Source organism: Mesorhizobium sp. WSM4841 (assembly GCF_055811515.1).
Map to the genome: position 1 here is coordinate 1 of NZ_JBVVQC010000038.1, position 55175 is coordinate 55175.

At 63.2% G+C, this 55175-nt stretch carries 57 protein-coding genes; 39 read left to right on the top strand and 18 right to left on the bottom strand.

Annotation, left to right across the window (positions count from 1 at the left end):
* Nucleotides 1–76: 76 nt before the first annotated feature.
* Nucleotides 77–2767: an aconitate hydratase AcnA gene (gene acnA, locus AC0L14_RS30015; protein ID WP_473751660.1), complete on the bottom strand. Its 2691-nt coding sequence runs from the start codon at nucleotides 2765–2767 to the stop codon at nucleotides 77–79.
* A gap of 285 nt (nucleotides 2768–3052) precedes the next feature.
* Here acnA and ccmA point away from each other — a divergent pair, with 285 nt between their 5' ends.
* The 5 genes from ccmA to AC0L14_RS30040 all read left to right on the top strand — a co-directional run bounded on the left by ccmA (nucleotide 3053) and on the right by AC0L14_RS30040 (nucleotide 6471).
* Nucleotides 3053–3655, top strand: coding sequence for a heme ABC exporter ATP-binding protein CcmA (gene ccmA, locus AC0L14_RS30020; protein WP_473751661.1), 603 nt, complete (start codon nucleotides 3053–3055; stop codon nucleotides 3653–3655).
* Between the two features lie 211 nt (nucleotides 3656–3866).
* Nucleotides 3867–4532: a heme exporter protein CcmB gene (gene ccmB / locus AC0L14_RS30025; protein WP_095495630.1), complete on the top strand. Its 666-nt coding sequence runs from the start codon at nucleotides 3867–3869 to the stop codon at nucleotides 4530–4532.
* Nucleotides 4533–4669: 137 nt separating this feature from the next.
* Nucleotides 4670–4837 (top strand): heme exporter protein CcmD, encoded by a 168-nt coding sequence (gene ccmD, locus AC0L14_RS30030; protein ID WP_029349414.1) that lies wholly within the window; start codon nucleotides 4670–4672, stop codon nucleotides 4835–4837.
* Entirely contained in the window at nucleotides 4834–5412 is a 579-nt protein-coding gene (locus tag AC0L14_RS30035; protein ID WP_473751662.1) for a DsbE family thiol:disulfide interchange protein, read from the top strand. The genes ccmD and AC0L14_RS30035 overlap by 4 nt, the downstream gene beginning before the upstream one ends.
* Before the next feature lie 15 nt (nucleotides 5413–5427).
* The gene (locus AC0L14_RS30040; RefSeq protein ID WP_473751663.1) at nucleotides 5428–6471 is read left to right on the top strand and encodes a DUF2332 domain-containing protein; all 1044 of its coding nucleotides are present in this window, start codon (nucleotides 5428–5430) and stop codon (nucleotides 6469–6471) included.
* 93 nt (nucleotides 6472–6564) lie between these two features.
* Here AC0L14_RS30040 and AC0L14_RS30045 read toward each other — a convergent pair whose 3' ends face one another.
* Entirely contained in the window at nucleotides 6565–6732 is a 168-nt protein-coding gene (locus tag AC0L14_RS30045) for a hypothetical protein (RefSeq protein WP_084646772.1), read from the bottom strand.
* A 308-nt stretch (nucleotides 6733–7040) separates the two neighbouring features.
* On the opposite strand from AC0L14_RS30045, the gene AC0L14_RS30050 reads away from it, so the two are divergent.
* Nucleotides 7041–7958 (top strand): SMP-30/gluconolactonase/LRE family protein, encoded by a 918-nt coding sequence (locus AC0L14_RS30050; RefSeq protein ID WP_473751664.1) that lies wholly within the window; start codon nucleotides 7041–7043, stop codon nucleotides 7956–7958.
* A gap of 32 nt (nucleotides 7959–7990) precedes the next feature.
* On the top strand, nucleotides 7991–8200 hold the full coding sequence (locus AC0L14_RS30055) for a tautomerase family protein (protein ID WP_473485951.1): 210 nt from the start codon (nucleotides 7991–7993) through the stop codon (nucleotides 8198–8200).
* Between the two features lie 297 nt (nucleotides 8201–8497).
* Here the strand turns inward: AC0L14_RS30055 and AC0L14_RS30060 are convergent, their stop codons facing one another.
* From AC0L14_RS30060 to AC0L14_RS30090, 7 genes are all read right to left on the bottom strand, one after another.
* A complete protein-coding gene (locus AC0L14_RS30060; RefSeq protein WP_473751666.1) occupies nucleotides 8498–9022 on the bottom strand; it encodes an NADPH-dependent FMN reductase in 525 nt (174 codons plus the stop codon).
* A gap of 35 nt (nucleotides 9023–9057) precedes the next feature.
* On the bottom strand, nucleotides 9058–9678 hold the full coding sequence (locus tag AC0L14_RS30065; RefSeq protein WP_473751667.1) for a pyridoxamine 5'-phosphate oxidase family protein: 621 nt from the start codon (nucleotides 9676–9678) through the stop codon (nucleotides 9058–9060).
* A 16-nt stretch (nucleotides 9679–9694) separates the two neighbouring features.
* Entirely contained in the window at nucleotides 9695–10369 is a 675-nt protein-coding gene (locus AC0L14_RS30070) for a septation protein A (protein WP_473525881.1), read from the bottom strand.
* Nucleotides 10370–10431: 62 nt separating this feature from the next.
* Nucleotides 10432–12162: a signal recognition particle-docking protein FtsY gene (gene ftsY / locus AC0L14_RS30075; RefSeq protein ID WP_473751668.1), complete on the bottom strand. Its 1731-nt coding sequence runs from the start codon at nucleotides 12160–12162 to the stop codon at nucleotides 10432–10434.
* Between the two features lie 11 nt (nucleotides 12163–12173).
* Nucleotides 12174–13511: a tRNA (N(6)-L-threonylcarbamoyladenosine(37)-C(2))-methylthiotransferase MtaB gene (gene mtaB, locus AC0L14_RS30080; protein ID WP_473751669.1), complete on the bottom strand. Its 1338-nt coding sequence runs from the start codon at nucleotides 13509–13511 to the stop codon at nucleotides 12174–12176.
* Nucleotides 13511–14395 carry a diaminopimelate epimerase gene (gene dapF / locus AC0L14_RS30085; protein WP_473751670.1) on the bottom strand — a complete coding sequence of 295 codons (885 nt, stop codon included), beginning with the start codon at nucleotides 14393–14395 and terminating at the stop codon, nucleotides 13511–13513. Before dapF ends, mtaB begins: the two co-directional genes overlap by 1 nt.
* 175 nt (nucleotides 14396–14570) lie before the next feature.
* Entirely contained in the window at nucleotides 14571–14732 is a 162-nt protein-coding gene (locus tag AC0L14_RS30090; protein WP_473486015.1) for a DUF1328 domain-containing protein, read from the bottom strand.
* Nucleotides 14733–14929: 197 nt separating this feature from the next.
* On the opposite strand from AC0L14_RS30090, the gene AC0L14_RS30095 reads away from it, so the two are divergent.
* Nucleotides 14930–16189, top strand: a complete 1260-nt coding sequence (locus tag AC0L14_RS30095) for a flavin-containing monooxygenase (RefSeq protein ID WP_473751671.1) — start codon at nucleotides 14930–14932, stop codon at nucleotides 16187–16189.
* On the opposite strand, the gene AC0L14_RS30100 is transcribed toward AC0L14_RS30095, so the two are convergent.
* Nucleotides 16186–17226 carry an MBL fold metallo-hydrolase gene (locus AC0L14_RS30100; RefSeq protein ID WP_473751672.1) on the bottom strand — a complete coding sequence of 347 codons (1041 nt, stop codon included), beginning with the start codon at nucleotides 17224–17226 and terminating at the stop codon, nucleotides 16186–16188. The two genes, AC0L14_RS30095 and AC0L14_RS30100, sit on opposite strands and share 4 nt — an antisense overlap.
* A 262-nt stretch (nucleotides 17227–17488) precedes the next feature.
* Here AC0L14_RS30100 and AC0L14_RS30105 point away from each other — a divergent pair, with 262 nt between their 5' ends.
* Complete coding sequence (locus AC0L14_RS30105) at nucleotides 17489–18028, top strand: AprI/Inh family metalloprotease inhibitor (RefSeq protein ID WP_123148790.1); 540 nt, start codon at nucleotides 17489–17491, stop codon at nucleotides 18026–18028.
* Between the two features lie 82 nt (nucleotides 18029–18110).
* Nucleotides 18111–19307 carry a cell division protein ZapE gene (gene zapE / locus AC0L14_RS30110; protein ID WP_473751673.1) on the top strand — a complete coding sequence of 399 codons (1197 nt, stop codon included), beginning with the start codon at nucleotides 18111–18113 and terminating at the stop codon, nucleotides 19305–19307.
* A gap of 198 nt (nucleotides 19308–19505) precedes the next feature.
* Here zapE and AC0L14_RS30115 read toward each other — a convergent pair whose 3' ends face one another.
* Nucleotides 19506–19934 (bottom strand): GNAT family N-acetyltransferase, encoded by a 429-nt coding sequence (locus tag AC0L14_RS30115; protein ID WP_473751674.1) that lies wholly within the window; start codon nucleotides 19932–19934, stop codon nucleotides 19506–19508.
* 218 nt (nucleotides 19935–20152) lie between these two features.
* On the opposite strand from AC0L14_RS30115, the gene mdh reads away from it, so the two are divergent.
* The 10 genes from mdh to lpdA all read left to right on the top strand — a co-directional run bounded on the left by mdh (nucleotide 20153) and on the right by lpdA (nucleotide 31813).
* Entirely contained in the window at nucleotides 20153–21121 is a 969-nt protein-coding gene (mdh, locus tag AC0L14_RS30120) for a malate dehydrogenase (protein ID WP_473751675.1), read from the top strand.
* Nucleotides 21122–21137: 16 nt separating this feature from the next.
* Nucleotides 21138–22331 (top strand): ADP-forming succinate--CoA ligase subunit beta, encoded by a 1194-nt coding sequence (sucC, locus tag AC0L14_RS30125; protein WP_473751676.1) that lies wholly within the window; start codon nucleotides 21138–21140, stop codon nucleotides 22329–22331.
* Between the two features lie 10 nt (nucleotides 22332–22341).
* Nucleotides 22342–22899, top strand: coding sequence for a hypothetical protein (locus tag AC0L14_RS30130; protein WP_473638581.1), 558 nt, complete (start codon nucleotides 22342–22344; stop codon nucleotides 22897–22899).
* A gap of 33 nt (nucleotides 22900–22932) precedes the next feature.
* The gene (locus AC0L14_RS30135; RefSeq protein WP_254017006.1) at nucleotides 22933–23304 is read left to right on the top strand and encodes a cupin domain-containing protein; all 372 of its coding nucleotides are present in this window, start codon (nucleotides 22933–22935) and stop codon (nucleotides 23302–23304) included.
* A gap of 54 nt (nucleotides 23305–23358) precedes the next feature.
* Complete coding sequence (sucD, locus tag AC0L14_RS30140) at nucleotides 23359–24261, top strand: succinate--CoA ligase subunit alpha (RefSeq protein ID WP_473638580.1); 903 nt, start codon at nucleotides 23359–23361, stop codon at nucleotides 24259–24261.
* 147 nt (nucleotides 24262–24408) lie between these two features.
* On the top strand, nucleotides 24409–27393 hold the full coding sequence (locus tag AC0L14_RS30145; protein ID WP_473751677.1) for a 2-oxoglutarate dehydrogenase E1 component: 2985 nt from the start codon (nucleotides 24409–24411) through the stop codon (nucleotides 27391–27393).
* 49 nt (nucleotides 27394–27442) lie between these two features.
* Complete coding sequence (gene odhB / locus AC0L14_RS30150) at nucleotides 27443–28744, top strand: 2-oxoglutarate dehydrogenase complex dihydrolipoyllysine-residue succinyltransferase (protein WP_473525869.1); 1302 nt, start codon at nucleotides 27443–27445, stop codon at nucleotides 28742–28744.
* Nucleotides 28745–29118: 374 nt separating this feature from the next.
* Nucleotides 29119–29616 (top strand): hypothetical protein, encoded by a 498-nt coding sequence (locus AC0L14_RS30155; protein WP_473751678.1) that lies wholly within the window; start codon nucleotides 29119–29121, stop codon nucleotides 29614–29616.
* Nucleotides 29613–30368 carry an SDR family oxidoreductase gene (locus AC0L14_RS30160; protein WP_473525867.1) on the top strand — a complete coding sequence of 252 codons (756 nt, stop codon included), beginning with the start codon at nucleotides 29613–29615 and terminating at the stop codon, nucleotides 30366–30368. Before AC0L14_RS30155 ends, AC0L14_RS30160 begins: the two co-directional genes overlap by 4 nt.
* Nucleotides 30369–30406: 38 nt before the next feature.
* Complete coding sequence (gene lpdA / locus AC0L14_RS30165; RefSeq protein ID WP_473525866.1) at nucleotides 30407–31813, top strand: dihydrolipoyl dehydrogenase; 1407 nt, start codon at nucleotides 30407–30409, stop codon at nucleotides 31811–31813.
* A gap of 679 nt (nucleotides 31814–32492) precedes the next feature.
* Here the strand turns inward: lpdA and AC0L14_RS30170 are convergent.
* The gene (locus AC0L14_RS30170) at nucleotides 32493–33560 is read right to left on the bottom strand and encodes a TraB/GumN family protein (RefSeq protein ID WP_473751679.1); all 1068 of its coding nucleotides are present in this window, start codon (nucleotides 33558–33560) and stop codon (nucleotides 32493–32495) included.
* Between the two features lie 114 nt (nucleotides 33561–33674).
* The gene (locus AC0L14_RS30175; RefSeq protein ID WP_473751681.1) at nucleotides 33675–34613 is read right to left on the bottom strand and encodes a tyrosine recombinase XerC; all 939 of its coding nucleotides are present in this window, start codon (nucleotides 34611–34613) and stop codon (nucleotides 33675–33677) included.
* 132 nt (nucleotides 34614–34745) lie between these two features.
* On the opposite strand from AC0L14_RS30175, the gene rimM reads away from it, so the two are divergent.
* Both rimM and trmD read left to right on the top strand, forming a co-directional pair.
* Complete coding sequence (gene rimM / locus AC0L14_RS30180) at nucleotides 34746–35345, top strand: ribosome maturation factor RimM (RefSeq protein WP_473525863.1); 600 nt, start codon at nucleotides 34746–34748, stop codon at nucleotides 35343–35345.
* Nucleotides 35342–36040, top strand: coding sequence for a tRNA (guanosine(37)-N1)-methyltransferase TrmD (gene trmD / locus AC0L14_RS30185; RefSeq protein ID WP_473751683.1), 699 nt, complete (start codon nucleotides 35342–35344; stop codon nucleotides 36038–36040). The genes rimM and trmD overlap by 4 nt, the downstream gene beginning before the upstream one ends.
* On the opposite strand, the gene AC0L14_RS30190 is transcribed toward trmD, so the two are convergent.
* The gene (locus AC0L14_RS30190) at nucleotides 36022–36774 is read right to left on the bottom strand and encodes a sulfite exporter TauE/SafE family protein (protein WP_473525861.1); all 753 of its coding nucleotides are present in this window, start codon (nucleotides 36772–36774) and stop codon (nucleotides 36022–36024) included. The genes trmD and AC0L14_RS30190 overlap by 19 nt on opposite strands.
* A gap of 334 nt (nucleotides 36775–37108) precedes the next feature.
* On the opposite strand from AC0L14_RS30190, the gene rplS reads away from it, so the two are divergent.
* The 5 genes from rplS (at nucleotide 37109) to leuC (ending at nucleotide 42352) form a co-directional block, all read left to right on the top strand.
* Nucleotides 37109–37648 (top strand): 50S ribosomal protein L19, encoded by a 540-nt coding sequence (gene rplS, locus AC0L14_RS30195; RefSeq protein ID WP_473525860.1) that lies wholly within the window; start codon nucleotides 37109–37111, stop codon nucleotides 37646–37648.
* 263 nt (nucleotides 37649–37911) lie between these two features.
* Nucleotides 37912–38709 carry a transporter substrate-binding domain-containing protein gene (locus AC0L14_RS30200; protein ID WP_029349350.1) on the top strand — a complete coding sequence of 266 codons (798 nt, stop codon included), beginning with the start codon at nucleotides 37912–37914 and terminating at the stop codon, nucleotides 38707–38709.
* A gap of 257 nt (nucleotides 38710–38966) precedes the next feature.
* On the top strand, nucleotides 38967–39782 hold the full coding sequence (locus AC0L14_RS30205) for an amino acid ABC transporter permease (protein ID WP_473525859.1): 816 nt from the start codon (nucleotides 38967–38969) through the stop codon (nucleotides 39780–39782).
* Between the two features lie 58 nt (nucleotides 39783–39840).
* Entirely contained in the window at nucleotides 39841–40476 is a 636-nt protein-coding gene (locus AC0L14_RS30210) for a class I SAM-dependent DNA methyltransferase (protein WP_473525858.1), read from the top strand.
* A 466-nt stretch (nucleotides 40477–40942) separates the two neighbouring features.
* The gene (leuC, locus tag AC0L14_RS30215) at nucleotides 40943–42352 is read left to right on the top strand and encodes a 3-isopropylmalate dehydratase large subunit (RefSeq protein WP_473751684.1); all 1410 of its coding nucleotides are present in this window, start codon (nucleotides 40943–40945) and stop codon (nucleotides 42350–42352) included.
* Between the two features lie 70 nt (nucleotides 42353–42422).
* Here leuC and AC0L14_RS30220 read toward each other — a convergent pair whose 3' ends face one another.
* Nucleotides 42423–42734, bottom strand: a complete 312-nt coding sequence (locus tag AC0L14_RS30220) for a hypothetical protein (protein WP_095495597.1) — start codon at nucleotides 42732–42734, stop codon at nucleotides 42423–42425.
* Nucleotides 42735–42895: 161 nt separating this feature from the next.
* Between AC0L14_RS30220 and AC0L14_RS30225 the strand changes: the two genes are divergently transcribed.
* Nucleotides 42896–44107, top strand: coding sequence for a GGDEF domain-containing protein (locus AC0L14_RS30225; protein WP_473751685.1), 1212 nt, complete (start codon nucleotides 42896–42898; stop codon nucleotides 44105–44107).
* Nucleotides 44108–44186: 79 nt separating this feature from the next.
* On the top strand, nucleotides 44187–45410 hold the full coding sequence (locus AC0L14_RS30230; RefSeq protein ID WP_473751686.1) for a GGDEF domain-containing protein: 1224 nt from the start codon (nucleotides 44187–44189) through the stop codon (nucleotides 45408–45410).
* Here the strand turns inward: AC0L14_RS30230 and AC0L14_RS30235 are convergent.
* Nucleotides 45394–45747 (bottom strand): hypothetical protein, encoded by a 354-nt coding sequence (locus tag AC0L14_RS30235; RefSeq protein ID WP_123148944.1) that lies wholly within the window; start codon nucleotides 45745–45747, stop codon nucleotides 45394–45396. The genes AC0L14_RS30230 and AC0L14_RS30235 overlap by 17 nt on opposite strands.
* 227 nt (nucleotides 45748–45974) lie before the next feature.
* On the opposite strand from AC0L14_RS30235, the gene AC0L14_RS30240 reads away from it, so the two are divergent.
* From AC0L14_RS30240 to AC0L14_RS30270, 7 genes are all read left to right on the top strand, one after another.
* Nucleotides 45975–46319: a hypothetical protein gene (locus AC0L14_RS30240; RefSeq protein WP_473525854.1), complete on the top strand. Its 345-nt coding sequence runs from the start codon at nucleotides 45975–45977 to the stop codon at nucleotides 46317–46319.
* A 467-nt stretch (nucleotides 46320–46786) separates the two neighbouring features.
* Nucleotides 46787–47206, top strand: a complete 420-nt coding sequence (gene sdhC, locus AC0L14_RS30245) for a succinate dehydrogenase, cytochrome b556 subunit (RefSeq protein WP_473525853.1) — start codon at nucleotides 46787–46789, stop codon at nucleotides 47204–47206.
* 23 nt (nucleotides 47207–47229) lie between these two features.
* Nucleotides 47230–47604, top strand: a complete 375-nt coding sequence (sdhD, locus tag AC0L14_RS30250) for a succinate dehydrogenase, hydrophobic membrane anchor protein (RefSeq protein ID WP_473486012.1) — start codon at nucleotides 47230–47232, stop codon at nucleotides 47602–47604.
* Between the two features lie 3 nt (nucleotides 47605–47607).
* Entirely contained in the window at nucleotides 47608–49446 is a 1839-nt protein-coding gene (gene sdhA, locus AC0L14_RS30255; RefSeq protein ID WP_473751687.1) for a succinate dehydrogenase flavoprotein subunit, read from the top strand.
* A gap of 306 nt (nucleotides 49447–49752) precedes the next feature.
* A complete protein-coding gene (locus AC0L14_RS30260; protein ID WP_473751689.1) occupies nucleotides 49753–50211 on the top strand; it encodes a DUF3052 domain-containing protein in 459 nt (152 codons plus the stop codon).
* Complete coding sequence (locus AC0L14_RS30265; RefSeq protein WP_473751690.1) at nucleotides 50211–50990, top strand: succinate dehydrogenase iron-sulfur subunit; 780 nt, start codon at nucleotides 50211–50213, stop codon at nucleotides 50988–50990. Before AC0L14_RS30260 ends, AC0L14_RS30265 begins: the two co-directional genes overlap by 1 nt.
* A 215-nt stretch (nucleotides 50991–51205) precedes the next feature.
* On the top strand, nucleotides 51206–51847 hold the full coding sequence (locus tag AC0L14_RS30270; RefSeq protein ID WP_473751691.1) for a YceH family protein: 642 nt from the start codon (nucleotides 51206–51208) through the stop codon (nucleotides 51845–51847).
* A 131-nt stretch (nucleotides 51848–51978) separates the two neighbouring features.
* On the opposite strand, the gene AC0L14_RS30275 is transcribed toward AC0L14_RS30270, so the two are convergent.
* Nucleotides 51979–52404, bottom strand: a complete 426-nt coding sequence (locus tag AC0L14_RS30275; RefSeq protein ID WP_473751693.1) for an OsmC family protein — start codon at nucleotides 52402–52404, stop codon at nucleotides 51979–51981.
* Between the two features lie 196 nt (nucleotides 52405–52600).
* Between AC0L14_RS30275 and AC0L14_RS30280 the strand changes: the two genes are divergently transcribed.
* From AC0L14_RS30280 to AC0L14_RS30290, 3 genes are all read left to right on the top strand, one after another.
* Nucleotides 52601–52813 carry a hypothetical protein gene (locus tag AC0L14_RS30280; RefSeq protein WP_473751694.1) on the top strand — a complete coding sequence of 71 codons (213 nt, stop codon included), beginning with the start codon at nucleotides 52601–52603 and terminating at the stop codon, nucleotides 52811–52813.
* A 3-nt stretch (nucleotides 52814–52816) separates the two neighbouring features.
* Nucleotides 52817–53173, top strand: a complete 357-nt coding sequence (locus AC0L14_RS30285; RefSeq protein WP_473751695.1) for a YciI family protein — start codon at nucleotides 52817–52819, stop codon at nucleotides 53171–53173.
* Between the two features lie 114 nt (nucleotides 53174–53287).
* On the top strand, nucleotides 53288–53815 hold the full coding sequence (locus AC0L14_RS30290; RefSeq protein WP_473751698.1) for a hypothetical protein: 528 nt from the start codon (nucleotides 53288–53290) through the stop codon (nucleotides 53813–53815).
* Between the two features lie 45 nt (nucleotides 53816–53860).
* Here AC0L14_RS30290 and AC0L14_RS30295 read toward each other — a convergent pair whose 3' ends face one another.
* Nucleotides 53861–55123, bottom strand: coding sequence for a ubiquinone biosynthesis hydroxylase (locus AC0L14_RS30295; protein ID WP_473751700.1), 1263 nt, complete (start codon nucleotides 55121–55123; stop codon nucleotides 53861–53863).
* Between the last annotated feature and the right edge of the window lie 52 nt (nucleotides 55124–55175).

Below are 55175 nucleotides of genomic sequence, written 5' to 3' on the forward strand. Positions count from 1 at the left end.
GGGGAATAGGGGAATAGGGGAATAGGTATCGTCTTCCCTACTCCCTTACTGCCCTACTCCCGTACTCCCCTAATTCCTATGCCGCCAGATCGCGCAGCACATATTGCAGGATGCCGCCGTTCTTGAAGTAGTCGAGCTCGTCCAGCGTATCGATGCGGCAGATGATCGGAATGTTCTTCACCGTGCCGTCGCCATAGGTGATCTTCGCGACCATCTTCTGGCGCGGCTTGATGGCGCTCAGTCCGTCGATCTCGACCAGTTCGTCGCCCTTGAGGTTGAGCGAGGCCCATGAGGTGCCCTGCTCGAAGACGAAGGGGATGACGCCCATGCCGACCAGGTTCGAGCGGTGGATGCGCTCGAACGACTGAGCGATGACGGCGCGAACACCCAACAGGTTGGTGCCCTTGGCCGCCCAGTCGCGCGACGAGCCGTTGCCGTATTCGACACCGGCGAAGATGACCAGCGGCACGCCTTCCTTCTTGTACTGCATGGCGGCGTCGTAGATCGATCTCTCTTCCTTCGACGGATAGTGGATGGTGTAGCCGCCTTCGCGGCCGTTCTCGCCCAGCATGTGGTTGCGGATGCGGATGTTGGCGAAAGTGCCGCGCATCATCACCTCGTGATTGCCGCGCCGCGTGCCGTACTGGTTGAAGTCGGCGACGCCGACGCCATGGTCGGTAAGATACTTGCCGGCCGGAGATGCCGCCTTGATCGAGCCGGCCGGAGAGATGTGGTCGGTCGTGATCTTATCGCCGAACAGGCCGAGCACGCGGGCGCCCTTGATGTCGCCGATTGTGCCGAAGCCTGATGTCATGCCGGCGAAGTAGGGCGGGTTCTGCACATAGGTCGAATGGTCGTCCCAGGCGTAGGTCTGGCCTTCCGGCGCCTTGACGTTCTGCCAGTATTCGTCGCCCTTGAAGACGTCGGCATATTTGCGGGCGAACAGTTCGCGCGTCACGTTCTTCTCGATGAACTCCTGGATCTCGACCGAACTCGGCCAGATGTCCCGGAGGTAGACCGGGTTGCCGTCACGGTCCTCGCCGAGCGGCTCGGTGGTCAGATCCTTGGTCACGGTCCCGGCCAGCGCGTGGGCGACGACCAGCGGCGGCGAAGCGAGGTAGTTCGCCTGCACGTCGGGCGAGACGCGGCCTTCGAAATTGCGGTTGCCGGACAAGACCGCGGCAGCGATCAAACCTTTATCGTTGATGGTCTTGGAGATCGGCGCCGGCAACGGGCCGGAATTGCCGATGCAGGTGGTGCAGCCGAAGCCGACCAGGTTGAAGCCGATCTGGTCGAGTTCCTTCTGCAGGCCGGACTTCTCCAGATATTCGGCGACGACCTGGCTGCCCGGCGCCAGCGATGTCTTGACCCATGGCTTCTGCTTGAGCCCGAGCCGGTTGGCGTTGCGCGCCAGCAGCCCGGCGCCGATCAGCACGCTCGGGTTCGAGGTGTTGGTGCAGGAGGTGATGGCGGCGATCACGACATCGCCATGGCCGAGATCATAGTTGGTGCCTTCGACGGCGTAGCGCTTCTCGATTTCGGCGGCCTTCCGGTATTCGGTCTCCATCGCCTTCGCGAAGCCGGCCGGAATGTCTTCCAGCGCGACCCGGCCTTCCGGACGCTTGGGGCCGGCCATCGACGGCACGACATCGCTGAGATCGAGCTCGAGCAGGTCGGTGAAGACCGGGTCGGCGGAGCCGGTATCGCGCCACATGCCTTGCGCCTTGGCGTATGCCTCGACCAGCGCGATGCGGTTTTCCTCGCGGCCGGACATGGTGAGGTAGCGTATGGTTTCGCCGTCGACGGGGAAGAAGCCGCAGGTGGCGCCATATTCGGGCGCCATGTTGCCGATGGTGGCGCGGTCGGCCAGCGTCATGTTGGACAGACCCGGACCGAAGAACTCGACGAACTTGCCGACGACGCCCTTCTTGCGCAGCATCTGGGTGACGGTGAGCACGAGATCGGTGGCGGTGACGCCTTCCCTCAGTCTGCCGGTGAGGCGGAAGCCGATGACTTCCGGCAACAGCATGGAGACGGGCTGGCCGAGCATCGCGGCCTCGGCCTCGATGCCGCCGACGCCCCAGCCGAGCACGCCAAGGCCGTTGATCATGGTGGTGTGCGAATCGGTGCCGACGCAGGTGTCGGGATAGGCGGTGGTTTCGCCGCCTTCAGTGTTGGTCCACACGACCTGGCCGAGATATTCGAGATTGACCTGGTGGCAGATGCCGGTGCCGGGCGGCACGACGCGGAAATTGCGGAAGGCCTGCTGGCCCCATTTCAGGAACTTGTAGCGCTCCTCGTTGCGCTCGTATTCAAGCTCGACATTCCGGGCGAAAGCCAGCGGCGTGCCGAACTCATCGACGATGACCGAGTGGTCGATGACCAGGTCGACCGGCACCAGCGGATTGATCTTTTGCGGGTCGCCGCCGAGCGAAGCCATGGCGTCGCGCATGGCGGCCAGGTCGACCACGGCCGGAACGCCGGTAAAATCCTGCATCAGCACACGGGCCGGGCGATAGGCAATCTCGACGCCGGCGGTGCCCCTGTCGGTCAGCCAGCCGGCGACCGCCTGGATGCTCTCCTTGGTGACGGATCGGCCGTCCTCGTTGCGCAGCAGGTTCTCCAGCAGCACCTTCATCGAATAGGGCAACTGGCCGATGCCGGTGAGGCCGTTCTTCTCGGCCTCGACAAGATCGTAATAAACATAGTCGGTGCCGCCCGCGGTCAGCGTGCGACGGCAATTGAAACTATCGAGGGATTTTGACACGTGCGATCCGTCCTTGTCTGTTCAGCCTGAACGGGAACGGACGCCGATGGCATGCAATCACGCGCAAAGGTGCGGGTACGGCCATTTCCGCTGTCCGTTCCCAGCCAACCCGAGCCGTTCAAGGCGGCGCGTGCGCTGGTTCGGCGCTAATTCGCTTCCCGTGCCGACCGCTGGCACGGATGACCCGGATATAGAGAATTTCCTGGAATAGTTCTAGACAGTCGAACGGCTATTTTGTGCGATGCGGCAGCTGCCGTGGCGCGGTGTTTTCGGGACGGGCAAGGAATGCGGCTGATCGCCGAAAATCTGGGCGGCGAACGCGGCGGCGAGACGATTTTTTCCGGCATCGGTTTTGCCCTGGAAAAAGGCCAGGCGCTGATCGTCACCGGGCCGAACGGCGCGGGGAAATCGACGCTGCTCAGGGTAGTTGCCGGGCTGCTGCCGGTGGCGGCAGGCCGTTTGCTTCTCGAAGGTGGCGCTGAGGATTTTCCGTCGGTAGCCTCGGCCTGCCATTATCTCGGCCACCAGAACGCGATGAAGACAGCGCTGAGCGTGGCGGAAAATCTGCGCTTCTGGCGCGATTTTTTGGGCGCGGATTTTTTGAGCGCTGAACAGGCGCTGGAAACGGTCGGGCTTGATGGTATCGGCCATCTGCCGTTCGGCTATCTCTCCGCCGGGCAACGGCGCCGCGCGGCGATCGCAAAATTGCTGGTCAGCCGGCGACCGCTGTGGCTGCTCGACGAGCCGACGGCCGGGCTGGACAAGGCTTCGGAAGAGCGATTCGCCGTGCTGATGCGGAAGCATCTTGAAGACGGGGGGATCGTTGTGGCGGCCACGCATCTGCCGCTGGGGCTTGCGGGGGCGCAAGAATTGAGGATGACTGGTTGATGTCGGGGTTCCCGCCCACCCCCCTCTGTCCTGCCGGACATCTCCCCCGCAAGGGGGGAGATCGGCGGTTTCGTCGCTGCGCTCATCTTTCAAGGATGGAGATTGGCGAAAGCCGAAGTGCCATCCAATCTCCCCCCTTGAGGGGGAGATGCCAAGTGGTGGCAAAGAGGGCAGGACAGAGGGGGGTGCCTGGGCAAAGGCATCTCACACCATGCTAGCCCTCTTCCTGCGCGATATCCGCCTGAGTATCCGGGCCGGCGGCGGGGCGCTGACCGGCGTGATCTTCTTTCTCGCGGTGATCGCCACGATCCCCTTCGGCGTCGGACCGGACCTCAATCTGCTCGCCCGAATCGGCCCGGCGATCCTGTGGATCGGCGCCTTGCTCGCTTGCCTGCTCGGTCTCGACCGATTGTTCCAGGCCGACCGGGAGGACGGCTCGCTCGATCTGCTGGTGCTCGGCGACGACCGGCAGATGCTGGCGCTGACCGTGCTGACGAAATGCCTGGCGCATTGGGCGGGAAGCGTGCTGCCGCTGGTCATCGCGGCACCCTTGCTGGGCCTGTTCATGAACATGGAGCCGATCGGCATCGGCGCCACGGCGCTGACCCTCCTGGTCGGCACGCCGGCAATCACCTTCATCGGCGCTGCCGGCGCGGCGGTGGCGGTGGCGCTGCCGCGCGGCGGGCTGCTGATCTCGGTGCTGGTGCTGCCGCTGACCATTCCGGTGCTGATCTTCGGCGTCTCGGCAAGCTATGGCGCGGTGGCCAACCCCGATCCGTTCCTGCAGCCTTTCCTCATTCTCGCCGCGCTGACCTTGTTTCTTGCCGTGCTGGGGCCGGTTGCGGCAGCGCTAGCGCTACGTCATGGGGCGGACTAAATTAGACGGCCGCCTGACGTCAAAGGCTGCGGCGCTGCCGTCGATTGCGAAGCCGATGGCGCAAGGTTAAGGGAAGGCATGTTCGAACGAAGCGGAATGGTCCGGTTGAAAGTTTTTGCGCCGGCGGAGCTACCCATATGAGCGTACACGCCCTTTATGTGACCGCTGCCTATGCCATCACGGCCGTGGTGCTGGCCGGGCTGATCGGCTGGATCCTGTTCGACCAGCGTGCACGCAAGAGGGACCTCGCCGAGCTGGAAGCATCCGGCGTGCGGCGGCGCTCCGACAAGGCGGGGAAATCATGAGCATGGAGACGGAAACGCCGGCGCGCGGGCGGCGCCTGATCGTGCTGTTGCCGTTGCTGATTTTCCTCGGGCTGGCGGGGCTGTTCCTGACGCAGCTGTTGTCCGGTCGCGACACTTCGGAAGTGCCATCGGCGCTGATCGGCCTGCCGGCGCCGCAGACCAATCTGCCGGCGCTGGAGGGCATGAATTTGCCGGGGCTCGATTCCAAGCAGTTCGCCGGCAAGGTTACGCTGGTCAACGTCTTCGCGTCGTGGTGCGGGCCATGCCGCGACGAACATCCGGTGCTGCTGGCGTTGTCGCAGGACAAGCGCTTCGTCATCGTCGCGCTCAACTACAAGGACCAGCCGGAAAACGCCCGCCGGTTCCTCGGCGATCTCGGCAACCCGTTCCAGTCGATCGGCGTCGACGCGGCGGGGCGCGCGGCGATCGACTGGGGCGTCTACGGCGTGCCGGAAACCTTCGTCGTCGGCAAGGACGGCAAGATCGCCTACAAGCATGTCGGCCCGCTGACGCCAGGCTCGGCGCAGACGCTGCTTTTGCCGGAGGTCGAGAAGGCGCTAGCAGCGCCCGGCTGAGACACCGGAAACGCGATGGACGAACGAGACATCCGCGATCATCTTCTGGCTCAGGCGAAAGCCTGCGATGGACTTGGCTCGCCCTTCACCGCGAATTTATGCCGTGCGCTGGCCAAGGTTCTCGACGCAAACTCCAGGGCTGGGCAGGCGGTGCTCGGCTGGCCGGGCGACGCGCGCGCCGACGGCCTCGCATTGCGGCTCTGCGGCGCGCTGCATGGGTTGGTCCTGACGGGTGCCAGTGAGCAGCTGGCACTGATCTATCCGCCCAACCAGACAAGCGAATCCGAGATCGCGGCGGTGCTGCCGGAGGTAATTGCGCGGTCCGACGATCAGATCATCGCCGGCCTCGCCGGCGCGCCGCAGACCAATGAAATCGCCCGGTCGGCGATGCTGCTGCCTGGATTTCTGACGGTGGCGCGGGAAACCGGCCTGCCGCTGGATCTGTGCGAGATCGGCGCCAGCGCCGGGCTCAATCTCCTGTTCGACAGCTTTCACTACCGCTACGGCGATGCCGAGTGGGGAGACCCGGCTTCCCCCGTGCGGTTGGCACCGGAGGTGCGTGGCCTCGCTGTGCCGCTTGGTGGAGCGATCGACGTCCGCCATCGCGCCGGCTGCGACATCGCGCCGATCGATGTCGCCGACCCAATGGCGCGCTTACGGCTTCGGTCTTACGTCTGGGCCGATCAGGCAGCGCGGCTGGCCCGGCTCGACGCCGCGCTGTCACTTGCCGAAAAGTTTCCACCGCTGCTTGTCAAAGCGGACGCGGCGGATTTTATCGAGAAGGCACTGGCCACGCGGCAGCAGGGCGGCACCTTCGTGCTCTATCATTCGACCATGTGGCAATACCTGCCGCGGGCGACCAAGGATGCCATCACCGCCACCCTGGAGCAGGCGGGCAGACAGGCCACGGCGGCTGCGCCTATCGCAAGGCTGAGGATGGAGCCGCGCGATCCCACAAAGCCATGGGCGGTGCTCAGCCTCACTCTATGGCCCGGCGGCGAGACACGCCGCCTGGCCCGTTGCGATTACCACGGCCGCTGGATCGAATGGATCGGCTAAGCCGATCAAACAGTTCTGGTTGCGCATGATCTCGTCCGAAAAGTCTGCAACTTTTTGCTGCGCTGACATTCGGTTCGGGATCATGCGTTCGCCTCAGCCGTAGATCTGCTTGTGGACCTGGTAGAGCATTTCGCTGCGGTCGGCGCGCATGTCGGCCAGATCGCGGCTGGAAAAAGAGTCGATTTCGGCGATGAGGCGGTTGTATTGCCGGCGCTTGGCGATGCTGGTGCGAGCGCGGCTCATGAGGTTGTCGAGAATCATAGCGAGGTTCCTTCTGCGCCGCATTGTTGCGGCAGGTTGTTCCTCCCTGATCGATACGCAGCATGACATAGTTATGATGCGCTGCAAAAGAAGATGTTGCAATGCACCATTGCGCTGGACGCATAGCCGGTTAACCGCGCATGAGCGCCGTCATTTTGGGCCCTGTCATTTGAGCAAGGTCGGCCTTGCCGTGTTTTGCTCCGATGTCTCAAGATGCGGTGAGGCCGACATCAACGATCTTGCCATATTGATCGCCGGCTGGCTTGATCGCGCCGGCACTAGCGATTTTGCATGACCGGGAGGAAACCATGGCCGCCGAACACTACGAAATTCTCGATCCGCGTTTTGCGCGGCTGTTCAACAGCAATGCGCAGGTGGACAAGCTGTTCACCGGATGCCGGTGGGCGGAAGGGCCGGCCTGGTTTGCGGCCGGCCGTTATGTGGTGTGGTCCGACATCCCCAACAACCGCATGCTGCGCTACGACGAGACCGACGGCAGTGTCAGCGTGTTCCGGCAGCCGTCCGGCAATTCCAACGGCAATACCGTCGACCGGCAGGGCCGGCTGGTCACTTGCGAGCATTCGGGCCGCCGGGTCAGCCGCACCGAGCATGACGGCTCGATCACCACCATCGCCGACAAATGGCGCGGCAAGCGGCTGAACTCGCCCAACGATGCGGTTGTCAAGTCCGACGGTTCGATCTGGTTCACCGACCCGACCTACGGCATCGATACGGATTATGAGGGCGACAAGGCCGAGAGTGAGATCGGCGCCTGCCATGTCTACCGGGCCGATCCCGGAACCGGCGAGATCGACGCGGTGATCACCGACATGGTCAGGCCCAACGGGCTCGCCTTCTCGCTCGACGAGAGCAAGCTCTATGTCGTCGATACCGGCCGCACCCATGGCACGCAGAACCCGGCGCATATGCGGGTGTTCAATATCGACGAGGGTGGCAAGAAGGTCTCCGGCGGAAAGGTCTTCGCCGACTGCACGGCCGGCCTGTTCGATGGTTTCAGGCTCGACGATCAAGGGCGGATCTGGACCAGTGCCGCCGACGGCATCCATTGCTACGATCCCGACGGGACGCTGATCGGCAAAATCAAGGTGCCGGAAGTCGTCGCCAATTGCGTGTTCGGCGGCAACAAACTGAACTGCCTCTACATCGCCGGCACGACCTCGCTCTACATGGTCCGGCTGATGGTCAACGGCGCCAAGACATTTTGAGCGGCCGTCAAGCAACATCCAGGGAGGCCTCCATGCCATTCGTGAACATCCGCCTCGTCAAGGAGGTGATTGCCGATGACCCCTCGGGCAAGAAAGCGGCGATCGCTGCCCAGGTGACCGCGGCGATCGTCGGCGCCACCGGCCTGACCAGCAACGATGTCTGGGTGGTCTTCGAGGAGGTCAATGCGCGCGACTGGTTCGTCGGTGAGACCGATGTCGAGACGCTGAGACGGAAGGGCTAATCTCCCGACGGGCACGGCAGCGGCGCGGAAGTTTGCAAGAGGCCTGCGGGACAGCGCCCCCTCTGCCCTACCGGGCATCTCCCCCTCAAGGCCCCTTGGGGGAGATCGGCAGCTTCGTCGCCTAGCCCGTCTTTCAACAATGGAGGTTGGCGAAAGCGGATGACGGCCAATCTCCCTCCTTGTGGGGGAGATGCCAAGTGGTGGCAAAGAGGGCAGGACAGAGGGGGCGCGAAGGATCGCCGACGCTCGGTTCGCGTTCGCTCCGCTCCGGGACAACGAAAGCACGGTGGCCGCCACTTAACGCGAGCGGATGAAGTCGGCGAAGGCCGAAATGGCGCTGCGCATCGCCAGCCGGTTTGCCGGTTCCGCCAGGATTTTCTCCACCTCCGGAGGCTTCTTGCCGAGCAGGGCGATTTCGAGCGCAGCTTCCTCATAGAGCGCGAAAGACATGGTGCGCATGATCTCGGCCAGAGCCGCGCGGGCAAACAGCGAGCGCGGCGAGGCGTGCACCAGCATGGCCGGCCTGGCGACAGCGGCGTCGCGTGAGACCAGCCAGTCGAGCGCGTTCTTCAGCCCGCCCGGCACACCATGGGCGTATTCCGGGCTGACGCCGTCGGCACTGGTTACGGCATCGATCAGCACTGAGGCTTCCGGCGGTGTCCGTTCGCCTTCGTCATCCGGATTGAAGATCGGCAAGCGGCCTAGCCCGCCATAGGCGGCGACGCGGCAACCAGTCGGCGCATTTTGGGCCAAGGCCACGGTCAACGCCGAATTGGTTGAGGCGGCCCGCAGGCTGCCAGAGATGGCCAGGATGTTGAGCAAGGGTGATGCCAGTCTGGAATCGCGTCGGGAAAAGCCTACCACATCGTCTGCTTGTAGCTTTCGTCCAGCCAGCGGTCGGTCGCCTCGACCGAATCGGCGAGCGTCAGCTGGTCGCGCAGGATCTGGCCGAGTGTCGGCAGCGTCGCGCGGTCGTACCAGGTTTCCGGCCTCCACAGATCGGAGCGCAGGAAGGCCTTGGCGCAATGCATGTAGGCAGTCTTGACCGTCACCAGGACGACGCTTTGCGGTTCCTTGCCGTCAACGGCGAGTCGCTCGCGCAAAGCAGCATCGACGGTGATGCGGGCGTCGCCGTTGACGCGCAGCGTCTCGTTCATGCCCGGGATGAGGAAGAGCAGCCCGACCGAAGGGTTGAGAAGAATGTTCTCCAGCGTGTCGAGCCGGTTGTTGCCGGGCCGGTCGGGGATGGCGATGGTCTTCTCGTCGAGCACGGCGGCAAAGCCCGGTTTGTCGCCCTTCGGCGTCACATCGGCATTGCCGGCGCCGTCGGAGGAGCCGATCAGCACGAAGGGGCTTTTGCCGATGAAGGAACGGCTGTGGCCATCCAGCGCCTTCAGTTCCTTGCGGATCGAGCCGTCGGTCGGCCGAGGCGTCTTGTAGATCGTTCTCAGCTCTTCGCGCGTGGTGACGAATTCCATGCCCTCTCCCTAACCGTTACTTGCCGGCCTTCTCTTCGTTTCCGGTCTTGCCTTCAAGCGAATGGCGCATGATCAGCGGCATCTGACTGAAGGTGAAAAGAAGCGTGATCGGCATGATGCCCCAGACCTTGAAGGTAACCCAGGCGTCGGTGGAAAAATTCCGCCAGACCACCTCGTTGACAAGGGCCAGGAACAGGAAAAACAGGCCCCAGCGGAAGGTGAGTTTCTTCCAGCCCTCGGCATCGAGGCTGAAGGCCGAATCGAAGACGTAGCCGAGCAGCGACTTGCCGAAAAACAGGCCGCCGAGCAGCACGCCGCCGAACAGCATGTTGACGATGGTCGGCTTCATCTTGATGAAGATGTCGTCCTGCAGGTAGAGCGTCAGGGCGCCGAAGACGAAGACGACGACGCCCGACACCATCGGCATGATCGGCAAGGTGCGGGTGAGCAGCCAGGACGCGGCCAGCGCGATCGCGGTCGCGGCCATGAACAGGCCGGTGGCGACGAAGATCGGTCCGCCGAATTCGGCCAGCACCGGAAATTTCTGCGACAGCCATGCGCCACGGGCGTTGGCGAAGAAGAACACCATCAACGGGCCGAGCTCCAGCACCAGCTTGAGCAGCGGATTGACGCCTTCCTTCTTCTGTTTCTGCGGGTCGGACGGGTCGCGTTCGAGGATGCGCGGGTTCATAGGCTTTCCTTCTTGCGCAAGATCCTGTCCAAGAAGTCTGCAACTTCTTGGGATCATGCTTGTTATGCCACTCCAGCGATCGCCCTGGCGAACTCGCTTGCGGAGAAAGGTTCGAGGTCGTCGACCTGTTCGCCGACGCCGATGAAATAGACCGGCAATTTGTGCTTTGCCGCGATCGCCACCAGAATACCGCCGCGTGCCGTGCCGTCCAGCTTGGTCATCACCAGACCGTTGACGCCGGCGACATTGCGGAAGATCTCGACCTGGTTGAGCGCGTTCTGGCCGGTGGTGGCGTCGACCGTCTGCAACACGGTGTGCGGCGCTTCCGGATCGAGCTTGCCCAGCACCCGGACGATCTTTTCCAGTTCCGCCATCAGCTCGGTCTTGTTCTGCAGCCGCCCGGCGGTGTCGATGATCAGCACGTCGGAGCCGGCTTGCCTGGCCTGTTCGAACGCGTCGTAGGCAAGACCTGCCGCATCGGCGCCAAGCTTGGAGGCGATGACCGGCGACTTGGTGCGCTCGCCCCAGATCTTCAATTGTTCGATCGCGGCAGCACGGAAGGTGTCGCCGGCTGCGAGCATCACCGACAGGCCGCCGTCGGTCAGCTTTGCCGCCAGCTTGCCGATGGTCGTGGTCTTGCCGGTGCCGTTGACGCCGACGACAAGGACGACATGCGGCTTGTGGCTGAGGTCAAGCTCCAGCGGCATGGCGACATGGGTCAGCACCTTCTCCACCTCGCTCGCCATGATGGCGCGGACTTCCGTCTCGGAGACGTCCTTGCCGTAGCGGCTGGCGGCCAGCGAATCGGTGATGCGCAACGCCGTCTCCATGCCGAGATCGGCGCGGATCAGCACGTCCTCCAGATCCTGCAGCGTGTCCTCATCGAGCTTGCGCTTGGTGAAGACGCCGGCGATGTTGCCGGACAGTTCCCGGGAAGAGCGGGCAAGCCCCTCCTTCATACGCTGGAACCAGGAGCGTTTCGGTGCCGGTCCCGGCGCCTTCTGCGGCTCGGCTTTCTGCTCGACCTTCTTGGTTACGGTCACCTTGCCGGGGGCCGGCTTTGGCTCCGGCGGTGGTTGCGGAACGGCCTCCGGCTCTGGTGCAATCTCGGCAAGCACCGGCTTCGCCTCGACCGGCGCAGGCTGGCGAATGGGGGGCGGGATTTCGGCCGGAGGCGGCTCAGACTTGGGCGCTGTTGAGGGAGCTTCAGCGGGCGGTGCCGGCATTTCGACGGGCTCCGGCTCCGGCTGTTTTTCCGGCTGGAACGGGGCGATTTCTGGCGGCTGCGGCTCGGGCTCAAGAATTTCCTGCGGCTCTGGTGCAGGAACTGGCTCAGCGATGACGGGGGCGGCCGGGATTTCTTCGGGCTCCGGCTCCTCAGCAGCCGTTTCCGGCTCCGGCGGCCGCAGCTCCTCGACCGGAGCAGGCTCTGTCTGGATTTCTGGCTCGGGCGGAACGGTAGGAGCGGGCTCAGGCTTCGGCTCCTCGACCGGAGCAGGCTCCGGCTGGATTTGTGGCTTGGGGGAAATGATCGGAGCGGGCTCGGCCTCTTCAACAGGCGCCGGTAGCGGCGCGGGCGGTGCTTCCGCCTCGACCGGTGGCGGAGGCGCAGCTTCTGCCTCGGGCCGGGGCTCTTCGCGTTTCAAAAATTCCGGAACGGCCTGCTCCGTCGCCGGTTTCAGCGCCTCCAGAGCGTCCCATTTGATCGGCGGCAGCGGCGTGGTCTCGTCGATCCGCTCCTCGACCACTTCCTTCTTGCCGAACGAAAATATCTTCTTGAGAAAACCAGCCATGTTTTTGCGTCTCAGGCGGCGCGGGCGGCAAGCGGCGCCGCGATCAGTCTGATAACGTCATGGCCGACGATATCAGCCTCAACGATTTCGCCCGGCGCGCCGGCAGAGATCGCGGCAAGCGTGAAGCCTTCGGTGCGGCCGAGCCCATCGCGCTCGACCAGGATCGACTGGCGCGTTCCGGTGAGCGAGGAAAGGTGGCCGCGGTAAGCGGCGTCGCCGGCGGCGCGCAGCCGTGCCGCGCGCTGCTTGACCACCTCGCGGCGAAGCTGCGGCATGCGCGCGGCGGGCGTGCCTTCGCGTGGCGAGAACGGAAAAACGTGGAGATGCGTCAGCCCGCATTCCTCGACGATCTCCAGCGATTTTTCGAACATCGCGTCCGTCTCGGTCGGAAAACCGGCGATGATGTCGGCGCCGAAGACGATGCCGGGACGCAGTTTGCGCAAATCCTCGCAAAAGCGGATCGACTGATCCCGGTTGTGCCGGCGCTTCATCCGCTTCAGGATCATGTCGTCACCCGCCTGCAGCGACAAATGCAGATGCGGCATCAGCCTGGGCTCGGTGGCGATGGCGTCGAGCAGATCGTCGTCGGCCTCGATCGAATCGATCGAGGAGAGGCGCAGGCGTTTTACGCCAGGCACCTGCTTCAGGATTGTCTTGACCAATTTGCCGAGGTTCGGGCTGCCAGGCAGGTCGGCGCCGAAACTGGTCATGTCGACGCCGGTCAGCACGATCTCGGCATAACCATTGCCGCTCAGCCGCTCGACCTGCTCGACCACGGCCCCGATCGGCACCGAGCGCGAATTGCCGCGGCCGTAGGGGATGATGCAGAAGGTGCAGCGGTGGTCGCAGCCGTTCTGCACCTGGACAAAAGCCCGCGCCCGGCCCTCGATGGCGTCGACCATGTGGCCGGCCGTCTCGCGTACCGAAAAGATATCGTTGACGCGAGCCTTCTCGGTATCGTTGACGCCGAAATCCGGCAGCGCGCGATAGGAATGCGCCTTCAGCTTCTCTTCATTGCCGAGGACGAGATCGACCTCGTCCATGGCGACGAAACTCTGCGGGTCGGTCTGCGCGGCGCAGCCGGTGACGATGATACGGGCGGCCGGGTTCTCGCGGCGGGCCTTGCGGATCGACTGTTTTGCCTGGCGCACCGCCTCGCCGGTGACGGCGCAGGTGTTGAAGATGATGGCGCCGCCTTCCAGCGCGCCAAGGCCGGCGCTTTCCGCCTCTCGCCGCATCACCTCTGATTCGTAGGTGTTCAGCCGGCAACCGAAGGTGACGACGTCAACACCCTTGGGAAGAGTGGGGCCCCTGGAAAGAGTGGGACCCTTCTTGGCAAGAGGAGCCATCAGGCGGCGCTTTCGGTGTCGCGGGCCCACACCCCGGTCGACGGATCGAAGCTGCCGGAAAATTCCCATTCGGCGGCGCCGGTGAGGATGACGTGGTCGTCGCCGCGCCATTCGACATGCAAGGAGCCGCCGCCGGGCGTCACCAAGGAGACACTGCGTCCGGTCCGCCTGGTGCGCGCGGCAGAGACGACGGCGGCACAAGCCGCCGTACCGCAGGCCTTGGTCAGGCCGGCGCCGCGCTCCCAGGTGCGGATGACCATCGTCTCGGGCGAGGTCACCCGTGCGATGGTGATGTTGGCGCGTTCGGGGAAGATCGGGTGATTTTCGAGCAGCGGGCCGAACCGGTCGAGTTCATAGGACCAGACGTCGCGGTCGACCCAGAAGATAGCGTGCGGATTGCCCATCGACACGACCGAGGGCGAGTGCAGTACAGGCGCGTCGATCGGGCCGATCTGCAGCTCGATCATGCGGGTATCGCGGAATTCCTCGGCCAGCGGAATATCCTGCCAGCCAAAACGCGGCTTGCCCATGTCGACCGAGATCAGCCCGTCGGCATGTTCTTCAGCGTTGAGGATGCCGGCGACGGTCTCGAAGGCGAATGTCTTCTGGCCGGTCTCGGCGGCAAGTGCCTGCACCACGCAGCGCATGCCGTTGCCGCAGGCCTGCGCGCCGGTTCCGTCGGAATTCAGGATGTCGATGAAAAAGGCGGTGCCCGGCGTCCTGGCGTCGTGGATCGCCATGATCTGATCGAATTTCGTCGCCGCATCGGCATTGAGCGCAAGGGCGGCAGCCGGCGTCACCCGATCGGCGCGACCGCGCATGTCGGCAACGATGATCTCGTTGCCAATGCCGTTCATCTTGGCGAAGGGAGCAGTGCTTGCCATGGATCGAAAGGTCTCATGCCGGTTTGGCGCCTATATGGCGGATACCGGCCGAAATTACCAGTGTGCGGACGTCAGAGCGATGTGCGTCCACTTGGACGCACAAAGTACGCTCTGACACTTTGAACCCGCGCATCGTGCTTTCCGAAAATCGATTCCGATTTTCGGGCCGATGCGTCTACGCCACCGCGAAGACGCCGAGCATGACCAGCAGGAAGATAATCAGCACGATGCCGATGAGGATACGGGCGCCAGTAGCAGCGGCCCCGGCCAGCGCCGGCATGCCGAGCAGGCTCGCCGCGGCCGCGATGATCAGAAGAATCATGATCCATTTGATCAGGAGAAAAACCTCGCAGCCGGCGGTTGTGGAACTGCCTACAAACGCGTCTGCGATGGCTTGGGTTCCAATTCCTTGGATTCTGCTAGGGCCAGCGACCGAAAGCTGGCAACATGGTAGCGGGCATGGCCGCCTCGCCGACGATAAGAAAGTCGGCACTCGTATGGTTGGGTTTTGACGGCTCGATAAGTCTTTAATCAATGGCTGAACGTTGCGATACGATCATCATCGGTAGCGGCCAGGCGGGGCTCGCCATGAGCTACTATCTTCAGCAGCATGAACGAAAGCATGTGGTGTTGGAACGCGCTCGTATTGCCGAACGCTGGCGGACGGAGCGTTGGGATTCGCTTCGATTTCAATTCATCAACCAGTCGATTGAGCTTCCTGGGCTTTCTTATCAGGCCCCTGAGCCGGAAGGGTTTGCCCATCACACCGCAATCTCGCAATTCATCGAGGACTATGCAGCAAAAATTGCAGCTCCGGTTCGCCAGGGTGTCGAAGTCACGAGGCTCTGGCAGAGGGATGCCGGCGATTATGCATTGGACACAAACGCCGGCAGCATGACAGCCCGCCATGTCATTGTGGCGACAGGCCCGTTCCAGCGTTCGATGGTTCCGGCTGCCGCCAGGAATTTGCCTCGATCCGTTTATCAGGTTCACGCTTCGAAGTACCGCGGCCCCGACGAGCTTCCCCCCGGAGCGGTGCTTGTGGTGGGCAGCGGCGCATCTGGAAGCCAGATAGCCGATGAACTCCAGCAATCCGGGCGCAAGGTCTATCTTTCGGTCAGCCCCCATCGTCGGGTGCCTCGGCGCTATCGCGGCAAGGATGTTTTGTGGTGGTTCGACAAAATGGGACGTTTCGAGATCACCATCGACAGTTTCCCGGAGCGGCGGTATCCCCCCTCGACGGTCGTAACCGGCGTCAACGGCGGCTACGATATGAACGTCCGCCGCTTCGCCCGCGACGGCGGAACGGTGCTGGGACGTGTGCTCGGATGCGCCGATGGAAAACTGTCGATTGCCGACGATGCCTGCCAGATTTTGGCTGAAGCCGACAAGTCTTATGACGATTTTGTTTCCGCTGCGGAGACGTTGGCAGACAAACGTGAAGTCTCAGACCACATTCGCGACAGCGATGAACTTTCACTAACTCCAATCCTGGCGGAAATCGGCGATGCCCGGTCAGTCGATATTGCCGGCGAGAACGTCAGCTCGGTTGTCTGGGGAACGGGATATCTCTTCGACTACAACTGGATGGATTTGCCAATTTTCGATGCGCGCGGCGCACCCGTTCAACAGCGTGGCGTGACAGCGTTTCCTGGCTTGTATTTTCTTGGCCTCCATTGGATGCACACCTTTGGCTCCGGCCTTCTCTCGTACGTAGGTCGCGACGCCGCCTATATAGCCAGGCACATGGAAGCCTTGGGATTCCCTGCGCGGCGAAGCCGGTCGACTGTCTAGACCGCCGGCACGTCCCAGACCTCGCCGGGACGCAGGGCGCGAAAGCGTTCGCGAGGGACGCCCTGGTCATCCAAGGCCTCGCCCAGCTTTCTGGCCGGCTCGTCGATCGGCTCGTTGGTGAGCCGGAACGTGCCCCAGTGACAGCCGGCAGCATGGGCGGCGTTGCACAAAAGCATGCCTTGCACCGCCTCCTCCGGATTCTGGTGGTGTGGCGCCATGAACCAGCGCGGCTCGTAGGCGCCGATCGGCAGGATGGCGAGGCGGAAGCCGCCGTGCCTTTCGGCCATCAGCCGGTAGTTGATGCCCTCGTGGAAACCGGTGTCGCCGGCGAAATAGACCTTTCCGCCTGGCGTCTCGACCACAAAACCCGCCCACAGCGCCATGCGCCGGTCGCGGGTGCCGCGCGCCGACCAGTGGTGCACCGGCTCGACATGGACGGTGACGTCCTTGCCGATATCGACCCGCTCGCCCCAGTCATGCGCGGAAAGCCGCATGCCGGGAACGCCATCGTCGATGATGGCGTCGTTGCCGAGCGGCGTCAGCACCAGCGGGTCGTGCTTCGTCTTCAGCCGCTTCAGCGTGGCGAGGTCGAGATGGTCGTAGTGGTTGTGGCTGACCAATACGAGGTCGATCGGCGGCAGGTTGGAAAAGGCGATGCCCGGCGGATTGACCCGTTTCGGCCCGGCAAAGGAGAGCGGCGAGACGCGCCGCGACCAGACCGGGTCGGTGAGAATGTTCAGGCCGGCTGTCTGGATGAACAGCGAGGAATGGCCGACCATGGTCAGCCTCAGTTCGGAGCCGTCGATCCGTTTGGCCGGTGTCGCCTGATGAAACGGACTTGGATTCGCCGCCGGCCATTTCGAGCGTTCGCCGCCCAACTGCCACTTCAAAAGATCGGAAAAGCGGGCAGGCAGCTTGCCGTTGGGATTGAAGAACAAGGTGCCGTCGAAATGATCGCTCGGCGGGCCGCTGTAATAGCGATTGGCGGCTCTTTTTCTCGCAGCCAAGGTTTCGCCTCCGGCAGGGTTCCGTTTCATCAGAGATAGGACCGGACCCGGCTGGCGCAAGCATTTGGCGGCCGAATGCCAGGAGCACGCCTGTCCAGCAAAACAGCTGCGCGCCTCTGTCAGACCTACAGGGCAGGCTTTTAGGCTGCATGTATTTTGTGGTAAAATTGCAACAGACGCTGCCGCAAAAAGTATTTTAACCATATCGGGTTGAAATTTCGCCACCTTCTCCATCTTGGTGATGGGAGATTGTGCGGACGGCAGCCCGAGCCGGATCCGACGGAGGTTTGAAATGAATTTTTCGAAAACCGGTCTGCTGGCCGTATCGCTTGCCGCGCTCGTTGCGAGCGGCTGTTCAACGTCACGATTCTCGTCGATGGACCAGCAGCCGTCGCCGCTTGAGGCCGCGCCCTCCGGCACGGTGACCGCAAATCAGCTGCCGCCGCCGGCGGCGCCCGGCACTGCCGACCCGTCGAAATTTCCAACGGCGCCGCAAGGTTCCGAGGTGGCTTCGCTGCCACCGGACGGGACGGCTCCGGCCGGGGCTGCGGATCTTACCGCCTCCAGCGTCGCCGGCGTGTGGAAGGCCAGCGTCTCCGGCCAGAGCTGCCAGGTGGCGACGCCACAGACCAAATTCGGCGCCGGCTACCGGGCCGGGCCGCTGCATTGCCCGGCGCCGATCAACGGCATTAAGTCCTGGAACGTCGCCGGCAAGCAGTTGACGCTGTACGACGAGAATGGCGGCACGCTGGCACGGCTCTATTCCTCGGGCGGAGAGAAATTCGACGGCCAAACTTCCAACGGCCTGCCGATCTCGCTTACAAGAGGCTGACCCGCCCCCATTTATTTTTACGCAAATCCGACGGAAAACCGAGACATACTTTTCTTGGAATTGCTCTAGAACGACGTGACCGATGCATCTGCGTGACGGCCTTCAGACCCATGCGACCGTCCGGCAGCGCTACGACCATCTGGTTGTGTCAGGCCTGGTTGACCGCGATCCGGCGCAGGAGCGGATCGTCGCGGCACTCGACCGGCTGATCGATGAGATCTCGGCAAAGCGGCTGGCGCACAAATCGAGCGCGCTGGGCTGGCTGTTCGCCCGTAAGCGCGAGACGCGCGAGCCCGTCAAGGGCCTCTACATCCATGGCGGCGTCGGCCGCGGCAAGACCATGCTGATGGACATGTTCTTCGAGCTGGTGCCGGTCAGGCGCAAGCGCCGTGTGCATTTCAACGACTTCATGGCCGATGTGCAGGACCGTATCCAGAAGCACCGGCAGGCGCGCAAAGAGGGCACCGTCAGGGAAGACGACCCGATCGCGCCGGTGGCCCGCACGTTGGCCGAGGAAGCCTGGGTGCTTTGCTTCGACGAGTTTTCCGTCACCGACATCGCCGATGCGATGATCCTGTCCCGGCTGTTCTCGGCGCTGTTTGCCAACGGCGTCGTGCTGGTCGCCACGTCCAATGTCGCGCCGCAGGATCTCTACCGCGACGGCTTGAACCGCAAGCTTTTCCTGCCCTTCATCGGCATCCTGGAGCGGCATGCGCAGGTGCTGGCGCTGGACGCCGACAAGGACTATCGGCTGGACAAGCTCAGCCGCCTGCCGGTCTATGTCACCCCCGCCGATGCCGCCGCCGATGCTGTTCTCGACGAGGCCTGGGAAGTGATGACGCATGGCAGGCCGGCGGCCGAGGCTATGCTGACGGTAAAGGGCCGGCAGGTCGTGGTGCCGCGTGCCGCCGGCGAAGCGGCGCGGTTTTCCTTTGCCGATCTTTGCGAAAAACCGCTCGGCGCCCGCGATTTCCTGGCGATTGCCGGCCGCTTCTCGACCGTCTTCATCGATCATGTGCCGGTGCTCGGCGAAGGCATGCGCAACGAGGCCAAGCGCTTCATCCTGCTGATCGACACTCTATACGACCATCATGTGCGGCTGGTAATGAGCGCCGCTGCACCGCCACCGCAGCTGTATACGGCCAAGCGCGGCGCCGAGGTGTTCGAGTTCGAGCGCACAGCGTCACGGCTGATCGAGATGCAGAGCCATGAATGGCTTGAGGACTGGGTGGAGAGGCAGAAGGCGACGCTGACCGAAGCGCAGCAGGCTCGGGCCTGAAGATAGTCTCCGGAAGGTCGCGATCCTTCGCCCCCTCTGTCCTGCCGGACATCTCCCCCTCAAGGGGGGAGATTGGCCGTCATCTTTCGCTCGCCAATCTCCAACGTCGCAGGCGTGAGCGGAGCGTCGAAGCTGCTGATCTCCCCCCTTGAGGGGGAGATGTCCGGCAGGACAGAGGGGGTACTGTCCCGCCGGCGCCTACAACCGATACACATACATCACGAACGCCTCCGCCGGCCCGTGCGGCTCCTTCCGCGCCTCATAAAGCGCGCGCGCCGAGACATTGCGCGGCTCGGTGCCGACCCAGGCCTCCTCGCAGCCATGCTCGCGGCCGAGCTCAAACATGGCGTCGAGCATCTTCGTCGCTATGCCCTGGCGCTGGAAGGCCGGCGCCACGCCGACTTCGTCGATGTAGAGTTCGCTCACCTTGTCCGGGTGGCGGTGGATGACGGCCGCGCATTGGCCGACGACTGTGCCGTCGGCCAATGCCACAATCATGAAATGACCTGGCGAGGCGAGATAGGCGGCAAGGCGATCGGGCGTGACCGGCTCGTCGAACACGTCCTCGGCGACCCGCATCACAAGGGTGTCATCGCCGGGAAACAGCCTTCTTATTTCCATCTTCATTGCGTAACTTTCCCAAGTCGGCTCAATTCTTTTGACGCTTACGTAATTCCCGTTGTTTCTAACCGATTGAAATTGTTCACTCCAAAATAATCGTTTGAATTTCTTCCGCGCTGGGGCTATTGGGGGCGGCGAAAATTCGCGGCTTCCCCGCAGCATTCCGGCCCGCTTCTTCGACGCCGTCATGGCGCCGTCACAGTCTAAAGGGACAACATCCTCACATGGCACGCAACAAGATAGCGCTCATCGGCTCGGGCATGATCGGCGGCACGCTCGCCCACATGATCGGCCTCAAGGATCTCGGCGACGTTGTGCTGTTCGATATCGCCGAGGGCATCCCGCAAGGCAAGGGGCTGGATATCGCGCAGTCGTCGCCGGTCGATGGCTTCGACTCCAGGCTGGTCGGCATCAACGATTATGCCGGCATCGAGGGCGCCGACGTCTGCATCGTCACCGCCGGCGTGCCGCGTAAGCCCGGCATGAGCCGCGACGACCTTCTCGGCATCAATCTGAAGGTCATGGAGCAGGTTGGCGCGGGTCTCAAGAAATACGCGCCGAAAGCCTTCGTCATCTGCATCACCAACCCGCTCGACGCCATGGTCTGGGCGCTGCAGAAGTTCTCCGGACTGCCGAAGAGCCATGTCGTCGGCATGGCCGGTGTGCTGGACAGTTCGCGCTTCCGCTACTTCCTGGCCGAGGAGTTCAAGGTGTCGGTCGAGGATGTCACCGCCTTCGTGCTCGGCGGCCATGGCGATTCCATGGTGCCGATGATCCGCTATTCGACGGTCGCCGGCATCCCGCTGCCCGACCTCATCAAGATGGGCTGGACCTCGAAGGAAAAGCTCGACCAGATCGTGCAGCGCACCCGAGACGGCGGCGCCGAGATCGTCGGCCTGCTCAAAACCGGCTCGGCCTTCTACGCACCGGCCGCCTCGGCGATCGCCATGGCCGAAGCCTATCTCAAGGACAAGAAGCGCGTGCTGCCCTGTGCTGCGCATCTCTCCGGCCAGTATGGTGTCAAGAACACCTATGTCGGCGTGCCGGTGGTGATCGGCGCCGGCGGCGTCGAGCGCGTCATCGAGATCGAGCTCGGCAAGGCCGAGCAGAAGATGTTCGATAATTCGGTGGCGGCGGTGCAGGGCCTGTGCGAGGCCTGCGTCAAGATCGCTCCGCAACTCGCCGCCAAGTGACCCGGAGATATCTAGCATGAACATCCATGAATATCAGGGCAAGGCGCTGCTGAAGGGCTTTGGCGCACCGGTGGCCGAAGGCGTGCCGGTGTTTAGGGCAAGCGAGGCGGAAGCCGCCGCCAAGGCGTTGCCCGGCCCGCTCTATGTGGTGAAGAGCCAGATCCATGCCGGCGGCCGCGGCAAGGGCAAGTTTAGGGAACTCGGCCCCGACGCCAAGGGCGGCGTCAGGCTGGCGAAGTCGGTGGCCGAAGTGGTCGCTAACGCCAAGGAAATGCTTGGCCACACTCTGGTCACCAAGCAGACCGGCCCGGCGGGCAAGCAGGTCAATCGCCTCTATATCGAGGACGGCGCCGACATCGAGCGCGAGCTCTATCTGTCGCTGCTGGTCGACCGCTCGGTCGGCCGCATCGCCTTCGTCGTTTCGACCGAGGGCGGCATGGACATCGAGGCGGTCGCCCACGACACGCCGGAAAAGATCATCACCCTCGCCATCGACCCGGAAAAGGGTGTGACGGCGGCTGATTTGAAAGAACTCAACGGCGCGCTGCAGCTCGACGGCGACGCCGCCAAGGACGGCGAGACGCTGTTCCCGATCCTCTACAAAGCCTTTCTGGAGAAGGACATGAGCCTGCTCGAGGTCAACCCGCTGATCGTCATGAAGAACGGCCGGCTGCGCGTGCTCGACGCAAAAGTGTCGTTCGACAACAACGCGTTGTTTCGCCATCCCGACGTGATGGAGTTGCGCGACATCACCGAAGAGGACGAGAAGGAGATCGAGGCGTCGAAACACGACCTCGCCTATGTCGCGCTCGACGGCAATATCGGCTGCATGGTCAACGGCGCCGGCCTCGCCATGGCGACGATGGACATCATCAAGCTCTATGGCGCCGAACCCGCCAACTTCCTCGATGTCGGCGGCGGTGCGTCGAAGGAGAAGGTGACGGCGGCGTTCAAGATCATCACCAAGGATCCGGCGGTCAAGGGCATCCTGATCAACATTTTTGGCGGCATCATGAAGTGCGACATCATCGCCGAGGGCGTGATCGCAGCAGTCAAGGAAGTCGGGCTGCAAGTGCCGCTGGTGGTGCGGCTGGAAGGCACCAATGCCGAACTCGGCAAGAAGATCATCAACGACAGCGGGCTCAACGTCGTCTCGGCCGACGACCTCGACGATGCCGCGAAGAAAATCGTGGCGGCAGTGAAGGGCTGAAGGGCAGTCGATGATCTCGACCCGACTTCTGTGTGCAATTGGACTCGGCTGCTTCGCCCTGCCGGCGCACGCGGAAGAGATTTCGGATGCAATGGTGCTCTATAAGAATATCTGCATCGCATCAAACGGCGATTTGAATAAAGCGGAGCAATTGACGATCGAGAATGGATTTTCGATCGATTCTGACGACCGTGGCAGAAAGACTTTCGATCGACCGATTACTGGAACTCTCTCGGCGCCGTTTGTCATACTCAATCCGGCAGGATCAAATGGGAATAAGTCTTTGCTCGACATCTGTGAGATCTTCGGAACTACGATTCGAATGGCAGAGTTTGATGACTACGCTCGCTCGCGGGGTTTGATCGAGGTGCCGAAGGAGGGGGTTCTTGGCGATCTAGCGGACCAAAACTACGTCCGGATTTACGCAAACAAGGAGTGCCAGGCTGCTGGGGACGGCAGCGCCGCATGCCTCGTTATCTGGACCATCGGCGACAATCCGGTAGACGAAAAGTTCAGTGGAGTTTTTCGTTTTGGAACTCCTCGGCCTCAAGTGGGGAATTCTCTATGACCCCTCCATCCACAAGCGTGAAGGGCTGATCTGGTGCCTCCGCACAAGATAAATCTGGTCGAGGCGGCGGATCAGAAGATCAAGAAGGTCTTCGATCCGCATATCGCCGGCGACGTCAACGACGCCCAGGTCAAGATCGCCAAGTTCGGCGATGTCTTCGACTGGCACGCGCATGACAATGAGGATGAAGCGTTCCTGGTGCTGCGCGGCCGCATCGCTATCGATTTCCGCGACGGCACGGTGGAACTTGGCAGCGGCGAATTCATCGTCGTGCCGCGGTCCGTCGAGCACCGGCCGCGCTCGCTGAGCGAGGAGCCGGTGGTGCTGATGTTCGAACCGGCGACGACGCTCAACACCGGCAACGCCAAGAGCGACCTCACCGTCGCCGACCTGAAACGGCTGTGACCTGACGATGACCGCGCAGCCTTCCTCCATCAACGGTTTGTAAAAAGGACCACCATGTCCATTCTCGTCGACAAGAATACCAAGGTCCTCGTGCAGGGCCTGACCGGCAAGACCGGCACGTTCCATACGGAGCAGGCGCTGGCCTATTACGGGACAAAAATGGTCGGCGGCATCCACCCCAAGAAGGGTGGCGAGACGTGGACTGGTGCCAAGGGCGAGAGCCTGCCGATCTTTTCCACGGTTGCCGAAGGCAAGGCAACGACCGGTGCCAATGCTTCCGTTGTCTATGTGCCGCCGGCCGGCGCCGCGGAGGCGATCCTGGAAGCGATCGAAGCCGAGATCCCGCTGATCATCTGCATCACCGAAGGCATCCCGGTGATCGACATGATCAAGGTCAAGGCGCGGCTCGACCGCTCGACATCGCGGCTCATCGGCCCCAACTGCCCCGGCGTCCTGACCCCCAACGAATGCAAGATCGGCATCATGCCCGGCAACATCTTCCGCAAGGGCTCGGTCGGCGTTGTTTCCCGCTCGGGAACGCTTACCTATGAGGCTGTGTTCCAGACCACCAATGTCGGCCTCGGCCAGACCACCGCCGTCGGCATCGGTGGCGACCCCGTCAAAGGCACGGAGTTCATCGACGTGCTGGAGATGTTCCTCGCCGACGACGAGACCCAATCGATCATCATGATCGGCGAGATCGGCGGCTCGGCCGAGGAAGACGCCGCGCAGTTCCTCAAGGACGAAGCCAAGCGTGGCCGCAAGAAGCCGATGGCCGGTTTCATCGCCGGGCGCACGGCCCCGGCCGGCCGCACCATGGGCCACGCAGGCGCGGTGATTTCCGGCGGCAAGGGCGGCGCGGAAGACAAGATCGCGGCGATGGAATCGGCCGGGATCAAGGTATCGCCGTCGCCGGCCCGGCTGGGCACGACGCTGGTCGAAGCGATTAAGGGTTAAGGCAGTAAGGGAGTAGGGCAGTATGGGAGTAGGGGAATAGGAAGAACGGAACGAGTGGCGACAATTGCCACTTTCCCTACTGCCCTACTCTCCTATTCCCTTACTCCCCTTCGGAAAAGGAGACGGAGCCAGGCTCCGCGGAAAAAAATGGCAAGACAAGATCAGGCCAACGACCAATTTTCGCTTACCTCTTTCCTCTATGGCGGCAATGCCGATTATATCGACGCGCTCTACGCCGCCTATGAGGACGATCCCTCTTCAGTCGATCCCGAATGGCGGGATTTCTTCGCGGCGCTGAAGGACGACGCCGGCGATGTCCGCAAGAATGCCAAGGGCGCCTCGTGGGCCAAGCCCTCATGGCCGCTGCAGGCCAATGGCGAGCTGGTGTCGGCGCTCGACGGCGATTGGGGCATCGTCGAGAAGCACATCGAGAAGAAGGTCCAGCACAAGGCGGTGATGAACGGCGTCACCCTTTCCGACGCCGACGTGCATCAGGCGACGCGCGATTCCGTGCGCGCCATCATGATGATCCGCGCCTACCGCATGCGTGGCCATTTGCACGCCAATCTCGATCCGCTCGGCATCGCCAAGCTCGATGATTACAACGAGCTGTCGCCGGAAAATTACGGCTTCACCGCCGTCGATTACGATCGCCCGATCTTCCTCGACAATGTGCTCGGGCTCGAATTCGGCACGATCCGGCAGATGCTGGACATATTGACCCGCACCTATTGCTCGACGCTCGGCGTCGAGTTCATGCATATTTCCGATCCCGAGGAGAAGGCCTGGATCCAGGCGCGCATCGAGGGCACCGACAAGGAGATCTCCTTCACCGCCACCGGCAAGAAGGCGATCCTGCAGAAGCTGGTCGAGGCCGAAGGCTTCGAGCAGTTCATCGACGTCAAGTACAAGGGCACCAAGCGCTTCGGCCTCGACGGCGCCGAGGCGCTGATCCCGGCGCTGGAGCAGATCGTCAAGCGCGGCGGCCAGCTCGGCATGAAGGAGATCGTGCTTGGCATGGCGCATCGCGGCCGGCTGAACGTGCTCTCCCAGGTGATGGCCAAGCCGCACCGCGCCATCTTCCACGAGTTCAAGGGCGGCTCGGCCGCACCCGACGAGGTCGAGGGCTCGGGCGACGTGAAGTACCATCTCGGGGCTTCGTCGGACCGCGAATTCGACGGCAACAAGGTGCACCTGTCGCTGACCGCCAATCCCTCGCATCTGGAAATCGTCGATCCGGTGGTGATGGGCAAGGCGCGGGCCAAGCAGGACTCTCTGTTCGGCCGCAGCCGCGAGGAGATCGTGCCGCTGGAAGAACGCGCCAAGGTGCTGCCGCTGCTTCTGCACGGCGACGCCGCCTTTGCCGGCCAGGGTGTGATTGCCGAAATCCTCGGCTTGTCGGGCCTGCGCGGCCACCGCGTCGCCGGCACGCTGCATTTCATCATCAACAACCAGATCGGCTTCACCACCAATCCGCGCTTCTCGCGCTCGTCGCCCTATCCGTCGGATGTGGCCAAGATGATCGAGGCGCCGATCTTCCACGTCAATGGCGACGATCCGGAAGCCGTGGTCCACGCCACCAAGGTGGCGATCGAATTCCGCATGAAGTTCCACAAGCCTGTCGTGGTCGACATGTTCTGCTACCGTCGCTTCGGCCACAATGAGGGCGACGAGCCGGCCTTCACCCAGCCGATCATGTACAGCAACATCCGTCGCCACAAGACGACGGTGCAGATCTATGCCGACCGGCTGATCGCCGAAGGCCACCTCACCCAAGCCGAATTCGACAAGCTCAAGGCTGACTGGCGGACACATCTCGAGCAGGAATTTGAGGTCGGCCAGCATTACAAGCCCAATAAGGCCGACTGGCTGGATGGCGCCTGGTCGGGCCTGCGCACGGCCGACAACCTGGACGAACAGCGGCGCGGCAAGACCGCCGTGCCGGTCAAGACGCTGAAGGAAATCGGCAAGAAGCTGGCCGAGGTGCCGAAGGATTTCGAGGCCCACAAGACGATCCTGCGCTTTCTCGAGAATCGCCGCCAGGCGATCGAGTCGGGCGAAGGCATCGACTGGTCTACGGCCGAGGCGCTGGCCTTCGGCGCCATCCTGCTCGACGGCAACCCGGTCCGGCTGTCCGGACAGGATTCGGAGCGCGGCACGTTCTCGCAACGCCACTCCGTGCTCTACGACCAGCGCGACGAGACACGCTACATTCCGCTCAACAATCTGTCGGCGGCGCAGGCCGGTTTCGAGGTCATCAACTCGATGCTGTCGGAAGAGGCCGTGCTCGGCTTCGAATACGGCTACAGCCTGGCCGAGCCGAAGGCGTTGACGCTTTGGGAAGCGCAGTTCGGCGATTTCGCCAACGGCGCCCAAGTGGTGTTCGACCAGTTCATCTCGTCGGGCGAGCGCAAGTGGCTCAGAATGTCGGGCCTCGTCTGCCTGCTGCCGCATGGCTATGAAGGCCAGGGGCCGGAGCATTCGTCGGCCAGGCTCGAGCGATTCCTGCAGCTTTGCGCCGAAGACAACATGCAAGTGGCCTACTGCACGACGCCGGCCAACTACTTCCACATCCTGCGGCGGCAGTTGAAGCGGGATTTCCGCAAGCCGCTGATCCTGATGACGCCGAAGTCGCTGCTGCGCCACAAGCGGGCGGTGTCGACGCTGCCGGAGATGTCGGGCGAAAGCGCGTTCCACCGGCTGTTGTGGGACGATGCCCAGCAGCTCCCCGGCCAGGCGATCAAGCTCACCAAGGATTCGAAGATCCGCCGTGTCGTGCTCTGCGCGGGCAAGGTCTATTACGACCTCTACGAGGAGCGCGAGAAGCGCGGCATCAACGACATCTATCTGCTGCGCGTCGAACAGCTCTATCCGTTCCCGGCCAAGGCGCTGATCACCGAACTGTCACGCTTCCGCAACGCCGAGATGGTGTGGTGCCAGGAGGAGCCCAAGAATATGGGCGCCTGGTCGTTCATCGATCCGTATCTGGAATGGGTGCTGGCGCATATCGACGCGAAGCATCAGCGGGTGCGCTATACCGGCCGGCCGGCCGCGGCGTCGCCGGCGACCGGATTGATGTCGAAGCATCTCGCCCAGCTTGCCGCCTTGCTCGAAGACGCGCTCGGTGAATAGAACAAAGCTGGGCGAATAGAACAGAACAGACAGAAAACGGACAGGCACAATGGCTACCGAAATCCGCGTCCCCACTCTTGGCGAATCCGTCACCGAGGCGACCATCGGCAAATGGTTCAAGAAGGTGGGCGACGCGATCGCCACCGACGAACCGCTGGTCGAGCTCGAGACCGACAAAGTAACGGTGGAAGTGCCGGCCGCGTCCGCAGGAACGCTCAGCGAGATCGCGGTCAAGGAGGGCGAGACGGTCGAGGTCGGCGCTTTGCTCGGCATGATTTCGGCGGGCGACGGGGCAAAAGCGGCAGCACCCGCGAAGGCGTCAACTCCCGAACCAAAGCAGGACGCGGTATCGCAGGCCTCGGCGCCGACCGCCGCATCCAGTGTCAAGCAAGCCGCGGCCGAGACCGCCAAGATCGCCGGCGATGCCGGGCCGATCGAGGCGCGCACGATGCCGCCGGCGCCGGCGGCGGCGAAGCTGCTGGCCGAGAGTAATCTCGCGGTCGACCAGGTCTCGGGTTCCGGCAAGCGCGGCCAGGTGCTGAAGGGCGACGTGCTCGATGCGATCGCCAGGGGCGCGCCATCGCAACCGGCCGAAACGCCGAAGGCGCCTGCACCGGTCGCCGCCCGTGCGCCGTCCTCGGCCGATGACGCGTCGCGCGAAGAGCGCGTGCGCATGACCAAGCTGCGGCAGACCATCGCGCGCCGCCTCAAGGAAGCGCAGTCGACCGCCGCCATGCTGACCACCTTCAACGAGGTGGACATGAGCGCGGTGATGGCGCTCAGGACCAAATACAAGGATGTGTTCGAGAAGAAGCACGGCGTGAAGCTGGGCTTCATGGGCTTCTTCACCAAGGCCGTCACCCATGCGCTGAAGGAAATCCCTTCGGTCAATGCCGAGATCGACGGCACTGACATCATCTTCAAGAACTACGCCCATATCGGCGTCGCCGTCGGCACCGAAAAAGGCCTCGTCGTGCCGGTGGTGCGCGACGCCGACCAGATGTCGATCGCCGAGATCGAGAAGGATATCGGCAGGCTGGGCATCGCCGCGCGAGACGGCAAGCTGTCGGTCGCCGACATGCAGGGCGGCACGTTCACCATCTCGAATGGTGGCGTTTACGGGTCGCTGATGTCGACGCCGATTCTGAACGCACCGCAGTCGGGCATTCTGGGCATGCACAAGATCCAGGAGCGGCCGGTGGTGGTCGGCGGCCAGATCGTCATCCGGCCGATGATGTACCTGGCGCTCTCCTACGATCACCGCATCGTCGACGGCAAGGAAGCGGTGACCTTCCTGGTCCGGGTCAAGGAAAGCCTGGAGGATCCGGAGCGGCTGGTGCTCGATCTGTGATCGGATTTCCCTCCCTAGGCAATCCCGCCTAGGGTCTCGCCGGGGCGCTCGTTTGGTTCACTATGAAGGAAAAGCTGAATGGAAGCCGCAGCAGCATCCACGGAAATCATGGTTCCGGGTTAGGCTGATGGCGTGACCATGGGTTTGCTAAAATGCCGATCGGCCTCATTGAGCGTTGGAATGGTGCTTCTAGCTCTAGGGAGCATGAGACTTTATTTTCAATATCACCACTACGCCGAGAATGGTGACAGCTCCGATTTCGGCTACGTTCTCGACAGCTTGCCGTTCTGGTTGATTGGTTCCGGCGGTCTCTTGCTTTGCCTGACAATGCTCTTCATTTCAAAATCAATTCGATCGCCCTGATGCAAAGCGCCATGTCGTCCACTGTCGGGGGTGTAGCAGGGTCATTCGCGATTTTGTTCACGACCTTCGCGCCTCTCGCCGCCTGCCCGCTGGAACTCGCCGTCTATGGCGATGCCGAAGGTGCGGCCGAGATCGATTTCAGGCCGACCGGCGGGTCGGCTGTGGTCACCAACACCTTCAAGATGGTGCTCGATAACGATGTCGTGCTCGACGGGATCGTCATGTGGACGGAAGGCGTGGCGCGGCCGCATGGTTCGCTGATGTACAAATGCCCGACAGGCGACGTCACCGGCGACGAGCTCGCCGCCTGCACGCTGTGGGAGGGCGTCGTCTACAGTGCTGACGATAAGGGCAACATCGCTCTGCTGCCGGCCGAAGGCGTCGAAGCGCCGAAGACCCTGATCTTTCCCGACCTCGGGCCGTCGCTGCAGATGTCGGCCGCCTATGGCGCCAACGGGTTTTCGAAGGTGCCGTGGGATGTTTTCTCATTGAAGGGCTGTCAGGAATGAGCGCGGCCAAAAAAGTGCTGCTGGTGACCGGCGGCAGCCGCGGCATCGGCGCTGCCACATCCAGGCTTGCCGCCAAGGCTGGATACCGCGTCGCGATCAACTATGCCTCGAACGAGGCCGCCGCTGCGGCACTTGTCGAGGCGATCGAGCAGGATGGCGGCGAAGCGCTGGCCATCAAGGGCGACGTCGGCAGCGAGGCCGATATTCAGGCGATGTTCGAGAGGATCGATCATGCCTTCGGGCCGCTCGACGCGCTCGTCAACAATGCTGGCGTCGTCGACATAAGGGCGCGTGTCGACGAAATGAGCGGAGCAAGGCTGGAGCGCATGATGCGCATCAACGTCATTGGCTCCATGCTCTGTGCCCGCGAAGCGGTGAAGCGCATGTCGACCAGCCATGGCGGCAAGGGCGGCGCCATCGTGAATGTCTCCTCGATTGCAGCGAGAATTGGCGGGCCAGGCGAATATGTCGACTACGCTGCCTCGAAGGGCGCGATCGATTCCTTCACGATCGGCCTGGCGCGCGAGGTGGCCGGCGAAGGCATTCGCGTCAACGCAGTAAGCCCAGGGATTGTCGATACCGAAATTCATGCCTCCGGCGGACAGCCGGATCGCGTCGAGAGGATGCGTCACGGCGTGCCGATGCAAAGGGCGGGGACCACCGAAGAGGTCGCCGCGGCAATTCTCTGGCTCCTGTCGGATGGGGCGTCCTATACGACAGGCGCGAATTTGGAAGTGGGCGGCGGCCGCTAATCCCAGCCAAGGCTGAGTGCAGACCAGAAGGACAAATCATGGCTTATGACGTCGTTATCATCGGATCGGGACCAGGCGGCTATGTCTGCGCCGTCAAGGCGGCACAGCTCGGCCTGAAGACGGCGGTGGTCGAGAAGAACCCGACCTTCGGCGGCACCTGCCTCAATATCGGCTGCATCCCGTCCAAGGCGCTGCTGCATGCGTCCGAGATATTCGCCGAGGCTGGTCATTCCTTCGACACGTTGGGCGTCGAAATCGGCGCGCCCAAGCTCAACCTGGAAAAGATGATGGCGCACAAGGACGCGACGGTGGCGTCCAACGTCAACGGCGTCGCCTTCCTGTTCAAGAAGAACAAGATCGACAGCTTTCGCGGCACCGGCAAGGTCCTGTCCGCCGGAAAAGTGTCGGTGACCGGCGAGGGCGGCAAGGTCGAGGAGATCGAGACCAGGAACATCGTCATCGCCACCGGCTCCGACGTCACGGGCATCCCGGGGGTCAAGGTCGACTTTGACGAGAAAGTGATCATGTCCTCGACCGGCGCGCTGTCGCTGGACAAGGTGCCGGGCCATCTGGTGGTGGTCGGCGGCGGCGTCATCGGGCTGGAGCTCGGCTCGGTATGGGCGCGGCTCGGCGCCAAGGTGACCGTCGTTGAGTTCCTCGACACCATTCTCGGCGGCATGGACGGCGAGGTCGCCAAACAGTTCCAGCGCATGCTGTCCAAGCAAGGCATAGAATTCAGGCTCGGCGCCAAGGTGACCGGTGTCGCCAAGGCCAAGAAGGGCGCCACCGTAACCTTCGAGCCGGTCAAGGGCGGCGCGGCCGAGACGATCGAGGCGGATGCGGTGCTGATAGCGACGGGACGCCGGGCCTATTCGGACAGTCTCGGGCTGAAGGAGGCCGGGGTCGAGGTCGACGAGCGTGGCCGGGTCAAGACCGACGGCCATCTCAACACCAATATCCCCGGCATCTACGCCATCGGCGACGTCATCGCCGGACCGATGCTTGCCCACAAGGCCGAGGACGAGGGGGTGGCGGTGGCCGAGATCATCGCCGGCCAGGCCGGCCATGTGAATTACGAGGTGATTCCGAACGTCGTCTACACCAGTCCGGAAATCGCCTCGGTCGGCAAGACCGAGGAAGAGCTGAAGGCGGCAGGCATCGACTACAAGGCCGGCAAGTTTCCGTTCACCGCCAATGGCCGGGCGCGCGCCATGCTGCATACAGACGGCTTCGTGAAAATCCTGGCGGACAAGCAGAGCGATCGCGTGCTCGGCGTCCACATCGTCGGTTTCGGCGCCGGCGAGATGATCCACGAGGCGGCGGTGCTGATGGAGTTCGGCGGCTCGTCGGAAGATCTTGCCCGCACCTGCCACGCCCATCCGACGATGTCGGAAGCGGTGAAGGAAGCGGCACTAGCGACCTTCTTCAAGCCGATCCACATGTAGGCCTTCCCAAGCTACTCCGGCAGCCATCTGACGGCTCAAAGCAAAACGGCCCGCTTTTCAGCGGGCCGTTCATATTTGGAGTCAGCAGCCGATCACTGCGGGGCTGGTGCGGGCGCCGGAGCAGGCGCTGGAGCAGGTGCTGGGGCAGGCGCCGGAGCAGGCTCTGCGGGTGCCGGAGCTGGCGCAGGCTCTGCCGGAGCAGGCGTCGGTTCAGCGGGCGCTGGCGCCGGGGCCGGCGTGGTTGCGGCCGGCGGTTCAGCGGGCGCTGGCGCCTCACCGCTTCTTCCAAAAACATAATAAGCGACAATAGCCAGAATAACGACAACCAGGGCAATCAGCCAGCCGGTGCTGCCGCCACCCGACTTGGGAGGGGGGGTCGGAGTGGTGTACGGGTCGTTTGGATTCGCCATAAAAGTGTCCTCCGTGGGATGAAAAGTATCAATCAACACACATCAACGCGCAATCGTCGAACAGGTTTCACGCTAGCGATCGAAAACGCCGAAAACAGGGCAATCTTCGCCGGGAATCGTTTGTCCGCACGCACTTTACTCGCAAAATTCGCAGCGATCGAGCCAAAACAAACCTTTCGACCTTCCTGTACTGAGACAAGCTTTCCGTGATTCGGGAAAGGCATCGCCCCGAATCACGTCTTGCCGGGTTTGCAACTCGACCGTGCAACTCAGTCGACGGCAGTGACGGTGTAGCCGGCCTTGCGGAAATCTTCGACCAGACCTTCCGCGCCCGGAAGGTGCAAGGCGCCGACCGCCATGAAGGCGTTGCCCTTGGCGAGGATCGGCCCGGCATGATCAATCATCACCTTGTTGCGGCGGGTGATCATGGTTTCCTCGAAGGCGGCATAGCCCGCCGAATCGTCTTCGCCGCCGGGAAGGACGGCACGAAACAGCGGCCAGAGCATGCCGATGTCGCCGCGCTGGTAAAGCACGATCATGGTTTCGTTGACGTCGTTCACCCTGTTGCCGAGCTTCAATGTGTCGACGAGGCCCTTCATGTGAAAAGCGAGCGGCAGCGAGGCCATGGCGCGAAGCTGGTCGGCGACGGTCTCCAACCCATCGACGGCCTTGCCTGCGGCTTTGGCGTCCTGCGCGAGCTTGATGTCGAGCACCGGCGCGCCGCCGGCCTGGCGGGCCAGTTCACAGGCCGGGAGCGCGACCATGGTCGACAGCATCCACGGTTTCATCTTGGCGACGCTGGCCGGCGGGATGCCGCGTGCGTCGAGCGCCTTGTTCATTGCCGCCGCATCGTCCGGCGACAGCAGCGAGGACAGCGTGGTGCTGTCGGTGAACATCATCAGCTCCGGCTCGTTCAGGAACGCCGCCATCATCTTCTGCTGATCGAGCACCTCCGTGGTCTCGATGACGACGGTGTCGACGGCGTCAAACGCCTTTTGCGCGGCGGGCGGCAGCGTGGTCACGCGCGGGTCGGTCATGTGCATGGTGCCGAACAGGAAGGACGGCCTTTCGCCCGCCTTTTCCAGTTTCCACAACAAGCCCTTGCCGTTCAGTGTTGCGGCCGCTTCCGTCTCGATCTTGCGGTAGGTGGCGGGGTCGTCCTTCTGCAAGGCCGACAGCATGTCGGCGCCGGCGCAGACCGGGGTTTCGGCGCGCGCCTTGCCGGCGGCAAGCAGCGCGATGATGAGGAAAGAGAGAAAAAACAGGACGTTGAGCGCCACGAGCAGCTTCAACGACGCAAGGGCCGTGCGGTCGGCGATGATAATGACGCGTTTCATGGCCGCTTTTTAGAGACAAAGAACGGCGAAACGGTTAACTGGCGCAGCAAAATTGTCTCGGACATTGTTCCACGGCTCATATCCTGGCTGCAACGTTGCGAAATCATGCGTCGGTTACGCCCGCGGATGGGCCGCTTCATAGACTTCGAGCAGCCTCGCGGTGTCGACGCCGGTATAGATCTGCGTCGTCGACAGGCTGGCGTGGCCCAACAATTCCTGGATGGTGCGCAGGTCGCCGCCGCGTCCAAGCAGATGCGTGGCGAAGGAATGGCGCAAGGCGTGCGGCGTGGCGGTGTCGGGCAGATTGAGCGCCGAGCGCAGCTTGGCCATGTCGCGCTGGACGATGGCCGGGTTGAGCGGGCCGCCGCGGGCGCCGCGAAACAGCAGGCCCTTCGGATCGAGATGATAGGGGCAGAGCCGGCGATATTCGGCGATCGCCCGCAGCGCCACCGGCAGCACCGGCACCAGCCGCGTCTTGCCGCCCTTGCCGGTGACGCGCAGCACCTTATCGCCGGCGGCCGACAGATCGGCGCCAGGCAGGCCGAGCGCCTCGGAAATGCGCAGACCTGAGCCGTAAAGCAACGTCAGCACGGCCGCGTTGCGGGCAGCGATCCACGGCTCCTCGGCCAGCTGGCCTTCCACCGAAACGACGTGTTTCGCATCGCTTGCCGTCAGCGGCTTGGGCAGCGACTTCGGCTGCCGTGGCGCGCGCAGTGCCGCAGCACCCGCCGCATTGACGAGGCCGCGCCGCTCCAGAAAACGCAGCAGTGAGCGGATGCCGGCGAGCCCGCGTCCGAGCGTGCGGGCGCCGGCGCCCCCGGCGCGGCGGGCAGCGAGAAAGCCGCGCAGATCGGCAGGGCGCAGATCGGCGATATCCGAAATGCCGGGCGAACCGCCGCAATGGCTTGTCAGGAAGTGCAGGAACTGGCGCGTGTCGCGCTCATAGGCTTCCACGGTTTCCGGCGACAGCCGGCGTTCGCGCGCCAGCATCTTCAGCCAGCTTTCGCGGGCCGCCAGAAGGTCTGGCTTGGCCGGGATAAGGAATTCCTGCATTGCGCTCTTCCGATATGCCGCTCTTCCATTCTGGGCCATCTTCCGGCAGCCGGGTTAGGAAGCTGTGAAGAGCCGCGTCATTGAAATGACAAGAGGGTGGAGCTAGAGCAAGGCCAAAGGATTTTTCCACCGATGACCAAACCGCAAAACCCTGTCCAGATGGCCGTGATCGGCGCCGCCCACGGCATCAAGGGCGAATTGCGCGTGAAAACCTTCACCGGCGATCCGCTGGCGCTGGCCGACTACGGGCCGCTCTATGCCAGGGACGGCCGCGCCTTCCAGATCGTCGACATCAGGCCGGCCAATAACGTCGTGGTGGTGCGCTTCAAGGGCATCAGCGACCGCAACGCCGCCGAGGCGCTTGCCGGCACGGAACTGTTCGTCGATCGCTCGATGTTGCCGGACGACGGCGAAGAGGACGAATTCTATCATGCCGATCTCGTCGGGCTGGCAGTCCGGGACGATACCGGTGCTGACATCGGCAAGGTCGTTGCCGTGCATAATTTCGGCGGCGGCGACATTCTCGACGTGACGCTTGGCGAGCGCAAAGGCGTGCTGATTCCGTTCACGCAGGCTGCCGTGCCTGACGTGTCGATCAAAGAGGGCTTCCTCCGCATCGATCCGGCGGCGGCGGGCTTGATCGATGACGAAGACGGCGATGCTCCCGGCAGCGATGGTTTCGACCCGAAGGGCAGGCCGCGCGGGCCGAAGGACGCCGGGGGCAACCGGTGAGTTTTTCCGCCTCGGTGCTGACGCTCTATCCCGAGATGTTTCCCGGCGTGCTCGGCCTGTCGCTGGCCGGCCGGGCGCTGGAGGCCGGCACGTGGTCGCTGGAAGCAATCCAGATCCGCGATTTCGCCAGCGATCGCCATCGCACCGTCGACGACACGCCGGCCGGCGGCGGCGCCGGGATGGTGATGCGCGCCGATGTTCTGGCCAGCGCCATCGACCACGCCTCGCCGGCGGGTGATCCGCGCCCGCGCCTGCTGATGAGCCCGCGCGGCAAGCCGCTGACGCAGGCCCGCGTGCGCGAACTGGCCGCCGGGCCTGGCGCGGTGATCGTCTGCGGCCGCTTCGAGGGCGTCGACCAGCGGGTTATCGAGGCGCGGGGACTGGAGGAGGTCTCGGTCGGTGACTTCATCCTGTCCGGTGGCGAGCCGGCGGCGCTCGTGCTGCTCGACGCCGTGGTGCGGCTGTTGCCCGGCGTGATGGGCAACGCGGTGTCGGGCGATGAAGAGAGTTTTGAAAACGGCCTGCTCGAACATCCGCACTACACGCGGCCGCAGGAATTCGAGGGCCGGCAAATCCCCGAGGTTCTCACCTCCGGCAATCACAGGAAGATCGCCGCCTGGCGGCGCGCCGAGTCGGAAAAATTGACGAAGGAGCGGCGGCCGGACCTGTTAGCTGCTCACCCCCTGGTGAAATAGTAAAAGGCCAGGAACACGCCGACCCCGACGACGAAGCCGCGCACGGCAATTTGCGGCACGCGCTTGGCGATCCAGACGCCGGCATAGCCGCCCAGCGCGCCGCCCGGTATCATGACGATCGCCTGCGGCCAGGCGATGACGTCGCCGGAGACGAAGACCAGGATGGCTACTGCCGCAATGACCACGGCCAACATGTTCTTCAGCGCGTTCAGGCGGTGATAGTCGCCAGCCTGGGTGAGGCCGAGCGTCGCCAGCATCATGACGCCCATGCCGGCGCCGAAGAAGCCGCCATAGACGGCGGTGGCGAATTGCGCCAGGGAACCGACCAGCGAACCCACCGCGGCCTCATGTCCCGGCATGGGCGCCGGCTTCAGCCACGGCCCGGCGGCGAACAGCGCGGTCGCCGCCAGCAGCAGCCAAGGCACCAGGACGCGGAACGACGGATTGTCGAGCGCCAGAAGGATGAGTGCACCGGTCAGTGCACCGAAAGCCGAGATAAGGCCGAGCAGCAATGCCGTGCGCCAGAAATGCTTGATGTCGGACCAGTAGGCGAGCGTCGAGGTGATGTAGCCGGGAAACTGTGTCAGCGACGAGGTGGCGTTGGCGACGATCGGCGGCAAGCCGACCAGCGACATGGCGCCGAAGGTTATGAACGTCCCGCCGCCGGCTATGGCGTTGACGGCGCCTGAGAGAAAGCCCGCGAAAAAGAGCAGGGCCGCATCGAGAACTGGCATGGAGGGATATTGCCGCCGGAGGAAAGTCACGTTTTACCCGGCTTAAAAAGCTTGGGCCTTCGACGCAACCCCTGCGCTGAAAGATTGCAATGTCGGCCAACTACCAAAAAAGACACGGCGAAGGCGTGACAAAGCGTCGAAATAGCTGTATGTGCGCGCCGAACCGGAAGAACAATCTGCCGGACCCGTCAACAATGACGGTGTAGTCGCCCCTGCCCGATGTTCTCGAACCCAGACGGTCTCGAACAAAGGGCATAGCCGAGCGGTCAATGCAACTGCAAGGCGAGTGCCGGACGCTCTGACTGTCGGAAGAACAAGAAGTGGATTTGTAGAGATGGATATCCTCCGTCAGCTCGAGGCCGAACAGGCCGCCAAGATCGAAGCCAAGCGCAAGCTTCCCGAATTCCAGCCCGGCGACACCGTGCGCGTCCAGGTCCGCGTGACCGAAGGCACCCGCACCCGCGTCCAGGCTTATGAGGGCGTCGTCATCGCCCGCGCCGGCGCCGGCTTCCAGGAGAATTTCACCGTTCGCAAGATTTCCTACGGCGAAGGCGTGGAGCGCGTATTCCCGGTCTTTTCGCCGATGGTCGAGGGCGTCGAGATCGTGCGCCGCGGCAAGGTGCGCCGCGCCAAGCTTTACTACCTGCGCGATCGTCGCGGCAAGTCGGCCCGTATTTCGGAAAACACCGGCGTGCGCGCCCGCAAGCTCAACGACGAAGAGCGTGATCTGCTGAACGCCGAAAAGGCCCGCATCGAGGCCGAGAAGGTTGCCGCCGCCCAGGCGCTGGCCGCCGAGAAGGCGGCGCAGGACGCCGCCGAGAAGAAGGCCGCCGACGAGGCCGCCAAGGCCGCGGAAACCGCTCCCGCCGAATAAGGCGTCTTCAACAACCATATTTCGGAAAGGCGGCTTCGGCCGCCTTTTTTGCTTCGCGGGATGGATTCGATTTTGCCGGGCGCGTCGGTCCGCAATCGAAACGGATCGTTCCGTAATCGTTTGGTGAAAGCATGGGAATTCATTTTCGCGCAAAGCGGCGCATCGAGCCGGCTTGCAAGGCGCTTGCGGAAAGCTAAAGTCGGCGCCGGATTTTCCTGCAAGCCTCGACCATGTCGAGGCCGTTCAAATTCTCGGGGTGTACCATGACCAAATCGAAACTGCTGTTGGCCGGCCTGTTGGCTCTGATACTTGCGCCGGTCGCCGCCCTGGCGCAGGCGCTTCCCGATCTCGGCGGCAAGAAGGTGGTGGTGGTGACGGAGAACGCCTATCCGCCATTGCAGTTCATCGACGCCAAGACCGGCAAGCAGATCGGCTGGGAATATGACGCGATGAACGAGATCGCTAAGCGGCTCAATTTCCAGGTCGAGTACCAGAACACCTCTTGGGACGCGATGATCCAGGCGGTTTCCGACAACCAGTACAACATCGGCATGACCGGTATCACCATCAAGGACGACCGCAAGCAGAAGGTCGATTTCTCCGACCCCTACATGCGCTCGGAACAGTTCATGCTGGTGCGTGGCGATGAGAAGCGCTTCACCGACGCCAAGACATTTGGCGCCTTCAAGGATGGGCTGATCGGCGCGCAGGCCGGCACCACCCCCTTCTACACCGCCGTCTACAGCGTGCTCGACGGCAATGAGCAGAACCCGCGCATCAAACTGTTCGAGACGTTCGGCGCGACGGTGCAGGCGTTGAAGACCGGCGACGTCGACGTCGTGCTGACCGACGGCACTGCCGGCAAGGGCTATGTCGAGGCGTCCAATGGCGGGCTGAAGCTGATCGGCGGCCCGCTCGGCACCGAGGATTTCGGCTTTATTTTCCCGAAAGGCTCGGATCTGGTGAAACCGGTCAATGCAGCGATCGCCGCACTGAAGGCCGACGGCACGCTCGACGCGCTCAACAAGAAATGGTTCCTCGACTACAAGATGGGGCAGTGAGCCGGTTTGGCGCACTTGCTGCGTGAGGGCCGTGCGCTGAATATCGCACGGACGGAGTTTCTTCCCACCCCCCTCTGTCCTGCCGGACATCTCCCCCTCAAGGGGGGAGATCGGCTTTCGCATCGGCTTTCGCCAATTTTCAGCGTTGCAGAATGGGCGGCGACGTCAAGGCTGCCAATCTCCCCCCTTGAGGGGGAGATGGCCGGCAGGCCAGAGGGGGGCCACTTGGCTCGACGTTGTTTCGTCGGCGCGCCTTGATGGCAACCCCCGCATCCTCCGCCTCCAAAACCGACTTCCCGTGGTGGCTTGCCGTGGCGGCGGCGCTCGCCGTGGCCGCTGCCATCTTCATTGCGGCAAGCGACCTCTACGCCCAGGTTTTCGCGACCGTCGCCACGGGCATCGGCATCACCGTCTTCGTCACAATGGTCGCCTTCGCGCTGGCCTCGGCAATCGGGCTCGGCATTGCGCTGATGGGGCTGTCGGGGTCGCGCTGGCTGCGCCAGATTGCTCGCTTCTATGTCGAGATCATCCGCGGCGTGCCGATGCTGGTGCTGTTGTTCTGGATCGCCTTTGCCGGCGCGCCGGCCTTCGTCGCGGCGTGGAACGCGCTGACCGCGCCGTTGCAAAATGCGGGTCTCTTCGGAGAACTGCTGGTGCGCGACGTGTCGTTGCTGTGGCGCGCCATCATGGCGCTGACCATCGGCTACTCGGCCTTTATCTCGGAGGTCTTCCGCGCCGGCATCCAGGCGGTCGAGAAGGGCCAGATCGAGGCGGCGAAGGCGCTGGGGCTGACGCGCACGCAGCGTTTCCGGCTGATCGTCTTTCCGCAGGCGATCCGCACCATCCTGCCGCCGCTCGGCAATGATTTCGTCGCCATGGTCAAGGATTCCTCGCTGGTCTCGGTGCTCGGCGTCGCTGACATCACCCAGATGGGCAAGATCTACGCTGCCGGCTCGTTCCGCTTCTTCGAGACCTATTCAATCGTCGCCTATATCTATCTTATCCTGACGGTCGGCCTGTCGCTGGCCTTGCGGGCGCTAGAGAAGCGGCTGCGCCGCCAGCATGAGCAATAGCCCCGGCAGGCGAAGACGGCGCTACCATCGCGGCAGACGCGTTTTGGAAGGCAGATCCATGATTATCGACAAAGCCAATGCGGCCTTGGAGTCCGTCTATACGGCCGACACGCCGGAAGCGCTGGCGCAAGCCTATGCCGCATGGGCTGCGACCTATGACAGCGAAACCGCCTCGCTCGGTTATCTCCTGCCGTTCCTGATCGCCGCCTGGGTGGCGCGCTATGTGCCATCTGGCGAGGGGCCGCTGCTCGACGCCGGCTGCGGCACCGGCCTGTCGGGACCATCGCTCAATGCGCTCGGCTATCAGGACATCGCCGGGCTCGACCTGTCGGATGAAATGCTCGACATCGCCGGCAGCCGCCAGGCCTACAGCGAGCTGAAACAGGCGATGCTTGGCGGTCCGCTGCCTTGGCCGGACGAGTATTTCCGCGCCTTCTTCTCGACCGGCGTGTTCACCATCAGCCACGCGCCGGCGTCCGGCCTGCATGAATTGGTGCGGATCACCAAGAAGGGCGGCCATGCCATCTTCACCGTTCGCGACCAGGTGTTCGAGAGCGGCGGCTTTCGTGACGTCTTTGCCGAACTGGAGCAGGACAAAAAATGGCGGCCGGTCGAGGAAAGCCCGTGGTTCCGCTGCTATGCGATCGCCGAGCCCGAGGCGCTGGTGAAGACCTTCGTGTTCGAGGTGGTTTGAGAGGCGCCTTCTTCCTTCTCCCCTTGTGGGAGAATGTGGCCGAGCCCACGGGTCTTGCCTCCGGCAAGCCCGAGGACAGGCTCCGCTCGGTCGGATGAGGGGTGTTCCAGCTTGGCACCAATCGCGCTCCGGCCAGCACCCCTCTTCCGTCTCGGCGCTGCGCGCCGATCCACCGCCCGGGGCGAGTCACGGGCCTCGCCCGCCCTTCGGGCCCCACAAGGGGAGAAGGGAAGCCGCGCCACCAGCCAATTGCCGAAAAGCCAAAAGATTGATATGAGCCACGCCATGGAACAGCTTTTTGGCGATCCGGCTTACAAGGGCTTCGTGCTGCAGGACAGAAAACGCCTGCCGTCGCGATTCTCGGCGCGCGTTTGCGGCGCTCTGACCCGCCGACTTCGTTAGGCCGTGTTCGCCGGCTAGCCGGCGCTTGTCCTTTCCCATTTTTTATATCGACGGATTTACGCACATGAGCGCACCGCGCACCCTCTACGACAAGATATTCGACGACCACGTCGTCGACCGCCAGGACGACGGCACCTGCCTGCTCTACATCGACCGTCATCTCGTCCATGAAGTGACCAGCCCGCAAGCCTTCGAAGGCCTGCGCATGACCGGCAGAAAGGTCCGGCATCCGGAAAAGACGCTGGCCGTGGTTGACCACAATGTGTCGACCTCGCCGGAGCGCAAGTTCGGCATCAAGAACGAGGAAAGCCGCATCCAGGTCGAGGCGCTGGCCAAGAACGCCAAGGATTTTGGTGTCGAATATTATTCCGAAAAGGATATCCGCCAGGGCATCGTCCACATCATCGGTCCGGAGCAGGGCTTTACGCTGCCCGGCATGACCATCGTCTGCGGCGACAGCCACACCTCGACGCACGGCGCTTTCGGCGCATTGGCGCATGGCATCGGCACCTCGGAAGTCGAGCATGTGCTGGCCACGCAGACGCTGATCCAGCGCAAGGCCAAGAACATGCTGGTGCGCGTCGACGGCGTACTGCCGGAAGGCGTCACCGCCAAGGACATCATTTTGGCGATCATCGGCGAGATCGGCACTGCCGGCGGCACCGGCTATGTCATCGAATATGCCGGCGAAGCGATCCGCGCGCTGTCCATGGAAGGCCGCATGACCATCTGCAACATGTCGATCGAGGGCGGCGCCCGTGCCGGCCTGATCGCGCCTGACGAGACGACCTTCGCCTATGTCAAGGACAAGCCGCGGGCCCCCAAGGGCGAGGCGTGGGATGCCGCGCTCGCTTACTGGAAGACGCTGCAGTCCGACGAGGGCGCGCATTTCGACAAGGTGGTCGTGCTCGACGCGGCGAAATTGCCGCCGATCGTCTCCTGGGGCTCCTCGCCCGAGGACGTCGTCTCGGTCCAGGGCATCGTGCCAAACCCCGACGATATCGCCGATGAGAATAAGCGCACCTCCAAGCAGCGCGCGCTCGACTATATGGGGCTGACGCCGGGTACCAGGATCACCGATATCGCGCTCGACCGCGTCTTCATCGGCTCCTGCACCAACGGCCGCATCGAGGATCTGCGCGCCGTCGCCAAGGTGGTCGAGGGCAAGAAAGTCAGCCCGCATGTCCATGCGATGATCGTGCCGGGCTCCGGTCTGGTCAAGGAGCAGGCGGAAGCAGAAGGTCTCGACAAGATCTTTGTCGCCGCCGGTTTCGACTGGCGTGAGCCGGGCTGCTCGATGTGCCTTGCCATGAATGACGACCGGCTGAAGCCGCATGAGCGCTGCGCCTCGACCTCGAACCGCAATTTCGAGGGCCGTCAGGGCTTCAAGGGCCGCACCCATCTGGTGTCGCCGGCGATGGCGGCGGCGGCGGCGATCGCCGGCCATTTCGTCGACATCCGTGAGTGGAAATAGTTCAGGCTGCCACGGTCCGTATGTGAGTGCATGCCAGGCCCGAGCCGCAACGCGATTCGGGCCCTTTCTTTCAACCGGGGCGCCTGACGAATTCGTGGAATTGCTCACGGCGGCCGGGTTGATCCTTTGCCACCACGAGCGCCAGCTGGCGTTCGTCGAAAAGCTTGAACCATTCGTCCCATTCGACCAGTTCGTAGCCGCCGGCGTTGGCCGGGCGTTCGGCCTGGTCCTGGTCCTGATAGGCATGCTGGCCGAAAACCAGCCTCAGCATGGCTTGCGTGCCTGTTTCGGGCGATACATCGACGATTGCCGGAAATCCGGCACGTGACGCGGCCCATGAGCGAATTGCCTCGTGATCGGTCAGCATGATCGTATCGGCCATGAAAGCGTCTCCATCGATTGCTGCTGGAAAACGCCGGCCGCGGTCTCAAGTTCCGTGTAGCAGCTTCATGGGTGACCTCGCGCATATTCGGTCCCGCTTAACCGCTTGTTTGGGCTTCCGCTCTAAGGTCTTCCCTGACGCAAGCGTGGGGGCACGGTCCTTTGGACACCGGTCTGCTGGTAGGGTTGCTCAACCCGACGATCGCGCTTGCGCTCGGCGCGGTGTTTCTCGTGCTTTGGTTCTATCAACGTCACCGCCCCTATCTGGCCGTTCTGGCCGCCAGCTATTGGCTTTCGGCGGCCGGCTTCCTGTTGCAGCATTTCACCCTGCCCATCGGCATGGCGCCGACCAAGCTGATCTCCAACATCTGCTTCACCATCGCCGCCTGTGGTCTCGCCGGCGCGATCGTGACACGTTATGGACGGCGCGTGCCCTTTGTTGCGATCGGCGTTCTGGCGAGCGGCGGCCTGACCGCTTTTTGCTGGTTCATGTTCATCCAGCCGGACCTCACCTGGCGGATCCTAGTGATGAATTTCGCTTTCGGCGGCCTCAGCCTGGTTGTCGCCGCCGAACTGCGCGTCGTGCGCGACAAGGGCCCGACGGAAATGATCCTGTTCGTGCTGTCGCTGCTTTCGGGGCTGAACTTCTTCGTGCGCACCCTCGTTATCGTCATCGCGCATGGACCCTATCAAAGCTATGACGGGTTCTATGCCTCGTCCTACTGGACGACGGCGCTCCTGTCGCACGCGCTGTTGTCGCTGCTCATCGCGCTTTGCCTGTTCTGTGCGGCTGCGCTCGACGTGATGAAAGTGCTGAAGGCCGAGGCATACACCGACCCGCTGTCGGGCCTGCTCAACCGCCGCGGCTTCGAGGAGCGCGCCACGCTTCTCCTGCAGCACTGCGCCACCGCCAAACTTCCGGTCGCGCTGGTGCTCGCCGACCTCGATCATTTCAAGGCGCTCAACGATCTGCACGGTCATGCGGCAGGCGATCGCGTGATCGCCGATTTCGCCGCCAAGCTTCTATCGGCGGCCGGCATCAGCGGCGTCGCCGGCCGCATCGGTGGCGAGGAGTTCGCAGTGCTTTTGCCGCTGAGCGACCTTGGCGCGGCAAGGCTGTTTGCCGAAGCCATTCGCGCGCTCTATTCGGCGGGCAACGTCGACGGGCTCCCGTCCGGCACAAGAGTGACCGCGAGCTTCGGCGTGACGGCCCGCACCGGCGAGGAAGGGCTGGAGCCGCTGATGCGCCGCGCCGACGAGGCGCTCTACAAAGCCAAGAGGAACGGTCGCGACAGCGTGCGCCTGTCCTATGACCAGTCGGCCTGTGAACCGTCGGAAACGGTGTCGGTTGTGGAACCGCTCAAAGCCGGCTGATCGCATCCGCGCCCGGGCTCGCGTTAACGTCTTTTTCGCCCGTTCGTGATTTGCTGGCGCAGGGGGTGCGAAAAACCACATGGGCGGCGGCGCAGAGTTCATCCTTGCAATCAACCTGCTTGTCGCCGGCTTGCTGGCGGCTGCCTTCATGACCATCTCGTTCAACGATGCGGCGCGCGCGCCGGCGCGCTGGCTGGTTTTCGGTTATCTGCTCGGGATGGCCTATTTCGCCATCGAGTTCAGCATTCCGGTCTTCGACAATGCGCGACCCGCGGTCGTCGCGGGCTTCGCCGTTTTCCTTGGCGCCACCATCGCCTTCAATGGCGGGCTTGCCCATAAATACGGTGTGGCGCCGCCCTGGGCGCCGATGCTCGTCTTCCTGTTTGCGGCCACCGTGGCCGTGTATTTCGTGCAGGACCTGCCGCGCCAGTCGCTTGCCCGCATGATGGCCTACCAGTTTCCCTATGCGGCCATGCAGTTCGTAGGCGTCGCCATCGTCTGGTCGTCCAGGCAAAGAAGCGACTGGCTCGACCATGCGCTGATGGCCGTTCTGGCGGCCAGCGCCCTGCAATTCGTGAGCAAGCCGTTCATCGCCCATGCATTGGGCGGCTGGGGTGTCAATCCGCAGGCCTATCTGCACAGCAACTACGCTCTGGTGTCGCAATCACTAGGCACTGTATTCGGCATGACAATCGCGCTTCTCATTCTGGTCATTGTGGTCCGTGACGTGCTCGCCGAGGCGACATCGAAGTCGGAGACGGACACGCTATCAAGGCTGCTCAACCGGGGCGGCTTCGAACGTCATGCCGAGCTCGCGATGCGTGACGCGGTGCGCAAGGGTATTCCGGTCGCCCTGGTCATCGCCGACCTCGATCATTTCAAGAGCATCAACGACAGTTTCGGCCACGCGTCCGGCGACCGGGTCATCGAGGCCTTTGCCGGCTTCCTGCGTGATGCGGCCGCCGATCACCACGTCGCCGGCCGCATCGGTGGTGAGGAATTCGCCATCATCCTGCCGGGAACCAACCTCGCCGCCGCGCGGCTCTTCGCCGAAGGCACGCGCAGCGCTTTCGGGGCCCTGCCGATAGACTGTCTGCCGGCGCACCATCGTTGCACCGCCAGCTTCGGCGTTGCCGAGCTTCACCCGGCCGAAGGGTTTTCCGACCTGCTGCAGCGCGCCGATGAAGCGCTCTATCAAGCGAAGGGTAGCGGACGCAATTGCGTGCGCATCTCGATAGGGTCGATCGCCGCCCGGCAGACGGCTGTCGCCAACGCCGGGCCGAAGATCAGCGGCAGGGGCTGAGCTCGGGCATCTCGCCGTCGGAAAGCCCGTACATATAGCTGCGGCCCTTCACGAAAACCGGCGGCCTGTAGCAGTCGCGGCTGCTGATGTCATCCGGGTCGTCTTCATAGATGATTTTGGGCTGGCCGGCGCCGGTGTAGTCCGACAGCTCCTTGGCCAGGTTGCCGTCGCCAACGAGGATGCGCTTGTAACCGGCGGCGCTCTCGATGACGAGATTTCCGAAGGAATCGGCGTAGACGCGGTCGCGCGTCCCGGCGAGTGCCGGTGCTGCGAAGCCGATGGCCACCGCCACCAGGATGAGCGCCGGAAGGCGCGATCTGCCTGAATTCGAACGCATGGCGTCCCCCATTTGTCAGAGGCGAGTCTTGCTCGAATCACAAATTAACCTTTTCTTAACCTTTGTTAAGATGCCGGCCCCTGCTGGCAGCCAGATCTCGGCAAACATGGTTAATATCCGGCGCCTGCGTTGCGGCCATCATTCGGCCATGCTTGCCCGCACCATCCCGTGGCGCGGGTGATCTCGGCAAACCACCGCGGCTGGATTGACGCGTAGGGAGGCAGCATATGGCGTTAGGCCGGACGTTTCGGATAACGCCTGCGCTTTTCCCATTGCTGATCACTGCTGCCTGCGTGTCGCAGACCAATGCGCCGAAGGCCGGAAATCCGCTCGCCGATTCGCCGCAGCCGCGCACCGCGACCTACACTTGCGCCGATGGCGCCAGGATCACCATCGAAAATCTCGGCACCTCGGTTCGCGTGCTTGGCCCGGACGGCGCCAGCGAGGACCTGCCGGCCTCGCCAGCCAATCAAAATAGCCGCTTCGGCGAGGCGCATGACGCAATCGTGATCGACGGGCGCGACGCGCTGGTGATGAAGGGCGGGAAGACGCCGCTGACCTGCAAGCGCTAATCGGGTGCATTGATTTTCAGGTGAGGCCGGCCTGCAACTGGCAGCCTCCTCCGCTTACCTACAGCGCCGTGCGCCCTCTTGGGCGCGCAAAGGACGCAGTAGAACTTTGATTTTGCGCATGACCGCGGGGTCATGCGCGGGCTCACGTACGGAAATGTACGCTCCGCTCCGGTTCTCGTAAGCTACCATTTTCGACTCGGCCTGACCTGAATCTCAACATACCCTGGACGCCCAAGCCGGGCAGATATGCCGCAGTGCAGCGAACATTGCGCCGGCTTTGGGTCGCGCCCTAATCGATTGAAGCGAAAACGGGCTATTCAGTCAGACTAAATTACGTTTTCGAAACGATTTTCCGGCTTTGACGCGGTGCAAAAAGAGCATTAGAAACCGGCTGTCCGAAGTCGCATCCGGAAGCGGTAACGCCGCATTTCCACCTGAGGCTCCAGAGACGCCGAACTGGGGGAGCCATGAGCAAATCACCAGCCACCCGCGAATTTGCCAGACGTGAACGGCCGCTTTCGCCGCATCTGACCGTCTATCGACCGCCGATTACGATGACGATGTCGATCATCCATCGCATCACCGGTGGGGCGCTTTATTTCGGCACGCTGCTCGTCGCGCTGTGGCTGATGGCGGCGGCGAGCTCGCAATCCACCTTCGATGCCGTCAACTGGGCCTTCGGCTCGTGGCTGGGGCGGCTGGTGCTGTTCGGCTACACCTGGGCACTGATGCACCACATGCTGGGCGGCGTGCGCCATCTTATCTGGGACACCGGGGCAGGTCTTGAAAAGGATATGGCCTCGAGGATCGCCTGGGCGACGCTGGCCGGCTCGATTGTACTGACGCTGCTGATCTGGATCGCCGGCTATATGGCGCGGGGAGCCTGATCGTGAGCCACCACAACACCGACATGCGCACGCCGCTGGCGAAAGTCCGCGGCCTCGGCTCCGCCCGCGAAGGCACGGAGCATTTCTGGCGCCAGCGCCTGACGGCGGTCGCCAACATCCCGCTGATCCTGTTTTTCGTCGGCTTCCTGATCGCGTTGAACGGCGCCGGCTATGCGGAAGTGCGCGCCGCACTTGCCAACCCGTTCGTGGCGCTGGTCCTGGCCCTGGTGCTGTTGTCCGGGCTCTATCATATGCGGCTCGGCATGCAGGCGATCATCGAGGACTATGTGCATGGCGAGGGCATGAGGCTGGCGCTGCTCGCGCTCAATACATTCTTTCCCGTAGTGGTCGGCGTCGCCTCGATCTTCGCCCTGCTCAAACTGGCATTTGGAGGCTGAGTTTTGGCCAAGGACGCGAAAAACGCCAACATGGCGTCCGCCTATACCTATGTCGACCACAAATTCGACGTGGTGGTGGTCGGCGCCGGCGGCGCCGGCCTGCGCGCCACGCTTGGCATGGCCGAACAGGGTCTGCGCACCGCCTGCATCACCAAGGTTTTCCCGACGCGGTCGCATACGGTGGCGGCGCAGGGCGGCATCGCCGCTTCGCTCGCTAATATGGGCCCCGACAACTGGCAGTGGCACCTCTTCGACACGGTCAAGGGTTCGGATTGGCTCGGTGACACCGACGCACAGGAATACATGGTGCGCGAGGCGCCGGCGGCGGTCTACGAGCTTGAGCATTACGGCGTTCCCTTCAGCCGCACGGAGGACGGGAAAATCTACCAGCGGCCGTTCGGCGGCATGATGATGAATTTCGGCGAGGGACCGCCGGTCCAGCGCACCTGTGCCGCCGCCGACCGTACCGGCCACGCCATGCTGCACACGCTCTACGGCCAATCGCTGAAGCACAATGCGCAGTTCTTCATCGAGTATTTCGCGCTCGACCTGATCATGGAGCCGGACGGCACCTGCACCGGCGTCGTCGCCTGGAACCTCGACGACGGCACCATCCACCGTTTTTCGGCAAAAATGGTGGTGCTGGCGACCGGCGGTTATGGCCGCGCCTATTTCTCGGCGACCTCGGCGCACACCTGCACCGGCGACGGCGGCGGCATGGCAGCGCGGGCCGGGCTGCCGCTGCAGGATATGGAGTTCGTGCAGTTCCACCCGACCGGCATCTACGGCGCCGGCTGCCTGATCACCGAGGGCGCGCGCGGCGAGGGCGGCTATCTCGTCAATTCCGAAGGCGAGCGCTTCATGGAACGCTACGCGCCATCGGCCAAGGACCTTGCCTCGCGCGACGTGGTCTCGCGCTGCATGACGCTGGAGATCCGCGAAGGGCGCGGCGTCGGACCGAGGAAGGACCATATTTTTCTCCACCTCGACCACCTCGATCCGGCCGTTTTGCACGAGAGACTTCCGGGGATTTCGGAGTCAGCAAAAATCTTTGCCGGCGTCGACCTGACCAAAGAGCCGATCCCGGTACTGCCGACGGTCCACTACAATATGGGCGGCGTGCCGACCAATTACTGGGGCGAGGTGCTCAACCCCACTGCCTTGAACCCGGACCAGGTGTCGCCCGGGCTGATGGCGGTCGGCGAAGCCGGCTGCGCTTCCGTGCATGGCGCCAACCGGCTGGGCTCGAATTCGCTGATCGATCTGGTGGTGTTTGGCCGCGCGGCGGCGATCCGAGCCGGCAAGGTGATCGACCGCAACGCGGCGATCCCGTCGCCCAATGAGGCCTCGGTCGAGAAGACCATGGACCGCTTCGACCGGCTGCGTCATGCCAACGGCTCGACGCCGACCGCCGTGCTGCGGGAAAAAATGCAGAAGGCGATGCAGGATGATGCGGCGGTGTTCCGCACGCAGGAATCGCTGGAAAGCGGCTGCAAGCGCATTTCGCAGATCTGGGGCGAACTCAAGGACGTAAAGGTGTTCGACCGCTCGATGATCTGGAACTCCGATCTGGTCGAGACGCTGGAATTGGAAAATCTGATGGCCAACGCCATCACCACGGTCTACGGCGCCGAAGCGCGCAAGGAGAGCCGCGGCGCGCATGCGCGGGAAGATTTTTCAGCTCGTGACGATGCGAACTGGCGCAAGCACACGCTGGCCCGGCTCAGCGAGGCCGGCGAGGTGACGCTCAGCTACCGGCCGGTGCACACCGAGCCGCTGCTTAGGGAAGCAGACGGCGGCATCAACCTAGCCAAGATCGCGCCCAAAGCGAGAGTGTATTGACGATGAGACTGCTGGCGATCTTGACACTTTCCATTGCCGTCAGCGGGTGCGCGACGTCGGCCGATACCGTCTATATCTATAGTGACGTCTACAAGTTCTCAAAGGCAGTGGACGATATTCCGGTTTGGAAGGACGCCTCCAGCGCGCAGTCGTCAAACAGGTTTTGGTTCGAGAAAGGCAACGGACCAGTTAGGTGCGTGATAGGAGACGGGAATTTGCCAGCCCGTGCCGCGAGAAGGCAAATTATAGGGAAAGCCGTGGAAGTGCGCGTATACGGCAGTTGCACGGGATTCGTAAATTCCCTCTATGTTCACGCGGAGAGATAGGGTGGCGTCGACGACAGCAGGATATTCCGGCACGCCCCTGCCGGCCAAGCTTGGCTTCAAAGACGGGATGACGGCGGCCTTCATCGCGCTGCCGGCGGAACTGGATGATCTCGCCGATGCCGTCAATTTTGCCCAGCTCGACCGGCTGGCCAAATGGTCGGCGATCTCGGGTATTCGCCGCAAATATGATGCCGTCCATGCCTTCACCCGGCAGCGCGCCGAGATCGAGGATCGCCTGAGCGATGTCGAGATGGCCGTCAAGCGCGACGGCATGGTCTGGGTCTCCTGGCCGAAGAAGGCGTCGAAAGTGCCGACCGACGTCACCGAGGACGTCATCCGCGCCGAGGCGCTGAAGCTCGATCTTGTCGACGTGAAGGTGGCTGCCGTGAACGATATCTGGTCCGGGCTGAAGCTCGTCATCCGAAAGGACCTGAGGTAATGGTCGAACTGACGCTTCCGAAAAACTCGAAGATCAACGTCGGGAAAACCTGGCCAAAGCCGGAAGGCGCGACCAATCTGCGCGAGTACCGCATCTACCGCTGGTCGCCGGACGATGACGAGAACCCGCGCATGGACACCTATTTCGTCGACATGGACGATTGCGGGCCGATGGTGCTCGACGCGCTGCTCTACATCAAGAACAAGATCGACCCGACACTGACGCTGCGCCGCTCCTGCCGCGAGGGCATTTGCGGCTCCTGCGCCATGAATATCGACGGTTCCAACACACTCGCCTGCACCAAGGGCTGCGACGACATTTCCGGCGCGATCAAGGTCTATCCGCTGCCGCACATGCAGGTGGTCAAGGATCTGGTGCCCGACCTCACCAATTTCTACGCCCAGCACGCCTCGATCGAGCCATGGCTGAAGACGGTGTCGCCAGAGCCGGCCAAGGAATGGCTGCAGAGCCATGAGGAGCGCGAAAAGCTCGACGGGCTGTATGAATGCATCCTGTGCGCCTGCTGCTCGACCTCCTGCCCGAGCTACTGGTGGAACGGCGACCGCTATCTCGGCCCGGCGACGCTGTTGCAGGCCTATCGCTGGCTGATCGATTCCCGGGACGAGGCCACGGGCGAACGGCTCGACAATCTCGAAGACCCGTTCCGGCTCTATCGCTGCCATACCATCATGAACTGCGCCCAGACCTGCCCCAAGGGTCTGAACCCGGCCAAGGCGATCGCCGAGATCAAGAAGATGATGGTGGAGAGAAGGGTGTAGCGGCGGACGGGGTTGCTGCAGGGATCATCTCGTCGGTAGTGATCCTTCGCGCCCCCCTCTGTCCTGCCGGACATCTCCCCCACAAGGAGGGAGATTGGCAGCTTCACCGACCTCGCCCCGTCTGCAATGTTGGAGATTGGCGAAAGCCGAGGTGACATCCAATCTCCCCCCAAGTGGGGGGCGCTGTCCCGCCAGCTTCAAAGGATAGCCGACCAATGACCGACACCGAACTGCCCATCCTTTCTCCCGTCGAAGCGCGCGTGCTCGGTTGCCTGATCGAAAAGAAGGAACTGACCCCCGATATCTATCCGCTGACGCTCAATGCGGCACTTGCCGCCGCCAACCAGAAGACGGCGCGCGAGCCGGTGATGTCGGTCGAGCTTGCCGAGGTGAGACGAGCGCTTGGCCAGCTTGAGCACAAGGGCCTGGTCAGGCAGGTCTTTGCCTCGCGCGTCGAGCGTTACGAGCATGTCGTCGCGCAGCGCTTTTCGCTGACCTCGGCGCAGATTGCGCTGCTTGGGCTGCTGTTGTTGCGCGGTCCGCAGACCGCGCATGAATTGCTGGCGCGGAGCGAGCGCATGGCGCGGCTACCCTCCATCGACGAGCTTCGCAGCAATCTCGACCTGCTGATCGGCCGCAAGCCGCCGCTCGTCCAGCAGATCGATCGTGGACCCGGCCAGCGTGAGGACCGCTATGTGCATCTCTTGGGCGGGCCGGTGCAGACGCCAGCGGTGGCTGCAACGCCCCTGCAATCACCGTCGCCGGCTTCGGACCTCGAAGCGCGCGTGCAGGCTCTTGAGGAAGAGGTCGCACAATTGCGCGCACGAATTGTCGCGCTGACCGGCGAAGGAAGCTAACGACCTTTGAGGCGTCGGATGGACAGCACCCCGTCTGTCCTGCAGGACAGAGGGGGTGTGAAGGATCACCGACGCCCCACAAATGAAAACGCCAGCCCTGGAGCCGGCGTTTATCACCTCATGCCATCTGCTCAGCCGAGCTTGGCGTCGAGCGAAACCTTGATGGCGCCGAGCGCCTTCGAAACCGGACACCCGGCCTTGGCCTGTTCGGCCAGCTCCTGGAATTTCGCGGCATCGATGCCCGGCACCTTGCCGACCAGCGTGAGCGCGCTGCCGGTGATGCCGGTGCCTGGAACCAGCGTCACCACGGCCTTGGCGTCGAGTTCGGTGGCGGGGGTGCCGTTCTCGGCCAGGACATGCGAAAGCTGCATGGCAAAGCAACCGGCATGCGCCGCCGCGATCAGTTCCTCCGGATTGGTGCCGGATTTGCCGCTCTCGTCCTCGAAGCGCATCTTGAACGAGTAAGGCGTGCCTTTCAGAGTCCCGCTCTGCGTGTCGAGCGTGCCCTTGCCCTCTTTCAGATTGCCTTTCCAGATGGCGTTTGCGGTGCGGTCCATGAATTCCTCCTTGATTGTGGTGGCTGAGCCCGTGATCGGCGTCCGATCGACTATAGTGCGCGCGGGCACGAAGGCCACCCGTGCTTTCGCGCCAATGGCGACGCGTTAAAAAAATCCACGTGCAAAAATGTCGACTTCCATCCGCCTCGGCCGTCCTGCGGGCGGCCCCTGATTTCGTGGCCGGATGGAGGATCACATGAATAGTCTGTTTTCTGCTCACTGGAGGCACACCGGCCGAAAGGCGGCTGAACAAGAAGCCGACTGGTTGCATCGCCCACCTTCCGGTTTCGGTCGACTGCTTGTGGCAGTCGCCATCATCGGGGTTGCGGTGTCCCTTGTCGATCATGCGGCGCTCAAAAGCCCGGCTGAGACCTTGGTTGCCAACGGTTCGTCACAACAAGGAAGATGAGAGATGAAATACGTTTGCCTGGTCTATGGTGAGGAAAAAGACCTTTATGCAATGAGCCCGGAGAGGCTGGCCAAGCTCGACGCCGACTCGCTGGCCTACGACAAATCGGTAGAGCAAAGCGGTCGGCTGGTCATCGCGCAAGCGCTGCAGTCGGTGAAGACCGCGAAAACCGTGCGCCGGCGCAAGGGCAAGCGACTGATTACAGACGGCCCCTTCGCCGAGACCAAGGAGCAATTGCTCGGCTTCGTCATGATCGAGGCCGGGGAAATCGACGAGGCGCTGGAGATTGCCGGCGGCATCCCGCTGGCCGAAATCGGCACGATCGAGGTCAGGGCGATCTACGACGTGCCGGGGTCCTAGCGATTATTCTGTTTTGCGTCCGGCTGAATCAAATTTCTTCAGCGGGCGCAACTTTTGCGTGTTGAAGCGAGGCAGCACTTCTCCTATCGTCGCTGCGGTTTGGGGATCACGGGCATGCATATACTGATTGCTGCAATTGGGCTGTTGGGAGCGGCGGCGTTCTGGTGGTATCGGATGAGGGCCATGAACGATGCGGCGCGCGAGGTCGCGGACGTCGTCGGGCGTGTGCAAGGGAACATTCGCCGCAAGAGACTGCGCAAGCAGGCAGCGCTCTCACCGCTGACGGCGATCGACGATCCGGTCGTGGCGGCCGCGACGCTGATCACCGCCATCGTTTCCGAGAACGGCCCTGTCCTGCCGCAGCGCGAAGCCGCGATTCGGTCGATGATTTCGGAGATTGCGGACGACAAGAAGACCGATGAGGCCGTGGTCTACGCCAAATGGGCGGCGTCACAGATCGACGATGCCACGATCGTCATCGACAAGCTGGCGCCGTTCCTGCGCGAACGTCTGGATGTGACTGAGCGAAACGATTTGCTGCAGATGGTGAACCGCGCGGCGCAGGCTGGTGAGCAGCCCCTGAAGATATCCGACCAGCGGGTACTGCGGCTGCGGCAGAAGCTGGGCTTCGAGGTCAACTGAACGAAATTGCCTGACGCTCAATATTGGTTTGCCGCCCTTCCGGGTTCAGATCGCCTCGCCCTTGAGCAGTTTCGGCGTGTCGCCGGACAGTCCGGACGCCTGGCGAATGAAGAAATCCTTCAAGCGCGGCATGCGTTCGACGAGGCCGAGGCCGATGTCGCGGACGGCCCGCAACGGGCCGATGTCGTTGGAAAACAGCCGGTTCAGGACATCGGTGGTGATGCCCATCTGCAGCGTGTCGAAACGCCGCCACTGCTGGTAGCGCTCGAGCACGTCGAGCGCGCCGATATCCTGGCCGAGCCGGTCGGCCTCGACCACCACCTCGGCAAGAGCCGCCACATCCTTGAAGCCGAGATTCAGGCCCTGGCCGGCGATCGGGTGGATGCCGTGGGCGGCGTCGCCGGCGAGGGCAATGCGCGGCGCGACGAAGGCGCGGGCAAGCGTCAGGCCGAGCGGCCAGGCGCGTGGCCTGTCGGCGACGTGAATTTCGCCGAGCTTCAGGCCAAACCGCTGTTCCAGCTCGTGCTCGAAGACGAGGTCGTCGCTGTCGACCAGTTTTTCGGCATCTTCCGACCGCTCGACCCAGACGATCGACGAGCGGTTGGTCCCGTCCGTGTCCGGCTTGAGCGGCAGCGTGGCAAACGGGCCGGCTGGCAGAAAATGCTCTTCGGCGCGACCATTGTGCGGCCGTTCATGCGCCACGGTGCAGACGATGCCGGACTGGCCGTACTCCCATTTCACCGTCTTGATGCCGGCCATGTCGCGCAGCTTCGAGTTGACGCCGTCGGCGGCGACCAGCAGCCGCGCCTTCAGCGTCGCGCCGTCGGCAAGATGCACGGTGATGCCGGCGCCGTTCACGTCGAAGGCACTGACTGCGACGCCTTCGATGATGTCGATGCCGAGTTTTTCAGCGCGCCGGCGCAAGGCGCCATTCAAATCCCTGTTGGCGACCATATGCGCAAAGGCTTCGCCGGGCGCGACCTCGCCATCGAAAGTGAGAAACACCGGGCGCACCGGATCGGAAGTGCGCGAATCGGTGACGATCATCTCGGTGATCGCCTGCGCCTCGGGTGCGATTTCGGCCCAGACGCCGAGCTGGTCGAGCATGCGGCAAGCGGCAGCGGCGATGGCCGAGGCGCGGCCGTCCTTTTGCCAGACACCGGCGGGCGCGGCGTCGACGACAGCGACCGCCAGGCTTGGTCGTGCCTGTTTCAGCGATACCGCGGCGGCAAGGCCGACATAGCCGGCGCCGGCGACCAAGATATCGAGCGAGGTTCGGTTTTTTGCATCCGCCTTGCGGTCCACCATGGCAATTCCTTTCCGGCCAAAATTCCCTTCCGGCCTTGACTGCCCGTCATTC

Bases quoted from the DNA above. Each gene is read 5' to 3' on its own strand.
- AC0L14_RS30200 (WP_029349350.1), top strand. From the start codon at position 37,912: ATGACCAAATCGAAACTGCTGTTGGCCGGCCTGTTGGCTCTGATACTT.
- AC0L14_RS30145 (WP_473751677.1), top strand. From the start codon at position 24,409: ATGGCAAGACAAGATCAGGCCAACGACCAATTTTCGCTTACCTCTTTC.
- sdhD (WP_473486012.1), top strand. From the start codon at position 47,230: ATGCGCACGCCGCTGGCGAAAGTCCGCGGCCTCGGCTCCGCCCGCGAA.
- AC0L14_RS30170 (WP_473751679.1), bottom strand. From the start codon at position 33,560: ATGAAACGCGTCATTATCATCGCCGACCGCACGGCCCTTGCGTCGTTG.
- ccmA (WP_473751661.1), top strand. From the start codon at position 3,053: ATGCGGCTGATCGCCGAAAATCTGGGCGGCGAACGCGGCGGCGAGACG.
- leuC (WP_473751684.1), top strand. From the start codon at position 40,943: ATGAGCGCACCGCGCACCCTCTACGACAAGATATTCGACGACCACGTC.
- AC0L14_RS30155 (WP_473751678.1), top strand. From the start codon at position 29,119: ATGTCGTCCACTGTCGGGGGTGTAGCAGGGTCATTCGCGATTTTGTTC.
- AC0L14_RS30265 (WP_473751690.1), top strand. From the start codon at position 50,211: ATGGTCGAACTGACGCTTCCGAAAAACTCGAAGATCAACGTCGGGAAA.
- AC0L14_RS30205 (WP_473525859.1), top strand. From the start codon at position 38,967: ATGGCAACCCCCGCATCCTCCGCCTCCAAAACCGACTTCCCGTGGTGG.
- AC0L14_RS30230 (WP_473751686.1), top strand. From the start codon at position 44,187: ATGGGCGGCGGCGCAGAGTTCATCCTTGCAATCAACCTGCTTGTCGCC.
- AC0L14_RS30235 (WP_123148944.1), bottom strand. From the start codon at position 45,747: ATGCGTTCGAATTCAGGCAGATCGCGCCTTCCGGCGCTCATCCTGGTG.
- AC0L14_RS30095 (WP_473751671.1), top strand. From the start codon at position 14,930: ATGGCTGAACGTTGCGATACGATCATCATCGGTAGCGGCCAGGCGGGG.
- mtaB (WP_473751669.1), bottom strand. From the start codon at position 13,511: ATGGCTCCTCTTGCCAAGAAGGGTCCCACTCTTTCCAGGGGCCCCACT.
- zapE (WP_473751673.1), top strand. From the start codon at position 18,111: ATGCATCTGCGTGACGGCCTTCAGACCCATGCGACCGTCCGGCAGCGC.
- ccmD (WP_029349414.1), top strand. From the start codon at position 4,670: ATGAGCGTACACGCCCTTTATGTGACCGCTGCCTATGCCATCACGGCC.
- AC0L14_RS30055 (WP_473485951.1), top strand. From the start codon at position 7,991: ATGCCATTCGTGAACATCCGCCTCGTCAAGGAGGTGATTGCCGATGAC.
- rimM (WP_473525863.1), top strand. From the start codon at position 34,746: ATGACCAAACCGCAAAACCCTGTCCAGATGGCCGTGATCGGCGCCGCC.
- AC0L14_RS30240 (WP_473525854.1), top strand. From the start codon at position 45,975: ATGGCGTTAGGCCGGACGTTTCGGATAACGCCTGCGCTTTTCCCATTG.
- AC0L14_RS30220 (WP_095495597.1), bottom strand. From the start codon at position 42,734: ATGGCCGATACGATCATGCTGACCGATCACGAGGCAATTCGCTCATGG.
- AC0L14_RS30070 (WP_473525881.1), bottom strand. From the start codon at position 10,369: ATGAACCCGCGCATCCTCGAACGCGACCCGTCCGACCCGCAGAAACAG.
- sucD (WP_473638580.1), top strand. From the start codon at position 23,359: ATGTCCATTCTCGTCGACAAGAATACCAAGGTCCTCGTGCAGGGCCTG.
- AC0L14_RS30295 (WP_473751700.1), bottom strand. From the start codon at position 55,123: ATGGTGGACCGCAAGGCGGATGCAAAAAACCGAACCTCGCTCGATATC.
- ccmB (WP_095495630.1), top strand. From the start codon at position 3,867: ATGCTAGCCCTCTTCCTGCGCGATATCCGCCTGAGTATCCGGGCCGGC.
- dapF (WP_473751670.1), bottom strand. From the start codon at position 14,395: ATGGCAAGCACTGCTCCCTTCGCCAAGATGAACGGCATTGGCAACGAG.
- AC0L14_RS30275 (WP_473751693.1), bottom strand. From the start codon at position 52,404: ATGGACCGCACCGCAAACGCCATCTGGAAAGGCAATCTGAAAGAGGGC.
- AC0L14_RS30160 (WP_473525867.1), top strand. From the start codon at position 29,613: ATGAGCGCGGCCAAAAAAGTGCTGCTGGTGACCGGCGGCAGCCGCGGC.
- AC0L14_RS30050 (WP_473751664.1), top strand. From the start codon at position 7,041: ATGGCCGCCGAACACTACGAAATTCTCGATCCGCGTTTTGCGCGGCTG.
- AC0L14_RS30045 (WP_084646772.1), bottom strand. From the start codon at position 6,732: ATGATTCTCGACAACCTCATGAGCCGCGCTCGCACCAGCATCGCCAAG.
- AC0L14_RS30175 (WP_473751681.1), bottom strand. From the start codon at position 34,613: ATGCAGGAATTCCTTATCCCGGCCAAGCCAGACCTTCTGGCGGCCCGC.
- ftsY (WP_473751668.1), bottom strand. From the start codon at position 12,162: ATGGCTGGTTTTCTCAAGAAGATATTTTCGTTCGGCAAGAAGGAAGTG.
- AC0L14_RS30100 (WP_473751672.1), bottom strand. From the start codon at position 17,226: ATGAAACGGAACCCTGCCGGAGGCGAAACCTTGGCTGCGAGAAAAAGA.
- lpdA (WP_473525866.1), top strand. From the start codon at position 30,407: ATGGCTTATGACGTCGTTATCATCGGATCGGGACCAGGCGGCTATGTC.
- rplS (WP_473525860.1), top strand. From the start codon at position 37,109: ATGGATATCCTCCGTCAGCTCGAGGCCGAACAGGCCGCCAAGATCGAA.
- AC0L14_RS30290 (WP_473751698.1), top strand. From the start codon at position 53,288: ATGCATATACTGATTGCTGCAATTGGGCTGTTGGGAGCGGCGGCGTTC.
- mdh (WP_473751675.1), top strand. From the start codon at position 20,153: ATGGCACGCAACAAGATAGCGCTCATCGGCTCGGGCATGATCGGCGGC.
- AC0L14_RS30190 (WP_473525861.1), bottom strand. From the start codon at position 36,774: ATGCCAGTTCTCGATGCGGCCCTGCTCTTTTTCGCGGGCTTTCTCTCA.
- AC0L14_RS30210 (WP_473525858.1), top strand. From the start codon at position 39,841: ATGATTATCGACAAAGCCAATGCGGCCTTGGAGTCCGTCTATACGGCC.
- AC0L14_RS30130 (WP_473638581.1), top strand. From the start codon at position 22,342: ATGATCTCGACCCGACTTCTGTGTGCAATTGGACTCGGCTGCTTCGCC.
- sdhC (WP_473525853.1), top strand. From the start codon at position 46,787: ATGAGCAAATCACCAGCCACCCGCGAATTTGCCAGACGTGAACGGCCG.
- AC0L14_RS30040 (WP_473751663.1), top strand. From the start codon at position 5,428: ATGGACGAACGAGACATCCGCGATCATCTTCTGGCTCAGGCGAAAGCC.
- AC0L14_RS30035 (WP_473751662.1), top strand. From the start codon at position 4,834: ATGAGCATGGAGACGGAAACGCCGGCGCGCGGGCGGCGCCTGATCGTG.
- AC0L14_RS30270 (WP_473751691.1), top strand. From the start codon at position 51,206: ATGACCGACACCGAACTGCCCATCCTTTCTCCCGTCGAAGCGCGCGTG.
- AC0L14_RS30280 (WP_473751694.1), top strand. From the start codon at position 52,601: ATGAATAGTCTGTTTTCTGCTCACTGGAGGCACACCGGCCGAAAGGCG.
- AC0L14_RS30105 (WP_123148790.1), top strand. From the start codon at position 17,489: ATGAATTTTTCGAAAACCGGTCTGCTGGCCGTATCGCTTGCCGCGCTC.
- AC0L14_RS30115 (WP_473751674.1), bottom strand. From the start codon at position 19,934: ATGAAGATGGAAATAAGAAGGCTGTTTCCCGGCGATGACACCCTTGTG.
- sucC (WP_473751676.1), top strand. From the start codon at position 21,138: ATGAACATCCATGAATATCAGGGCAAGGCGCTGCTGAAGGGCTTTGGC.
- AC0L14_RS30260 (WP_473751689.1), top strand. From the start codon at position 49,753: ATGTTCACGCGGAGAGATAGGGTGGCGTCGACGACAGCAGGATATTCC.
- AC0L14_RS30285 (WP_473751695.1), top strand. From the start codon at position 52,817: ATGAAATACGTTTGCCTGGTCTATGGTGAGGAAAAAGACCTTTATGCA.
- odhB (WP_473525869.1), top strand. From the start codon at position 27,443: ATGGCTACCGAAATCCGCGTCCCCACTCTTGGCGAATCCGTCACCGAG.
- AC0L14_RS30065 (WP_473751667.1), bottom strand. From the start codon at position 9,678: ATGGAATTCGTCACCACGCGCGAAGAGCTGAGAACGATCTACAAGACG.